Annotated in this window: 51 protein-coding genes (1 of these 51 running past the window's edge); 33 read left to right on the forward strand and 18 right to left on the reverse strand. The window is 60.5% G+C overall.

All coding sequences use genetic code 11. The annotated features are described in order from the left end of the window. The first annotated feature begins 309 nt into the window (after positions 1 to 309). Genes BHC62_RS18215 through BHC62_RS18230 form a run of 4 tightly spaced genes read left to right on the forward strand, consistent with a single transcriptional unit; the run spans position 310 to position 3045 of the window. A complete protein-coding gene (locus BHC62_RS18215) occupies positions 310 to 630 on the forward strand; it encodes a hypothetical protein (protein WP_029300152.1) in 321 nt (106 codons plus the stop codon). Next, positions 630 to 1490 (forward strand): DUF72 domain-containing protein, encoded by an 861-nt coding sequence (locus BHC62_RS18220; protein ID WP_029300151.1) that lies wholly within the window; start codon positions 630 to 632, stop codon positions 1488 to 1490. Before BHC62_RS18215 ends, BHC62_RS18220 begins: the two co-directional genes overlap by 1 nt. 25 nt (positions 1491 to 1515) lie before the next feature. Continuing rightward, on the forward strand, positions 1516 to 2343 hold the full coding sequence (locus BHC62_RS18225) for an oxaloacetate decarboxylase (RefSeq protein WP_070995726.1): 828 nt from the start codon (positions 1516 to 1518) through the stop codon (positions 2341 to 2343). Between the two features lie 3 nt (positions 2344 to 2346). Continuing rightward, positions 2347 to 3045: an extensin family protein gene (locus tag BHC62_RS18230; protein WP_070995727.1), complete on the forward strand. Its 699-nt coding sequence runs from the start codon at positions 2347 to 2349 to the stop codon at positions 3043 to 3045. Positions 3046 to 3048: 3 nt separating this feature from the next. On the opposite strand, the gene BHC62_RS18235 is transcribed toward BHC62_RS18230, so the two are convergent. Next, the gene (locus tag BHC62_RS18235) at positions 3049 to 3669 is read right to left on the reverse strand and encodes an energy transducer TonB (protein WP_070995728.1); all 621 of its coding nucleotides are present in this window, start codon (positions 3667 to 3669) and stop codon (positions 3049 to 3051) included. A 95-nt stretch (positions 3670 to 3764) separates the two neighbouring features. Here BHC62_RS18235 and BHC62_RS18240 point away from each other — a divergent pair, with 95 nt between their 5' ends. After that, a complete protein-coding gene (locus BHC62_RS18240) occupies positions 3765 to 4547 on the forward strand; it encodes a class I SAM-dependent methyltransferase (RefSeq protein WP_029300143.1) in 783 nt (260 codons plus the stop codon). Between the two features lie 95 nt (positions 4548 to 4642). Here the strand turns inward: BHC62_RS18240 and BHC62_RS18245 are convergent, their stop codons facing one another. Next, on the reverse strand, positions 4643 to 5278 hold the full coding sequence (locus BHC62_RS18245) for a TetR/AcrR family transcriptional regulator (protein ID WP_029300141.1): 636 nt from the start codon (positions 5276 to 5278) through the stop codon (positions 4643 to 4645). 92 nt (positions 5279 to 5370) lie between these two features. Here BHC62_RS18245 and BHC62_RS18250 point away from each other — a divergent pair, with 92 nt between their 5' ends. Continuing rightward, positions 5371 to 6474, forward strand: coding sequence for an efflux RND transporter periplasmic adaptor subunit (locus tag BHC62_RS18250; protein WP_029300140.1), 1104 nt, complete (start codon positions 5371 to 5373; stop codon positions 6472 to 6474). Positions 6475 to 6480: 6 nt separating this feature from the next. Further along, positions 6481 to 9546 (forward strand): efflux RND transporter permease subunit, encoded by a 3066-nt coding sequence (locus BHC62_RS18255; RefSeq protein WP_070995729.1) that lies wholly within the window; start codon positions 6481 to 6483, stop codon positions 9544 to 9546. Positions 9547 to 9973: 427 nt separating this feature from the next. On the opposite strand, the gene BHC62_RS18260 is transcribed toward BHC62_RS18255, so the two are convergent. From BHC62_RS18260 to plsB, 3 genes are read right to left on the reverse strand one after another with little or no spacing between them, the layout of a single operon-like run. Then, positions 9974 to 10660 carry a DUF4197 domain-containing protein gene (locus BHC62_RS18260; protein ID WP_029300137.1) on the reverse strand — a complete coding sequence of 229 codons (687 nt, stop codon included), beginning with the start codon at positions 10658 to 10660 and terminating at the stop codon, positions 9974 to 9976. Between the two features lie 25 nt (positions 10661 to 10685). Beyond that, positions 10686 to 11090: a YbaY family lipoprotein gene (locus tag BHC62_RS18265; RefSeq protein WP_029300136.1), complete on the reverse strand. Its 405-nt coding sequence runs from the start codon at positions 11088 to 11090 to the stop codon at positions 10686 to 10688. A 51-nt stretch (positions 11091 to 11141) separates the two neighbouring features. Further along, the gene (gene plsB, locus BHC62_RS18270; protein ID WP_070995730.1) at positions 11142 to 13646 is read right to left on the reverse strand and encodes a glycerol-3-phosphate 1-O-acyltransferase PlsB; all 2505 of its coding nucleotides are present in this window, start codon (positions 13644 to 13646) and stop codon (positions 11142 to 11144) included. A 179-nt stretch (positions 13647 to 13825) separates the two neighbouring features. On the opposite strand from plsB, the gene BHC62_RS18275 reads away from it, so the two are divergent. Continuing rightward, complete coding sequence (locus BHC62_RS18275; protein ID WP_003189131.1) at positions 13826 to 14035, forward strand: cold-shock protein; 210 nt, start codon at positions 13826 to 13828, stop codon at positions 14033 to 14035. A gap of 84 nt (positions 14036 to 14119) precedes the next feature. Here BHC62_RS18275 and BHC62_RS18280 read toward each other — a convergent pair whose 3' ends face one another. The 4 genes from BHC62_RS18280 to BHC62_RS18295 all read right to left on the reverse strand — a co-directional run bounded on the left by BHC62_RS18280 (position 14120) and on the right by BHC62_RS18295 (position 19367). After that, the gene (locus tag BHC62_RS18280) at positions 14120 to 14497 is read right to left on the reverse strand and encodes a hypothetical protein (protein WP_029300131.1); all 378 of its coding nucleotides are present in this window, start codon (positions 14495 to 14497) and stop codon (positions 14120 to 14122) included. A 73-nt stretch (positions 14498 to 14570) separates the two neighbouring features. Further along, positions 14571 to 15380 carry a putative RNA methyltransferase gene (locus BHC62_RS18285; protein ID WP_029300130.1) on the reverse strand — a complete coding sequence of 270 codons (810 nt, stop codon included), beginning with the start codon at positions 15378 to 15380 and terminating at the stop codon, positions 14571 to 14573. Then, a complete protein-coding gene (gene dapE / locus BHC62_RS18290; protein WP_029300128.1) occupies positions 15380 to 16531 on the reverse strand; it encodes a succinyl-diaminopimelate desuccinylase in 1152 nt (383 codons plus the stop codon). Before dapE ends, BHC62_RS18285 begins: the two co-directional genes overlap by 1 nt. 244 nt (positions 16532 to 16775) lie before the next feature. Next, a complete protein-coding gene (locus BHC62_RS18295) occupies positions 16776 to 19367 on the reverse strand; it encodes a glycosyltransferase (RefSeq protein ID WP_070995731.1) in 2592 nt (863 codons plus the stop codon). 217 nt (positions 19368 to 19584) lie between these two features. Between BHC62_RS18295 and tcdA the strand changes: the two genes are divergently transcribed. Further along, positions 19585 to 20394, forward strand: coding sequence for a tRNA cyclic N6-threonylcarbamoyladenosine(37) synthase TcdA (gene tcdA, locus BHC62_RS18300; protein WP_167362627.1), 810 nt, complete (start codon positions 19585 to 19587; stop codon positions 20392 to 20394). Positions 20395 to 20504: 110 nt separating this feature from the next. Here tcdA and BHC62_RS18305 read toward each other — a convergent pair whose 3' ends face one another. From BHC62_RS18305 to BHC62_RS18330, 6 genes are all read right to left on the reverse strand, one after another. Then, on the reverse strand, positions 20505 to 20918 hold the full coding sequence (locus BHC62_RS18305) for a SufE family protein (protein ID WP_070995733.1): 414 nt from the start codon (positions 20916 to 20918) through the stop codon (positions 20505 to 20507). Beyond that, entirely contained in the window at positions 20915 to 22120 is a 1206-nt protein-coding gene (locus tag BHC62_RS18310) for an aminotransferase class V-fold PLP-dependent enzyme (protein WP_070995734.1), read from the reverse strand. The genes BHC62_RS18305 and BHC62_RS18310 overlap by 4 nt, the downstream gene beginning before the upstream one ends. A gap of 70 nt (positions 22121 to 22190) precedes the next feature. Beyond that, positions 22191 to 23225, reverse strand: coding sequence for a 2,3,4,5-tetrahydropyridine-2,6-dicarboxylate N-succinyltransferase (gene dapD / locus BHC62_RS18315; RefSeq protein ID WP_029300118.1), 1035 nt, complete (start codon positions 23223 to 23225; stop codon positions 22191 to 22193). 32 nt (positions 23226 to 23257) lie between these two features. Then, a complete protein-coding gene (locus tag BHC62_RS18320; RefSeq protein ID WP_070995735.1) occupies positions 23258 to 23620 on the reverse strand; it encodes an ArsC family reductase in 363 nt (120 codons plus the stop codon). Between the two features lie 104 nt (positions 23621 to 23724). After that, positions 23725 to 24027 carry an XRE family transcriptional regulator gene (locus BHC62_RS18325; RefSeq protein ID WP_070995736.1) on the reverse strand — a complete coding sequence of 101 codons (303 nt, stop codon included), beginning with the start codon at positions 24025 to 24027 and terminating at the stop codon, positions 23725 to 23727. Between the two features lie 10 nt (positions 24028 to 24037). Next, the gene (locus BHC62_RS18330; RefSeq protein ID WP_070995737.1) at positions 24038 to 24379 is read right to left on the reverse strand and encodes a type II toxin-antitoxin system RelE/ParE family toxin; all 342 of its coding nucleotides are present in this window, start codon (positions 24377 to 24379) and stop codon (positions 24038 to 24040) included. Between the two features lie 192 nt (positions 24380 to 24571). On the opposite strand from BHC62_RS18330, the gene BHC62_RS18335 reads away from it, so the two are divergent. Further along, positions 24572 to 26215, forward strand: a complete 1644-nt coding sequence (locus tag BHC62_RS18335) for a Na+/H+ antiporter (RefSeq protein WP_070995738.1) — start codon at positions 24572 to 24574, stop codon at positions 26213 to 26215. Positions 26216 to 26273: 58 nt separating this feature from the next. Here BHC62_RS18335 and dapC read toward each other — a convergent pair whose 3' ends face one another. The 3 genes from dapC to map form a co-directional block, all read right to left on the reverse strand. Then, positions 26274 to 27473: a succinyldiaminopimelate transaminase gene (dapC, locus tag BHC62_RS18340; protein ID WP_070995739.1), complete on the reverse strand. Its 1200-nt coding sequence runs from the start codon at positions 27471 to 27473 to the stop codon at positions 26274 to 26276. Positions 27474 to 27622: 149 nt separating this feature from the next. After that, positions 27623 to 30325: a [protein-PII] uridylyltransferase gene (locus BHC62_RS18345; protein ID WP_070995740.1), complete on the reverse strand. Its 2703-nt coding sequence runs from the start codon at positions 30323 to 30325 to the stop codon at positions 27623 to 27625. 68 nt (positions 30326 to 30393) lie between these two features. Beyond that, on the reverse strand, positions 30394 to 31176 hold the full coding sequence (map, locus tag BHC62_RS18350; RefSeq protein ID WP_029297294.1) for a type I methionyl aminopeptidase: 783 nt from the start codon (positions 31174 to 31176) through the stop codon (positions 30394 to 30396). A gap of 386 nt (positions 31177 to 31562) precedes the next feature. Here map and rpsB point away from each other — a divergent pair, with 386 nt between their 5' ends. From rpsB to ispD, 23 genes are all read left to right on the forward strand, one after another. After that, positions 31563 to 32303 (forward strand): 30S ribosomal protein S2, encoded by a 741-nt coding sequence (gene rpsB, locus BHC62_RS18355; protein ID WP_029297291.1) that lies wholly within the window; start codon positions 31563 to 31565, stop codon positions 32301 to 32303. A gap of 193 nt (positions 32304 to 32496) precedes the next feature. After that, on the forward strand, positions 32497 to 33360 hold the full coding sequence (tsf, locus tag BHC62_RS18360) for a translation elongation factor Ts (protein WP_029297289.1): 864 nt from the start codon (positions 32497 to 32499) through the stop codon (positions 33358 to 33360). Between the two features lie 211 nt (positions 33361 to 33571). Continuing rightward, positions 33572 to 34315 (forward strand): UMP kinase, encoded by a 744-nt coding sequence (gene pyrH, locus BHC62_RS18365; protein WP_003172271.1) that lies wholly within the window; start codon positions 33572 to 33574, stop codon positions 34313 to 34315. Next, positions 34312 to 34869, forward strand: coding sequence for a ribosome recycling factor (gene frr / locus BHC62_RS18370; protein ID WP_070995741.1), 558 nt, complete (start codon positions 34312 to 34314; stop codon positions 34867 to 34869). The genes pyrH and frr overlap by 4 nt, the downstream gene beginning before the upstream one ends. A 17-nt stretch (positions 34870 to 34886) precedes the next feature. Next, positions 34887 to 35642, forward strand: coding sequence for a polyprenyl diphosphate synthase (uppS, locus tag BHC62_RS18375; RefSeq protein ID WP_029297283.1), 756 nt, complete (start codon positions 34887 to 34889; stop codon positions 35640 to 35642). Beyond that, a complete protein-coding gene (locus tag BHC62_RS18380) occupies positions 35642 to 36448 on the forward strand; it encodes a phosphatidate cytidylyltransferase (protein ID WP_029297280.1) in 807 nt (268 codons plus the stop codon). Before uppS ends, BHC62_RS18380 begins: the two co-directional genes overlap by 1 nt. Then, entirely contained in the window at positions 36445 to 37635 is a 1191-nt protein-coding gene (gene ispC / locus BHC62_RS18385) for a 1-deoxy-D-xylulose-5-phosphate reductoisomerase (protein WP_029297278.1), read from the forward strand. Before BHC62_RS18380 ends, ispC begins: the two co-directional genes overlap by 4 nt. Before the next feature lie 35 nt (positions 37636 to 37670). Further along, positions 37671 to 39023, forward strand: a complete 1353-nt coding sequence (gene rseP / locus BHC62_RS18390) for a sigma E protease regulator RseP (RefSeq protein WP_029297276.1) — start codon at positions 37671 to 37673, stop codon at positions 39021 to 39023. A 74-nt stretch (positions 39024 to 39097) separates the two neighbouring features. Next, positions 39098 to 41485, forward strand: coding sequence for an outer membrane protein assembly factor BamA (gene bamA / locus BHC62_RS18395; RefSeq protein WP_029297274.1), 2388 nt, complete (start codon positions 39098 to 39100; stop codon positions 41483 to 41485). Between the two features lie 45 nt (positions 41486 to 41530). Then, entirely contained in the window at positions 41531 to 42034 is a 504-nt protein-coding gene (locus tag BHC62_RS18400) for an OmpH family outer membrane protein (RefSeq protein WP_003219314.1), read from the forward strand. A 3-nt stretch (positions 42035 to 42037) separates the two neighbouring features. After that, positions 42038 to 43093 (forward strand): UDP-3-O-(3-hydroxymyristoyl)glucosamine N-acyltransferase, encoded by a 1056-nt coding sequence (gene lpxD, locus BHC62_RS18405; RefSeq protein WP_070995742.1) that lies wholly within the window; start codon positions 42038 to 42040, stop codon positions 43091 to 43093. Between the two features lie 110 nt (positions 43094 to 43203). After that, complete coding sequence (gene fabZ, locus BHC62_RS18410; protein ID WP_029297270.1) at positions 43204 to 43644, forward strand: 3-hydroxyacyl-ACP dehydratase FabZ; 441 nt, start codon at positions 43204 to 43206, stop codon at positions 43642 to 43644. Beyond that, on the forward strand, positions 43641 to 44417 hold the full coding sequence (lpxA, locus tag BHC62_RS18415) for an acyl-ACP--UDP-N-acetylglucosamine O-acyltransferase (RefSeq protein ID WP_029297268.1): 777 nt from the start codon (positions 43641 to 43643) through the stop codon (positions 44415 to 44417). Before fabZ ends, lpxA begins: the two co-directional genes overlap by 4 nt. A gap of 2 nt (positions 44418 to 44419) precedes the next feature. Beyond that, on the forward strand, positions 44420 to 45559 hold the full coding sequence (gene lpxB / locus BHC62_RS18420) for a lipid-A-disaccharide synthase (protein ID WP_070995743.1): 1140 nt from the start codon (positions 44420 to 44422) through the stop codon (positions 45557 to 45559). Then, positions 45556 to 46188 (forward strand): ribonuclease HII, encoded by a 633-nt coding sequence (rnhB, locus tag BHC62_RS18425; RefSeq protein ID WP_070995744.1) that lies wholly within the window; start codon positions 45556 to 45558, stop codon positions 46186 to 46188. The genes lpxB and rnhB overlap by 4 nt, the downstream gene beginning before the upstream one ends. Positions 46189 to 46265: 77 nt before the next feature. Beyond that, positions 46266 to 49787 carry a DNA polymerase III subunit alpha gene (dnaE, locus tag BHC62_RS18430; RefSeq protein ID WP_029297262.1) on the forward strand — a complete coding sequence of 1174 codons (3522 nt, stop codon included), beginning with the start codon at positions 46266 to 46268 and terminating at the stop codon, positions 49785 to 49787. A gap of 139 nt (positions 49788 to 49926) precedes the next feature. After that, positions 49927 to 50874, forward strand: a complete 948-nt coding sequence (locus BHC62_RS18435; RefSeq protein ID WP_029297260.1) for an acetyl-CoA carboxylase carboxyltransferase subunit alpha — start codon at positions 49927 to 49929, stop codon at positions 50872 to 50874. Between the two features lie 159 nt (positions 50875 to 51033). After that, positions 51034 to 52353, forward strand: a complete 1320-nt coding sequence (gene tilS / locus BHC62_RS18440; protein ID WP_070995745.1) for a tRNA lysidine(34) synthetase TilS — start codon at positions 51034 to 51036, stop codon at positions 52351 to 52353. 273 nt (positions 52354 to 52626) lie between these two features. After that, positions 52627 to 54258, forward strand: a complete 1632-nt coding sequence (locus BHC62_RS18445; protein ID WP_070995746.1) for a CTP synthase — start codon at positions 52627 to 52629, stop codon at positions 54256 to 54258. Between the two features lie 5 nt (positions 54259 to 54263). Next, entirely contained in the window at positions 54264 to 55109 is an 846-nt protein-coding gene (kdsA, locus tag BHC62_RS18450) for a 3-deoxy-8-phosphooctulonate synthase (protein ID WP_010212442.1), read from the forward strand. A 156-nt stretch (positions 55110 to 55265) separates the two neighbouring features. Next, entirely contained in the window at positions 55266 to 56555 is a 1290-nt protein-coding gene (eno, locus tag BHC62_RS18455; RefSeq protein WP_029297253.1) for a phosphopyruvate hydratase, read from the forward strand. Positions 56556 to 56726: 171 nt separating this feature from the next. After that, positions 56727 to 57005, forward strand: coding sequence for a cell division protein FtsB (gene ftsB / locus BHC62_RS18460; protein ID WP_029297251.1), 279 nt, complete (start codon positions 56727 to 56729; stop codon positions 57003 to 57005). Next, a protein-coding gene (gene ispD, locus BHC62_RS18465; protein ID WP_029297249.1) for a 2-C-methyl-D-erythritol 4-phosphate cytidylyltransferase crosses the window boundary here: on the forward strand, positions 57002 to 57104 show its start. Its footprint extends 605 nt past the window's final position; only the first 103 of its 708 coding nucleotides appear in the window; its start codon is at positions 57002 to 57004; the stop codon falls past the right edge of the window. Before ftsB ends, ispD begins: the two co-directional genes overlap by 4 nt.

Raw genomic sequence — 57104 nt, forward strand, 5'->3', positions numbered from 1 at the left:
CATTGCCCTGAGGTTTTTCGCGAGCAAGCTCGCTCCTACAGTGGGCGGGGTTGGACGCCTGCCGGTATTTTGTAGGAGCGAGCTTGCTCGCGAAGGTCGTTACCGATAACCCGGGGAATCTGACTCCCCGCGTTGCCCTCAGGTTTTTCGCGAACAAGCTCGCTCCTACAGGGGAGTGCATCGCCAATCGTCAGAATTTGCCCCGGGGTTTAAACCTTTACCCGTTTATGTGTTCTAGTTATCACCAGAGCATTTGCGCGCCAAGGAAAGTGCCGCTAAATTGCCATCATTGATCACGGATCTGCATGCATGCGTATAGACGGTTTCTCCTCCCAGTCCTACCCCCTCAAGCGCAAGCCTCGCAAGGCGAACGTGAAGGTAGACGAGTCCGTCGAAGAATCCCCCGATTTTATTGAAGTCCAGCCCGAAACATCCCAGGGTGCAGCGGTTTCGGCCCGCTCCCAAGGTGCCAGTGGCGCGCGGATCGGCGGCGTTCCGGCCCGCCAACAAGACATGATCTTCCCGCGATCCATGAGCAAGAACGTCGCCACGGCCCTGGCCAGCTACCTGACCACTGCCGGCTTTGTCGAATGGGATATGGAAGTGCTGGGTCTCGATATCCACATCTGATGCTGTTGCCTTATTTTCTCGGTTGCCCGTCCTGGAGTGAAAACGCCTGGCGCGAGTACCTGTATCCGCAAGACGCCCGCGCCACGGATTTTCTTGGGCTGTATTGCCAGGTGTTCAACGCCTGCGAGGGCAACACCACGTTCTACGCGCGGCCCTCAGTCGCTACAGTGCAACGTTGGGCCGAGATCATGCCCGCGCACTTTCGCTTTACCGCCAAATTCCCCGGGGATATCAGCCACAGCGCTGACCTGCGCGAACAGTTGCCCGCCGCCGAAAGCTTCCTCGGCTTGATGAGCCCGCTGGGTGAGCGGGTTTCGCCACTGTGGTTGCAACTGCCCGCCAGCTTCACCCCGCAGCGCCTGGGTGAACTGGCAGGCTTTATCGACGGCCTGGAGCGCCCGTTGGCGGTCGAAGTGCGGCACCGTGAGTTCTTCGCCAAGGGCGACGCCGAGCGCAGCCTCAACCGCCTGCTGCGTGACCGTGGTGTCGAGCGCATCTGCCTCGACCCGCGGGCTCTGTTCAGTTGCACGTCAACCTCGGCGGCGGTGCTCCACGCCCAATCGAAAAAGCCCAAGGTCCCACCCCGGCCCGCGGCCTTGACCCAGTTTCCCCAGGTGCGTTTTATCGGCCACCCGGAGCTGGAAGCCAACGATCCGTTCCTGGTGCCGTGGGTGGAAAAAGTCGCTGGCTGGATCGAAGAAGGGCGCACGCCCTACGTGTTCCTGCACACGTCGGACAACCGCCTGGCGGCCCAACTGGCCATGCGCTTTCATCAGCAATTGATGGCGCGTTTGCCGGGGTTGCCGGCGTTGGCGCAGTTGCATCGGGAACCCGCGGTGGAGCAACTGGGGTTACTCTAGGGTTCTTTTGTGCCTGGAGTCAGTCATGGATGCCCAAACCCTTCGCGCCGAATCCTTTAAAGCCCTGCACGAGCGTGATCGTGCATTCGTCATGCCCAATCCGTGGGACGCCGGCTCCGCCAAGATGCTCGCCAGCCTTGGTTTTGAAGCCTTGGCCACCACCAGCGCGGGGTTTGCCTTCAGTCTTGGGCGGCCTGATGCCGAAGGTGCGCTGTCGCTGGAAGATACCCTGGGTAACGCTGGGATGATCGTCCAGGCTACCGCGCTGCCGGTGGCGGCGGACCTGGAAAACGGTTTCAGCGATACGCCTCAAGGTTGTGCCCAGAGCCTATTGCGCGCTGCCGCCACCGGCATCGTCGGCGGTTCTATCGAAGACGCGACCGGGATTGCGGTCGACCCGATCTACCCCTTTGATCTGTCTGTTGAACGCATCGAGGCTGCCGTCGCTGCGGCACGCAGCTTGCCATTCCCCTTCATGCTGACGGCCCGTGCGGAAAACCTCCTACATGGTCGCCTGGATCTGCCCGACACTATTCGCCGTTTGCAGGCCTACGCCGAAGCAGGCGCCGACGTGCTGTATGCGCCGGGCCTGCGCAGTGCTGAGGAAGTACTGGCGGTGGTGCGGGCGGTGGCGCCAAAGCCGGTGAATGTGTTGATGTCAGGTGGCCTCAAGCTCTCGGTGGCGCAACTGAGCGAGATGGGCGTCAGGCGCATTAGCGTCGGCTCGGCCATGGCCCTGGCGGCCTATGGGGCGTTCTTCAGGGCCGCGCGGGAGGTTCAGGAACTGGGAACCTTCACTTTTACCGAGCGCTCGATGCCGTTCAGCCAGGCCAATCAGTTGTTCAAGGGTTGAGTCGTGGCTTTTTTCAAAGTGTTGGGTGTGTTGCTGCTACTCGCCGGAGGCCTACTCGTGGGCATCTGGCGCGGCTGGGTGCCGGTGCCGGCCGAGTGGAACCCCTGGGCGCCGCTGGACGTGCAGGCGGCTCCCAACGTGCTGACGCGGTTCAAGCTCGGGCGTTTGCAGGATGATCCCGCGCTGTGCGACCTGGTGCTGAAAACCTCCGGGCTGCGGGTCAGCCATCAAGCGGACAGCCCGGTGGATGCGGCGTGCCCATTGCGCAACGTCCTGCGGGTACAGGGTGCGGAGGTGGGGTTGAGCAGCAGTTTTCTCGCCAGTTGCCCGTTGGCGGTGGCGTTTGCCCTGTTCGAGCGCCACAGCTTGCAGCCGGCCGCCCAGGCAGTGTTTGGCCAGGCGGTGACGCGGGTCGATCACTTGGGCAGTTTTGCCTGTCGCAATATGTATGGGCGTGAGCAAGGGCAACTCAGCCAGCATGCCTCGGCCAATGCCCTGGACATCGCCGGGTTCCGCCTGGCGGACGGGCGCAGTATCAATGTATTGAAGGATTGGCCAGGGAAGGGGGCCAACGCGCGCTTTCTGCGCCAGGTGCGCGACAGTGCATGCAACGATTTCAACGTGGTCTTGAGCCCGGACTACAACGCCGCCCATCGCAACCATTTCCATCTGGATATGGGCCGTTGGTGGGTGTGCCGCTAAAGGTCAGGCCGCCAGGCGCAGGTTGTTGAGGATCAGTGGGCGCGCCCAGCCGCAATCGAAGTCCAGGGCCTTTTGCTGCTGCACCCGTTCTTCTTCGGGGTAAGGTTCGGCTGCCGGTGGCAGCAGGTCCAGTTCGAATTCGGCGATCGGCAGGAACAACGGCTTGGGTTGCGGCGCCGGGCCTGGCTCGGGCAGTGGCTGGCCGGCGGTCAGGACGATCGGCCGTACCCAGCCACTTTCGAAATTCTGCTGGCGCTGCTGGGCGACGATTTCATCCTCCGGGAACGGCACGGCCGCCGGTGGCAGCAGGTCCAGCTCGAATTCGGCAATCGGCAGGAACAGCGGCTCAGGCGGGGCGATCTCGGTGTCCTGTACATCGCAGTGACGCTGGGTAACGATTTGCGTCAGCAGGTCGCTGCCGGCGCGGGGCTCGACTGAGGCATCCACCGGCACCGGTTCTGCAGCCACCTGCGCACCTGGCTCCTGGCCAAGTTGCTCGGCCAACGCCCGGGCGAAGAAGTCCTGCCACACATGACTGACGCCGGCCAGCGCTTGGGTATTGCGCAGGCCGAAGTGGTTGTGGGTCGGCAGTACACCGGTGAATAGGGAATGAATGTCTGACATTTCTCTCGGTCGACGCTCAGGGTCTGGCAAAATGCCTGATCCTTTTTTATCGGCCGCTTTCTGCCGATCCTTAATATTTTTGAGCGTAGTAAACGATGAGCGAACAACCCGCGGCCAGCCGCATTCGGGTCGAGGCCTTGGCCGACGGTTTCCAGGCCCGCGCCCAGCAATGGGCCGAGCAGCTTGGCCTGCCTTTGCAGTTGGCAGACGCCGATTTTGCCCTGCAAGTGGGTGAGCATGGCCTGCAACTGCAACAGTTGGGGCCTGATGCGCCTGGCCCGGTGCGGGTGGATTTTGTCGAGGGCGGCGCGGCCCATCGCCGGCTCTACGGCGGTGGCAGCGGGCAGATGATTGCCAAGGCGGTTGGCGTGTCCCAAGGTGTGCGGCCCCGGGTGCTGGATGCCACGGCCGGCCTGGGCAAGGACGCGTTCGTATTGGCCAGCCTGGGCTGTGAGATGAGCCTGATCGAGCGGCAACCGTTGATTGGTGCCTTGCTCGAAGATGGCCTGGCGCGCGGTGCTGATGATTTTGAAGTAGCGCCGATTGTCGCGCGAATGACCTTGCTCAAGGGCAACTCCATTGAGGTGATGCGCAATTGGGAAGGTGAGCCGCCGCAGGTCATCTACCTGGACCCGATGTTTCCCCATCGTGAGAAAACCGCCCTGGTGAAGAAAGAAATGCGCTTGTTTCGCCCGCTGGTGGGCGACGATCCGGATGCCCCGGCGTTGCTGGCGGCGGCCTTGGCCCTGGCCAGCCACCGGGTGGTGGTCAAGCGCCCGCGCAAGGCGCCGTGCATTGACGGGCCCAAGCCGAGCCACGCGCTGGACGGCAAATCCAGCCGGTACGATATTTACCCTAAAAAAGCACTCAAGGCCTGAGGGCCTCATCGCCGGCGAGCCGGCTCCTACAATAAACGCAATCACCTTGTAGGAGCCGGCTTGCCGGCGATGGCTTCAGATCGATCAACGACTGTTCAAGGTCGATACGCCCGCATAAACAACCCCACCACTTCCTGCACATGCTCCTCGGCGGCCGCTTCGCTCAAGCGTTCACCGCAGCCATACAGCAAGCAGAAATTCGCCGTGCCCTTGAGCAGGCAAAAAAAGTGCTCGGCGGCGGTAAACGGCTTGTCGATGCTCAATGCACCGCTCTGGTTGATCTTGCCCAGCAAGCGCTCCATCCCCTGCAGCATCCGCATGGGGCCGGCTTCGAAGAAGATCTGTGACAGCTTCGGATCCTGATTGCCCGACGTCATCATCAACCGGTGCAGGTTCACCGACTCCTCGCTGTTGATCAGCAGGTGAAAACCACGGGCGATGTTCAGCAACACCTTCTCCACCGGCACGCCGTCGGGCAATTCGAAATACATCACCGGCAACTGGGCTTCGCACTTGGCTTCGACGGCGGCGGTGAACAGCGTTTCTTTGTCGGTGAAGTGGCTGTAGACCGTCAGTTTCGACACGCCAGCCTCAAGGGCTACTGCATCCATGCTGGTACTTGCGTAACCGTTGCTCAAAAACAGGACTTTTGCCGCGTCGAGGATTGCCTGGCGTTTTGCCATGTCCTTGGGACGCCCGGGGCTATTGGTGTTTACAGGATTGTCGGACATTTTCACTTTAATACTGGACTGGTGAGTTTGGTATTAATAACATACCGGCCAGTATAATTATTCCAAGCACCATTTGCGAAAGGTCCTTCAGCATGCGCAGCATTTTCCTGCCCCTCGCGTTGCCTGTCAGCCTGGCTTTCTTGTTGGCTGGCTGTGGCCATGAAGAAGCGGCCCAAACCACCGTCCGTCCGGCCATGGTGGTGCAGCCACAGCCTTCGGCGCTGGCGATGGACAGCTATCCTGGCGAGGTTCGCGCCCGTTATGAGCCTGACTTGGCCTTTCGCATTGGGGGCAAAGTCAGCCGACGGCTGGTGGAGGAGGGCGAGCGCGTCAAGGCCAACCAGCCGCTGGCAGAGCTCGACCCCCAGGATGTGCGCCTGCAACTGCAGGCCACCCGCGCCCAGGTTACGGCGGCTGAAGCCAATCTGAGCCTGGTGCGGGCCGAGCGGGATCGCTACAAGACCCTGATGGACCGTCAGATGGTCAGCCGCTCCCAGTACGACAATTCCGAAAACCTCTACCGCTCAGGTCTCGCACGCCTGCAACAGATCAAGGCCGAATTCGACGTGGCCAACAACCAGGCCGGCTATGCCGTGCTGCGCGCGCCCCAGGACGGCGTGGTGGCCAAGCGTGCGGTGGAAGTCGGGCAAGTGGTAGCTGCCGGGCAGACCGTGTTCACCTTGGCCACCGATGGCGAGCGTGAAGTGTTGATCAGCTTCCCGGAGCAAAGCTTCGGCCGCTTCAAGGTTGGCCAGCCGGTCTCCGTGGAATTGTGGAGCCAGCCCGACCAGCGTTTTGACGGGCGCATTCGCGAGCTGTCACCGGCGGCGGACCCCAAGTCGCGCACCTTCGCCGCCCGCGTGGCCTTCAACGCCGGCAAGGTGCCAGCCGAGCTGGGGCAGAGTGCACGGGTATTTATTCAGGCTGACGGCGTGGTCCCGCTGTCGGTCCCGCTATCTGCCCTCAGCGCAGAGAACGGCGCGTCCTACGTCTGGTTGGTCAAGCCGGATAACACCCTCAAGCGCACAGCGGTGCGGATTGGTGCCTTTGGCGAAAAAAGCGTCCCGGTGCTCGAAGGCCTGAACCCTTCCGACTGGGTGATTGCCGCCGGTGTCCATGTGCTCCATGAGGGCCAGCAAGTACGCCCGGTGGATCGCTCCAACCGGGTGGTGAATCTGGCGGCCAACAAGGAGTAGTCCCCGATGGGTTTCAATCTTTCCGAATGGGCGTTGCGTAATCGCCAGATCGTGCTGTTCCTGATGTTGTTGCTGGCGGTTGTCGGTACGTTGTCCTACACCAAGCTAGGGCAAAGCGAAGACCCGCCGTTCACCTTCAAAGCCATGGTGATCAAGACCAACTGGCCAGGCGCCACGGCCCAGGAAGTCTCGCGTCAGGTCACCGAGCGTATTGAAAAGAAACTGATGGAGACCGGCGAGTACGAGCGCATTGTCTCGTTCTCCCGCCCCGGCGAATCCCAGGTCACGTTTATCGCGCGGGACTCGATGCACTCGGCGCAGATTCCCGACCTCTGGTACCAGGTACGCAAGAAGATCAGCGATATCCGCCAGACCCTGCCACCGGATATCCAGGGCCCGTTCTTCAACGATGAATTCGGCACCACCTTTGGCAACATCTACGCCCTGACCGGCGAGGGTTTTGACTACGCGGTGCTCAAGGACTACGCCGACCGCATCCAGATCCAGCTGCAACGGGTACCGGATGTGGGCAAGGTCGAGCTGCTGGGATTGCAGGACGAGAAGATCTGGATCGAGTTGTCCAACCTCAAGCTCGCCACCCTCGGCCTGCCCCTGGCGGCAGTGCAGCAGGCGCTGCAGGAGCAGAACGCGGTGTCTACCGCCGGCTTCTTTGAAACCCCGAGCGAGCGCGTGCAACTGCGGGTGTCGGGTAACTTCAAGACGGTTGAAGAAATCCGTAATTTCCCGATCCGCGTGGGTGATCGCACCTTCCGCATTGGCGATGTGGCCGAAATTCACCGTGGCTTCAATGACCCGCCCGCGCCGCGTATGCGTTATATGGGGGACGACGCCATCGGCCTGGCCGTGGCCATGCGCGATGGCGGTGACATCCTGGTGCTGGGCAAGGCTCTGGAAGGTGAGTTCGCACGCCTGCAGAAGAACCTTCCGGCCGGCATGGAACTGCGCAAGGTGTCGGATCAACCAGCGGCAGTGAAGACCAGCGTGGGCGAATTCGTCCAGGTGCTGGCCGAAGCGTTGGCGATTGTGTTGCTGGTGAGCTTCTTCTCCCTTGGCGTGCGCACCGGCATGGTGGTGGCACTGGCGATTCCGCTGGTGTTGGCGATGACCTTTGCCTGCATGTATTACCTGGGGATCGGCCTGCACAAGATTTCTTTGGGCGCCTTGGTCCTGGCCCTGGGCTTGTTGGTGGACGACGCGATCATTGCCGTGGAAATGATGGCGATCAAAATGGAGCAGGGCTACGACCGCCTCAAAGCCGCCAGTTTCGCCTGGACCAGTACGGCGTTTCCGATGCTGACCGGTACGTTGATCACTGCGGCCGGCTTCCTGCCGATAGCCACCGCGCAATCGAGCACCGGCGAGTACACCCGGTCGATCTTCCAGGTAGTGACCATTGCGCTGCTGGCCTCGTGGGTGGCTGCCGTGGTGTTTGTGCCCTATCTGGGGGAGAAACTCCTGCCGGATCTGGCGAAGATTCATGCCGCCAAGCACGGCACCGATGGCCCGGATCCCTACGGCACGCCGTTCTATCAGCGTGTACGACGCTGGGTGGAATGGTGCGTGCGCCGCCGCAAAACCGTGATCGTGCTGACGGTGCTCCTGTTTATCGGCTCGGTGGCACTGTTCCGCTTTGTCCCACAACAGTTCTTCCCGGCGTCCGGGCGCCTGGAGCTGATGGTCGACCTGAAACTGGCGGAAGGTGCTTCCCTGAGCAACACCGCCGATCAGGTCAAGCGCCTCGAAGCTTTGCTCAAGGAACACGCAGGGATCGACAATTACGTGGCCTATGTCGGCACCGGGTCACCGCGCTTCTACCTGCCGTTGGACCAGCAACTGCCGGCGGCCAGCTTTGCCCAGTTCGTGGTGTTGGCCAAGACCATCGAGGAGCGCGAAAGCCTGCGCACCTGGTTGATCGAGACCCTCAACGAGCAATTCCCCGACCTGCGCTCGCGGGTCACGCGCCTGGAGAACGGCCCACCGGTTGGTTATCCGGTGCAGTTTCGTGTGACCGGCGAGCACATCGAAGAAGTGCGGGCCCTGGCGCGCAAGGTCGCGGCCAAGGTGCGCGAGAATACCCACGTGGTCAACGTGCACCTGGATTGGGAAGAGCCGAGCAAGATCGTCTACCTCAATGTCGACCAGGATCGCGCCCGCGCTTTGGGTGTGAGCACCGCCAACCTGTCGAAATTCCTCCAGAGTTCCCTGACCGGTTCCAGCGTCAGCCAATACCGGGAGGACAACGAGTTGATCGAGATCCTCCTGCGCGGCACCGTGCACGAGCGCACCGAGCTGTCGCTGTTGCCGAGCCTGGCAGTACCGACCGACAACGGTACCAGCGTGGCGCTGTCGCAGATTGCCACCCTGGAATATGGCTTCGAGGAGGGCATTATCTGGCACCGCAATCGCCTGCCGACGGTGACGGTGCGCGCGGATATCTACGGCAAGGAGCAACCCGCGACCCTGGTCCAGCAGATCCTGCCGACCCTGGCCGAGGTGCGCTCCGAACTGCCGGACGGTTATCTGTTGGACGTAGGCGGCACCGTCGAGGATTCCGCCCGAGGGCAGAATTCGGTGAAGGCCGGTGTGCCGCTGTTCATTGTGGTCGTGCTGACCTTGCTGATGCTGCAACTGCGCAGCTTTTCGCGCACGGCCATGGTGTTCCTGACTGCGCCGCTGGGGCTGATCGGCGTGACGCTGTTCCTGCTGGTATTCCGCCAGCCGTTCGGTTTTGTGGCCATGCTGGGGACTATCGCGCTGTCCGGTATGATCATGCGCAACTCGGTGATCCTGGTGGATCAGATCGAGCAGGACATCAAGGCCGGCCTGGATCCGTGGCAGGCAATTATCGAGGCCACCGTGCGGCGTTTCCGGCCGATTGTGTTGACGGCGCTGGCGGCGGTGCTGGCGATGATCCCGCTGTCGCGCAGCGTGTTCTTCGGGCCGATGGCGGTGGCGATCATGGGTGGGCTGATTGTGGCGACGGCGTTGACCCTGCTGTTTTTGCCGGCACTGTATGCGGCATGGTTCCGGGTCAAGCCGAAATCGGCGTAAGGCTAGGTCAATCGGCTACAAGGTGCGGGAACTGTTTCTGGCGCACCTGCCACTCAGGGCAAACCTGGGATGCAGGTGCCTTCTCCGTGCAGCGATTGTTTGCCTGGAGAAGGCTTCATTGAGCCATGAGGACCGATCTATGATTTTAGGACTCCCGATACTTTTTAACCCTTTTTCGATGCTTGGACTCAAGTCGATGGTCTGTGGTGGGGACGGCCAACCCGCGTCGAAACCGCCATGCCATGCCAAACCCGACCCATGCCACGCCAAGCCTTGCGGTAACACCATGAAGTTCGAAGGGAAAATAACCTACGGTAACTGAAGGGAAGGGGCCTGAGTTTCAGGCCTGTCCAGAGGCGGCCCAGTAACAAAAACGCCCCGATTATTCGGGGCGTTTTTTGTTGTACAGCGGGGTGAACGAGGTGCCCTAGAGGGCGCCGAAGACTTTCTTCGCCAGGCTGGTCGCGGCGGCTGCCGGGTTCTGGCGAATGCTTTCTTCCTGCTGGGCAATCATCTTGAACAAACCGTCCAGCGCTTGTTCCGTCACATAGTTTTCGACGCTGTCGGCCTTGCCACCCAACAAGCCCATCGGGGCCTTCTTGGCGAGCGCGTTGTACTGCTGGGCGACACCGACCTTGTCTGTGGATTGCTTGACGATCGGCAGGAACTTGGCGCGGATCTGCTCGCGGCTGCTTTTGTCCAGATACTGGGTTGCCGAATCCTGGCCGCCGCTGAGGATGCCCTTGGCATCGGTCACGCTCATGTTTTTCACGGCATTCACCAGAATCGGCTGGGCCTGGGTCACGGCGGATTCGGCGGCTTTGTTCATGCTGTCTTCAAGTTGGGTGATTTGATCGCCCATGCCGAGCATTTTCAGGGCGCCGGCGGCTTTTTCCAGCTTGCCTGGCAAGCCGATCTTGACCTCGGGGTTGTTGCTGAAACCACCGGGAGTCCCCAGTTGTTTGACGGCAATCTGCGCGCCTTGGGTCAGTGCGTCCTTGAGGCCACCCGTGGCGTCGCCCTGGGACAGGTCACCAAGGGACAGGGCCATGGCGTTGGCACCGAGCAGCAGGCCGGCGCACAGGGCGCTGAGGCGAAGAGAGTTACGGAGCATGGGCGCTTCCTTTTAATCGACTGGATCAGTGGGCAACGGCGTCAACGCGCAGGCGAAGCGGCTGGGGATCCTGGCCGTTCAACTGCACCGAATGGCGCTCGGTGGTGATAAACATTAGCTTGCCATCCAGCTCGATGCGAGCGCTGACCGAATAGCTGTGGCCAGGCTTGACCTGTGCCGGGTCGTAGCTCAGGTGGAAGGGCAGCGGTACCTGCTTGCCGTTGACCGGGCCTTTTTGCTCGGCCAGGGTGACGGCGGGCGCATCGGCCAGGGACACGTCCTGCAGGCTGACGCTCAAGGTAGCGGTAGGCGGCAGGGCGATGCGTTGCAGGTAGAACACTTCGCCATCAAGGCTGGCCTTAGGGGCAGGATTCATCGAGTGGCAGGCTCCCAGCAGGGCGGTCAGGCCCAGGAGAATAATCTTTTTCATGGTACAGCTCCTTGTCAACGGCGCCAGAAACACCCTGGCGCCTTGGTAAATCTAGCGGGTTTCGTCCGGCTCGGTGTCTGGGGCTGGCGCTTCGTCGTTGCGGTGCAACGCCACCTGGCGGATCGACAGGCGAATCTCCGCGGGCAATACCCGTTTGGCTGCGCCTTCGGCCAACTCGCCGAGCAGGTCGTGGTAACTCAACTTGCCGGCTTCATCGCGGCGCAGCACATCTTGCTCGAGCAACGTCTGAATAAAATGTCGGAAAAGGCTCTTGTCGAAGAACTCTGGGGCATTCAGGCCATGCAGGATCGACAGGCGCTGGGCCATGACCGTGCACAAGTCTTCCAGTTCTTCGGCGCTGATACTGTTCTGGCCGCTGTTGAGCAGCAGGGAAATGGCCATATAGAAGCGTTGCAGGGTCTGGGCAATGCTCTTGGACAACAGGGTCAGCAGCACAAAGTTGCGCGAGCTGGGCGCCGGGCGCAGGTAGATGTTGTTTTCAAAGCGCAGCAGGCCTTGTTCCACCAGGGCTTCGAGCCACTGGTCGACCACCGCGTCCAGCTCGTCCAGGGACCAGCGGATAAACAACTCCGATTGCAGGTACGGGTAGAGCGCGCGGGTGTAGCGCAGGATCTGTTCGCGGCTCATGCGCGAGCTGCTCTGGAAGAAACTGGCGAGCAGCGCCGGCAGGGCGAAGATATGCAGCACGTTGTTGCGGTAATAGGTCATCAGGACGGCGTTTTGCTCGTCCAGATACAGGATCTTGCCCAGGGCGTCGCTCTGTTCCGACAGCAGGTTCATATCCTTGACGTGCTTGATCAGCGCCTGGCCGTCGCCCTCGGGCAGCGTGGTATGGGGCGAGTAGGGCACCCGGCGCAGCAGCGCCAGGTACAGGTCCAGCACCCGTGCCATGGCCTGGTCGTCCAGGGCCAGGCGGCTGGTTGAAAGCAGCGCCAGCGCCACCAGGTTCACCGGGTTGATCGCGGCGGCCTCGTTGAGGTGCTGGGCCACACGCTCGCCGAGGCGGTTGGTGGTTTCATTGAGCCAGGCCGGTTTGTAGTTCGGCCCCAGGTCCTGGGCGCGCCAGTCCGGTTGCTCCTGGTCGAGGAACTCAGCCAGCTTGATCGGCTCGCCGAAGTTGACCGCCACCTGGCCAAAACGCTGTTTCAAGGCGCCAATGACCTTGAAGATATCGAAGATCGACTCTTTCTTTTTCGTCGCGCCGCGCAGCTCGCCCAGGTAGGTGCGGCCTTCCAGCACCCGTTCGTAGCCGATATACACCGGCACAAACACGATGGGCATGCGCGAAGAGCGCAGGAAACTGCGCAGGGTGATCGCCAGCATCCCGGTCTTGGGTTGCAGCATGCGCCCGGTGCGCGAGCGGCCGCCCTCGACGAAGTACTCCACCGGGAAACCCTTGGTGAACAGGGTGTGCAGGTACTCGTTGAACACCGAGGTGTACAGCGGGTTGCCCTTGAACGTGCGGCGCATGAAAAACGCCCCGCCACGGCGTAGCAGGCTGCCGATCACCGGCATATTGAGGTTGATCCCGGCGGCGATGTGCGGCGGGGTCAGGCCATTCTTGAAGAGCAGGTACGACAGCAGCAGGTAGTCGATATGGCTGCGGTGGCAGGGCACGTAGATCACTTCGTAGCCCTGGGCGACCTTTTGCACACCTTCGATATTGTTGACCTTGATCCCGTCGTAGATCTTGTTCCAGAACCAGCTCAGCACCACTTCCAGGAAGCGGATGGCGGTGTAGGTGTAGTCCGAGGCGATCTCATTGCCATAGCGCAGGGCCTGGGCCTTGGCTTTTTCGGCGGTGATGTTCTCGCGCTCGGCTTCGTCGAGGATCGCCTGGCGTACCAGCGGCATGTTCACCAGGCCCTTGACCAGGTTGCGCCGGTGGGACAGGTCGGGGCCGATCACCGCCGTCTTCAGGTTGCGAAAGTGTACCCGCAGGATCCTTTGGGCCATGCGCACCGTACGTTCGTGACCTTTATTGTGCTCGATCAATTCACGCAGGTTGATTGGCGCAGAGAATTGCACACGGGTCTTGCGCCCCAGGATCAGGATGCTCAGCAGCCGGCGCAGGCGCCCGGTGACGGCCCAGCTGTCGGCGAACAGCAGTTTCCAGGGGCTCGACTCGCTGGCCGGTGACTGGCCCCAGAACACGCTGACGGGGATGATCTGGGCGTTTTCTTCGGCATGCTCGGTCAGGGTATTGACCAGGCGCGTCAAGGTCGGCGGCGCGCCGCGCTTGTCCTGGCGGCCGAGCCAGTCCGGGTCGGGCGTGAGGTAGAAAAACGCCGCCGGCTCCATCAACGGGCCGACCGACACCGGCAGCACCGGGCGCGGCAAGCCAGCCTTGGTGCACTCGGCATCCACCACGGCCAGTTCGGTCAGGGAGGGCGATTGCAGGACGTAGAACACCGGCCGGCTGCGGTCCAGGTTAAGGGTGAGGGACGACTGGTTGATCGTCTCCGAGCGAACCCAGAGGTACAACAGTCGGCGCAAGGTGCCAAATACCAGACGGCGGAACGGGGAGCGGGTCATAGGTGTGCTGCTTTGAGTGGAAAAAACCGAGCAGGCGCTCGGGCGGGTAGTGTGCCGTATTCGCCGAAAATCGGCAAAAAAGCGGCGAAGTAAAGTTGAGTTGATCGTTTTTGAGCCTGTCTTATACTCGGCAGTTCAATGCGACTGACTCAACAATAAAAACCAGTGGGAGCAAATAGATGACAACGCGCGAAACCGGCAATGTGAAGTGGTTCAACGACGCCAAGGGCTATGGCTTTATCCAGCGGGAAGACGGCAAGGATGTGTTTGTGCACTACCGCGCCATCCGCGGTGAAGGCCACCGCTCCCTGGCCGAGGGCCAGCAGGTGGAATACGCCGTGGTGACCGGCGAGAAGGGCTTGCAGGCGGAGGATGTGGTGGGCCTGTAACGCGGGTTGTTGCATGGGGGAGCTGGCTTGTGTGGGAGCTGGCCAGCTCCCACACAAGTCAGCTCCCACACTGACCGGGCTGGATCAGGCGGTTTTCCAGGTGATCTGTTCTTCACCGTCCGTGCTGATCCGAATCCAGGTGTCGGCGCTTTCTTCACCTTCCTCTTCAACCCACGTCCCCGGCGCGCAGCGCACTTCAACGTTCAGCGCGGCAAAGGCGGCGCGGGCGCAGGCGATGTCGTCTTCCCACGGGGTCTGGTCGCTTTCCAGGTACAGGCTGTTCCATTTGCCCACGGCCTTGGGCAGCCAGGTCACGGGTACGTTGCCGGCCTTGCACTTGTAGGTCTGGCCCTTTTGTACCCAGTCGGTACATGGCCCCAGGGCGGCGCCGAGCCAGGCAGCGATAGCCTTGTGGTCGACGTCGGCGTCCTTGAGGTAAATCTCGATATCGGGTTGGCGCATGGATGTTCCTCGTTGCGGGATTCGAAAATCCATTCGCGGATTCAGGGTGGGCGCAAATGCCCGGAAAAGTCGGTTATTGAAGCACGAAATAGTCGTAGCGCATCGACACGGTGACCAGCAGCGGTTCGGCCTGTTCGATCACCTGGGCGCGCCGCTCGGCACTGGCGCGCCAGCCGTGGGGTGTCATCGCCAGCAGGTTGGCGCGGTCCTTGGGCTCGGCCAGGCTGAGCTGGAACTCCAGGACTTCGCTGTGTTGCAGGCTCATGCCGTCCGGTACCAGGGCCAAGTGCTTGTCGTCGGTGTACTCACGCACTTCGTCGTACAAACGCTCGCGCAGCTCCATCAGGTGGCCGCGGGTCGGGCCGACCTTCATCAGGCCGCCGCCAGGGCTGAGCAGGCGCTTGGCTTCCTGCCAGTCCAGCGGGCTGAACACGCTGGCGAGGAACTGGCAACTGCCGTCGGCCAACGGTACGCGAGCCATGCTGGCGATCAGCCAAGTCAGCGTCGGGTTACGCTTGCACGCACGCTTGACCGCTTCCTTGGAGATATCCAGGGCATAGCCATCGGCGCGCAGCAGGGCATCGGCGATTTGTGCGGTGTAATAACCTTCGCCGCAGCCGATATCCAGCCAGCGCTGGGGTTTGCGTTCCGCTGCCAGTGCCGCCAGGCGCCTGGCCACCGGCGCGTAGTGCCCGGCATTGAGGAAGTCGCGGCGCGCCTCCACCATCGCCAGGTTATCGCCCGGGTCGCGGCTGTTCTTGTGCTGCACCGGCAACAGGTTCAGATAACCCTGGCGGGCCCGGTCGAAACGGTGTCCGGCGGGGCACACCACGCCATTGTCCACCTCATTGAGTGGCGCACTGCAAATGGGGCAGGCGAGCATCAGGCGAGCAACTTGATCAGGGTCTGGTAGTAGATTTCGGTCAGCACATCGAGGTCGCTGGCCAGGATGCGTTCGTTGACCTGATGGATCGTCGCATTGACCGGGCCCAGTTCCACCACTTGGGTACCGAGGGTCGCGATAAAGCGCCCGTCGGACGTGCCACCGCTGGTGGACGCCTTGGTCTCGCGCCCGGTGATGGCCTTGATGCTGGCAGACACCGCATCGAGCAGTGCGCCGGGTTCGGTGAGGAACGGCAGGCCCGACAGCGCCCATTCCACATGCCAGTCCAGGCCATGTTTGTCGAGAATCGCCGCGACCCGCTGCTGCAGGCCTTCGACGGTGGACTCGGTGGAGAACCGGAAGTTGAACACCGCCGTCAGGTCGCCGGGGATCACGTTGGTGGCGCCGGTGCCGGAGTTGAGGTTGGAGATCTGGAAGCTGGTCGGCGGGAAGAAGGTGTTGCCGTCATCCCAATGCTCGGCGGCCAGTTCCGCCAGCGCCGGGGCGGCCAGGTGGATCGGGTTCTTAGCCAGGTGCGGGTAGGCCACGTGGCCTTGCACACCGCGCACGGTCAAGGTCGCGCCGAGGGAGCCACGACGGCCATTCTTGACCACGTCGCCCACCAGGGTGGTGCTCGACGGCTCGCCAACGATGCACCAGTCCAGGCGCTCCTTGCGCGCCGCCAGGCGCTCGATCACCGCTTTGGTGCCGTGGTGTGCCGGGCCTTCTTCGTCGCTGGTGATCAGGAAGGCTACCGAACCTTTGTGGTCCGGGTAGTCCTTCACAAAGCGTTCGGACGCTACCAGCATGGCGGCCAGGCTGCCTTTCATGTCGGCTGCGCCACGCCCGCACAACATGCCGTGTTCGTCGATCAGCGCGTCGAACGGATCATTCTGCCAGGCCTGCACCGGGCCGGTCGGGACCACGTCGGTGTGGCCGGCGAAGCACAGTACCGGACCTTCATGCTTGCCGTGGGTGGCCCAGAAGTTATCCACATCTTCGATACGCATCGGCTCAAGCGCAAAGCCGGCGTCGCCCAGGCGTTGCATCATCAGCTTCTGGCAGTCAGCGTCGACAGGCGTTACCGACGGGCGACGGATCAGGTCGATAGCGAGTTGGAGGGTCGGCGAAAGGTCGGCGTGGGCCGTCATGGGGAAGCTCCGAAAGCGTGTTATGGGCGCAGGACGAATGTGCAACAGCAGCGCGATTCCAATGTGGGAGCGGGCTTGCCCGCGATTGCGGCGGATCAGTCAGTGCATCGGTTACTGACAGACCGCTATCGCGGGCAAGCCCGCTCCCCCATAAAGCATGGCCTGGGCCATGCTCTGCAAAAGGGCCGTTATCTTATAGCAAAACGGCGACCAGAGGCCGCCGTTTAGTGGATTGCGCAAGTTTTTACGCCGCTGGGGCGGGCTCCACCACCGCTGCCGGTTTAGGCAGTGACGAGAGGAACGCCATGATCAACGCCGCCACATACGGCAACGATTGCACCAGCAACATCACCACCCAGAAGCGCATGTCATTGCTCGGCAGGCCTTGCACCAGGTAAATCCCCAGCGCTGCGCCCCACAGCAGCAACATGATGAACATCTCCTCCCGAGCCTCGGAAATCGCTACCCAGAAGCCGTGGTTATCCGCGTTTTTCGGTGTACGAAAGAACGGAATACTGGTGGTGAAGAAACCATACAGCACCGCCTTGGCGATGGTATGGGACAACGCCAACCCGGCCAGGGCCGCGCAGAACGCATCCTTGAGGTTCACACCCACGGCGCGACGGTAGAGGAAGATGATCTTGCCGACCTTGAACACGAATAGCGCCAACGGCGGGATTGCGAAGATCAGCAGGGGCGGATCGACCCGGGTCGGCACAATGATCATCGCCGCCGACCACAACAAGGCACCGACGGTGAAGAAGATATTCATGCCGTCCGCCACCCACGGCAGCCAGCCCGCGAGGAAGTGGTAGCGCTGGCCACGGGTCAGTTCCGTGTCCTTGCCACGCAACAGGCTGGCGGTGTGGCGCTTGATGATCTGGATCGCGCCGTAGGCCCAGCGGAAGCGCTGCTTCTTGAAGTCGATAAAGGTATCGGGCATCAAGCCCTTGCCGTAGCTGGTGTGGTAGTAGGCAGCCGACAGACCTTTCTCGAACACCCGTAGGCCCAGTTCCGCATCTTCACAGATACACCAGTCGGCCCAGCCCAGCTCTTCGAGCACCGAGCGGCGGGTCATGGTCATGGTGCCGTGCTGGATGATGGCGTCGCGGTCGTTGCGCGTGACCATGCCGATATGGAAGAAGCCTTTGTATTCGGCGTAGCAGAGCTTCTTGAAGGTGCTTTCGTTCTGGTCGCGGTAATCCTGGGGCGATTGCACCACGGCGATTTTCGGGTCGGCGAAGTGCGGCACCATGTGTTTGAGCCAGTTGGGCGACACGCAGTAGTCCGAGTCGATCACCGCGATCACTTCGGCGTCCTTGGCGGTGTGCGGGATCAAGTAGTTCAGCGCGCCGCCCTTGAAACCGGCCAGGGGCGCGACGTGGAAGAACTTGAAGCGCGGGCCCAGCGTCTCACAGTAGTCGCGCACCGGTTCCCACACGGCCGGGTCCTTGGTGTTGTTGTCGATGATCAGGACTTCGTAGTCCGGGTAGTCGAGGGCGGCCAGGGCGTCGAGGGTCTGTTTGACCATTTCCGGTGGCTCGTTGTAGCACGGCACATGGATCGACACTTTCGGGCGGTAGTCCGAATCACCTTCCACCGGTAGGAATTCGCGGCGGCGCTTGTGGGTCCAGACCGCTTCCGCCAGCTCATGGGCCTCGGTTAGCAGCACAATAAACACCCCAAGCGCGCCGAGGGCCAGCAAGACGCCCACCGTCAGGCTGAACCACGTGCTGTATTGCTGGCTGTAGTCGTAGCCGATCCATACCAGCACCGAGCCACACAGGAACGCAATAAAGGTCAGGAAGGTACGGCCACGCTGGCGCAGGGCCGAGCCGTCGATCATCAGCAGGGTCAGCGACAGCAGCGCCAGCACCACCGAGCCGATGGCCAGCACCCGCCATTGCGGAATCGCTACCACCGGGCCTTCAAAATTGAATTTCTGCTGGCGCGCGGCGTTGAACACACCCCAATAGGCGCCCACCGAGCCTTCGTCACTAGCCTTCCAAGGTTGGTCGAAGGCTTCGATCACGAAGTAGTTGTAGCCCTGGCGGTTCAGTTTGTTGACCAGGGTACGCAGGTAAATGGCCTGGTCGGCAGGCGACGCGTCCGCGCCACCGCGCATGCGGCCATTGCTCGGCCAGCCGACTTCCGACAGCAACAGCGGCTTTTTCGGGAAGGTCTTCTTCAGATCCTTGGCGCGGTCAAGGACGAATTGCCCGGCCTGGGCCATGGGAATATGTTCCCAATACGGCAGGACGTGCGCGGCGATCAGGTCGACATGCTTGCCCAGTTGCGGGTTGTGCTCCCAGATATGCCACTGCTCTGAGGTGGTCACTGGCACTTTGACAGCGGCGCGCACCCGGTCCAGCAGCACAATCAGCTCGTCGGCGGTGATTTCCTTGCGGAAGATCGCCTCGTTGCCGACCACCACACGTACCACGCTGCGCGAGGTGTTGGCGATCTCGATGGCACGCTGGATCTCACGCTCGTTGCGCTCCAGGTCCGGGCTGATCCAGATCCCCAGGGTCACGCGCAGGCCGAATTCTTCCGCCAGCTTGGGGATGTCCCCCAGGGTGCCGTCGACCGAATAGGTACGGATGTTGTCCGTCAGCTTGCTCATGATCGCAAGGTCCTGACGCATCTGTTCGTCGGTCGGGTACTGGTCTTTCTGCGGGTACTGGCCTTGCTGGAACGGCGAGTACGAAAACCCGGAGATCTGCTGTGGCCAGTTGGGAGTAGTGACCGGGCGGTTGATCAGCGCCCAGAAACCGGTGAACAGCGCGGCAATCGCCAGCACTACCACCAGGTTGAGTCCAAATTTACGCGATGACATAGCTATTTCGGGTTCCAAAGGGTGCGGAACGAAAAGAGGTGTTGGCCTGCGCCGAACGGCGCGCATCCTACACTGGCCCTTCCATGAGCGTACAGCAAGCTGGGAAAAACCGGAGTTTAGTCAGCGAAACCTCTGCGGAGTTCTTTACTTGTAGCTGGAAGCTTCGAACTTGTCGCCGCGTAGTCCATAATGCGCGCCGGTTTTTGGGGTAATGGTCATGAGCACAGAAGATCCACGGTTTGCCGGCGTCGCCCGTTTGTATGGCATTGAAGGCCTGGAGCGTTTGAAAGCGGCCCATGTGGCCATCGTCGGCGTGGGCGGTGTCGGCTCGTGGGCGGCGGAAGCCATGGCCCGCTGCGGGGTGGGCGAGATTTCGCTGTTTGACCTGGACGACGTGTGCGTCAGCAACAGCAACCGTCAGTTGCACGCCCTGGACAGCACGGTAGGCAAGCCCAAGGTCGAAGTGATGGCCGAACGCCTGCGTGCGATCAACCCCGATTGCACCGTGCATGCGGTGGCGGACTTCGTGACCCGCGACACCATGGCCGAGTACATCACGCCTGACATTGACTGCGTGATTGACTGCATCGATGCGGTCAACGCCAAGGCGGCGCTGATCGCCTGGTGCAAGCGGCGCAAGATCCAGATCATCACCACCGGCGGCGCCGGCGGGCAGATTGACCCGACGCTGATCCAGGTGTGCGACCTGAACCGCACCTTCAACGACCCACTGGCCTCGAAAGTGCGTTCCACCTTGCGTCGTGACTACGGTTTTTCACGCACCGTGACCCGGCACTACAGCGTGCCTTGCGTGTTCTCCACCGAACAGCTGCGTTATCCCAAGCCCGATGGCAGCATCTGCTTGCAGAAGAGTTTTGTGGGGGATGGCGTGAAGCTGGACTGCGCGGGTGGGTTTGGCGCGGTGATGATGGTGACGGCGACCTTTGGCATGGTGGCGGCGACCAAGGCCGTGGACAAGATCGTGGCCGGAGTGCGCAGGCCGTCCGAGCGGGTCAAACCCACCTGAATAACACTGCTGGGCATAAACAAAATGTGGGGCTTGCCCGCGATGGCGGTGTGCCAGGCAAGACATCTGGCACTGATCCACTGCTATCGCGGGCAAGCCCGCTCCTACAGTTAGTTTTGCGTATGGCTCAAGTCGCGCATGCGCTGCAGGACTGCGTTCAGGCCATTGCTGCGCGACGGCGACAGCTGGCGGGAGAGGCCCAGTTGGTTGAACCAGTCAGGCAGGTCGACCGCCTGTAACGCGTGCGCCGATAGGCCATTGACCCGCGCCAGCAACAACGCCACCAACCCGCGAATCAAGCGCGCGTCGCTGCTGGCGGCAAACTGCCAGTGGCCCTCGTGCAAGCGCCCCACCAGCCACACCAGGCTTTCACAGCCCTGTACCAGGTTGGCGTCGATCTTGTCCTCAGGCACCAATGCCGGCAGCCGCTCGCCCCATTGCATCAGCAGGCGGGCGCGTTGCTCCCAGCTGCCGACAGCCTGAAAGGCCTGCAGCGCGGCCATCGCATCCGCTGGCAGGCTCATCGCAGCATGTCCAGCGCCTGGTCCAGCGCTTCAAAAAAGCGCTCCAGGTCATCGGAGTCGTTGTACAGCGCCAACGAAACCCGGATTGCGCCGGATAAATGCAGGCTCTTGAGCAGGGGCATTGCACAGTGATGGCCGGCGCGTACCGCGATGCCTTGCTCGGTCAGCAGGTGGGCGAGGTCGGCGCTGTGTATACCGTCTACCACGAAGCTGGCCAGGGCCACGTGTGGCGAGCCCAGCAGGCGCACGCCATTGCGTGCCCGCAAGCCGCGCAATAGATAGTCATGCAGCGCCGCTTCATGGGCGAGCACCGCCGCTTGATCCAGGGAATTGAGGTAGTCCAGGGTCGCCCCCAGGCCAATCACGCTGGCAATCGGCGGGGTGCCCGCTTCGAAACCCAGGGGCGCGGGGCGAAAGCTGGCGCTGTGGTAGTCCGCCTGTTGCACCATCTCGCCGCCAAACTGCCAGTGGCGCAGCAGAGGCAGGCCTTCGGTGCGGCCGTAAAGCACGCCGACGCCGTCCGGGCCGTAGAGCTTGTGGCTGGAAAACACGTAGAAGTCGCAGCCCAGGGCCTGCACGTCATGGCGCCCGTGGACGATGCCCTGTGCGCCATCCACCACGGTCAAGGCGTCGTGGGCCTTGGCCAGTGCCAGCAACTGCGCCAACGGCTGCCAGGCGCCCAGCACGTTGGATAACTGGCTCACCGCCAGCAGGCGGGTGCGTGGCCCGATCATCGTGGCGGCGGCGTGCAGGTCGATCAAGCCGGCGTCGTCGAGGGGCAACACCACAAGCGTGAGCTCGCGGCGTTTGGCCAACTGCTGCCAGGGCAATAGGTTGGCGTGATGTTCCAGGGCGCTGATGACAATCTCATCGCCCGGGTTGAAAAGGTGCTCAAGGCCATAGGCCAGGAGGTTCAGCGCTGAAGTGGCGCCGTGGGTGAAGATGATTTGCCCGCTGTCACCGACGTTGAGCCATTGCGCCACTTTGCTGCGACTGTCCTCGAACGCCTGGGTCGCATGGGCGCCCGGCAAATGCTGGGCACGGTGCACATTGGCTGCGCCATTGGCGTAGTAATGGCTGAGGGCGTCCAACAGGGCTTGAGGTTTTTGCGTGGTAGCGGCGTTGTCCAGATAGGTCTGGTCTTGCCGTTGCAAGGTAGCGATGGCCGGGAAATCGGCGCGCCAGGGCGAAGGCACAAGCATGGGGTTCAAGACTCATATGAACCGGCCGCGCTGAATAACGCGGCCGGTTCCGGTGGCATCGAGTCGCTGCTTAGTTGTGAGCGTGCAGCGCTGCGTTCAGTTCGATCGCCGACTTGTGGGTTTTGCACTCCACGGCACCGGTTTCGGAGTTACGGCGGAACAGCAGGTCCGGCTGGCCAGCCAGTTCACGGGCCTTGACCACCTTGACCAGTTGGTTCTGCTCATCGAGCAGTGCCACTTTGGTGCCAGCGGTCACGTACAGGCCCGATTCCACGGTGTTGCGATCACCCAACGGGATACCGATACCGGCGTTGGCGCCGATCAGGCAGCCTTCGCCCACCTTGATCACGATGTTGCCGCCGCCCGACAGGGTACCCATGGTGGAGCAACCGCCGCCCAGGTCCGAACCCTTGCCGACGAAGACACCCGCCGATACACGGCCTTCGATCATGCCAGGGCCTTCGGTGCCTGCGTTGAAGTTGATGAAGCCTTCATGCATCACCGTGGTGCCTTCGCCCACATAGGCGCCCAGGCGCAGACGCGCAGCATCGGCGATACGCACGCCGGCCGGCACCACGTAGTCGGTCATTTTCGGGAACTTGTCCACCGAGAACACTTCCAGCAGCTCGCCACGCAAGCGTGCTTCCAACTGGCGCTCGGCCAACTCGCCGATGTCGATCGCACCCTGGCTGGTCCAGGCCACGTTCGGCAGTTGCGGGAATACACCGGCCAGGCTCAGGCCATGGGGCTTGACCAGGCGGTGGGACAGCAGATGCAGCTTGAGGTAGGCCTCTGGGGTGGAGGTCAATGCCGCGTCCTCGGCCAGCAGCGTGGCGACCAACGGCTTGTGGCTTTCGGCCAGGCGGGTCAGCAGGGCGGCTTGGGTGGCATCTACATTTTTCAGTGCATCAACCAGCTGCGAGGCTTGGGCAATGGTGAAAGTGATTGCCTGGTTGCCTTCGGTGTAGCCGAGGATAGGCGCGATGGCGGCAACGATCTCGGCCGAAGGGTTGAGCAATGGCTGCGCGTAAAACACTTCCAGCCAAGCACCTTGGCGGTTCTGGGTGCCGACGCCGAAGCCCAGGCTGAACAGGGAATTGGACATGCTGTTACCTCTACAAAAATGAAGTGGCTGGCCTACTTGAGGGCCGCCGAATAACTATCTGGCTTGAAGCCAATCAGGGTTCTGTCACCGAGATCGAGCACCGGGCGCTTGATCATCGAGGGTTGTGCGAGCATCAGTTCAATCGCTTTCGCCTGGTCGAGATCGGCTTTCTGTTCGTCTTCGAGTTTGCGAAAGGTCGTGCCTGCACGGTTCAAAACCACTTGCCAACCGTGCTCGTTGCACCATTGGGTCAAGTGTTCGCGGTCGATACCGGCCGTCTTGTAGTCATGAAACGTATAGCTGATGGCATTTTCATCGAGCCAGGTACGCGCCTTTTTCATGGTGTCGCAGGCTTTGATGCCGAAAATCTGTAACTGCTTGTTTTTATTGGGCATATTTCATTCCTAAAAATCTCCCCAATAGGGTCGCAAAAATTCAGCCAAGGATTATGCCACGTAGAGCCCCTGCGCGCAGGCTACCCGACCCAAAGGTGGGCAAGTCATGCGTGGGCTGCTTGGTCCTCTGGAACCAGGCGGATTTCCACACGTTGGCCAAGGGCCCTGGCAGCGCTGGCTAAAGTCGCGAGGGTCATGCCTGAGTCATTTTGATCAAGTGCGCGGTCCACGGCGGTTCTGCTGGTGTGCATCCGCTCTGCCAGCGCTTTTTTACTGACTCGCTGGTGCTTCATCGCCTGCGCAATCTGCCACGCGATGACACGTTTGAGGGCGGCTGCGCAGACTTCTTCGCCGAGCCCTTGCTCGGCGAGGAAATCATCGAAGTCAGAACCGATATGTTTGTTCATGTGTTGTACCTCATAACCTTGCCCTGCGCTGCTTGGCGGTTGCCATGTCGTGCACCGGTGTCTTTTGGCTTTTCTTGATAAAACCGTGGAGTAGCACCATGTTGCTGCCGACCACCGTGAAGATAATGCGGGCGATGGTGTCCTCCAGATCAACCCTGACTTCCCACAGCCCGGAGTCGAGCTTTCGCACTACGGGCATGCCGATTGGCCACCCCAGTTGCACGGTTTTTATTTCAATCCCAATGAGTCGCCTGTGTTCACGGGGCAGATCGGTCAGCCATTCACGTACCGGCTCGTTGCCTGCGTCAGTGCGAAAAAAGCTCACATGTAAAGTGAGTGAGTTTTTACTCATCTGTTGGAGTGTACCTAAAATGGTGCTCTTTTCAATGTGTCGCTCTACAGTCCGCCATCCATTGGTCCTAGTCATGGCTGCGACTTATGTGCAACGGTCAGCCAGCAGCATAGGCAGCTAATATGGCACTTCAAAGGCGCGTTGCTGCCTCAAGTGTTTCATTGCAAGTCGATTGTCCAGGAACCCCGCTTTATGCAAACCGCCTACACCGTTCTTATCCTGCTGATGCTGGTCAGCGTTTCGCGTCTGGTCGGGCGTGTCATCCCCTTGCCGTTGCCGTTGGTGCAGATTGCCGCCGGTGCCCTGCTGGCGTGGCCGACCCTGGGGTTGCATGTAGCGCTGGACCCGGAGCTGTTTCTATTTCTGTTCCTGCCGCCGCTGCTGTTCTCCGATGGCTGGCGCATGCCCAAGCGTGAGTTGTGGCGCTTGCGTGGTCCCATCCTGACATTGGCGGTAGGGCTGGTGCTGTTTACCGTGGTGGGCGCCGGTTACTTTATCCATTGGCTGCTGCCAAGCATTCCCTTGCCTGTGGCGTTCGCCCTGGCGGCTGTGTTGTCGCCGACGGATGCGGTGGCGGTGTCGGCGATTTCCCAGAACCGCTTGCCCACACCCTTGATGCATATGCTCCAGGGCGAGGCCTTGATGAACGATGCGTCGGGCCTGGTGACGTTCAAGTTTGCCCTCGCGGCGGCGTTGACCGGGGTGTTTTCCCTGGCCGATGCCAGCCTGACGTTTGTGCTGGTGGCGCTCGGTGGCCTGGCCATCGGCGTGGCGTTGAGCTGGCTGGTGGGTCGCCTGCGGGCCTGGATGATTGCCCGGGGTTGGGATGACCCGGCCACCCATGTGGTGTTTATGTTGCTGCTGCCGTTTGCCGCTTATGTGCTGGCCGAACGCCTGGGCGCGTCGGGGATTCTCTCGGCGGTGGCGGCGGGCATGATGCAAAGCTGGCTGGACCTGCTGCCACGCCAGACCAGTACGCGGTTGCTCAATCGCAGTGTCTGGTCGCTGCTGGAGTTTGCCTTCAACGGGCTGATCTTCCTGCTGCTGGGCCTGCAATTGCCCGATATCATCAAGGCGGTGACCAGTCACGAAGCTACGCTGTGGCCGACCTTGTTCTATCGCGTCCTGGACGTGATCGCGATCTTCCTGGTGTTGCTGGTGCTGCGGTTTATCTGGGTACAGAGTATCTGGCGCCTGTCCGGCCTGTTGCGGCGCCTGCGTGGTAAAAGCGAGCTGACCCTGGTGCCAACCGCGCGGTCTTGCTGGCTTTTGACCGTCGGTGGGGTGCGGGGGGCGGTGACGCTGGCCGGTGTGATGTCAGTGCCGTTGCTGTTTGCACCAGGCCAGGCGTTTCCTGAGCGCGACTTGCTGATCTTTATCGCCGCCGGGGTGATCCTGCTGTCGTTGGTGGCCGCCTGCATTGCCTTGCCGCTGTTGCTACGGGGGATTGAGAAAAGCCCGGATGACAAGCGTCGCGGTGAGGTGCGCGATGCCTGGAAGAAAACCGCCGAGGCGGCGATTCATGCCCTGGAGACAGAGGAGGCCGCCGACGTGGCGCCTCTGGACGCGGCGCAGGCCGCATTGGCGACGGAGCTCAAGGCGCGGATCATGTCGGAGTACCGTCACCAACTGGAGGTGTTCAATGACTCGGCCGAAGCCCAGGCGCTGGCGCTGCAGATGGATCAACTGGAGCGTAAGTTGCGGCTCAAGGCCCTGCGCGCGCAGCGCTTGGAGTTGTACAGCCTGAGCCGCCACCACCAGATTGGTGATGATGTGCTGCGCGAAGTGCTGGCGGACCTGGATATGAGTGAGGCTAACCTGGGGACCCAGAAATAGCCGCGTGGGTTAATTCACCCCTACGCAGGCCGCTCCCAGGCGGGAGCGGCCCCGGTCATCAACGACGGCGCTGGATGAAGTTGCGCATCCGTTCAGCGGCTTCGACGCATTCGGACAACGGTGCCACCAGTGCCAGGCGCACCCGCCCGGCACCTGGATTGAAACCGTCCACTTCCCGCGACAGGTACGAGCCTGGCACCACGGTCACGTGTTCTTCCACGAACAAGTCGCGGCAGAACGCGGCGTCGTCGCCCTCGACGTTCGGCCACAGGTAAAAACCACCGTCAGGGTTCTGTACGTCCAATACCGGCTTGAGAATCGCCAGGACCGCGGCGAATTTTTCCCGGTACAGATCACGGTTGGCCAATACATGAGCCTCATCCTGCCAGGCGGCAACGCTCGCCAGCTGGGTTTGCACCGGCATGGCACAGCCGTGGTAGGTGCGGTACAGCAGGAAGGCCTTGAGGATCTCGGCATCGCCGGCCACAAAACCGGAACGCAGGCCCGGCAGGTTGGAACGCTTGGACAGGCTATGGAACACCACGCAGCGCTTGAAATCCTCGCGACCCAATTCGACACAGGCGCTGAGCAGGCCAGGCGGCGGGGTTTGTTCGTCGAAGTACAGCTCGCTGTAGCACTCGTCGGCGGCGATCACGAAGTCGTACTGGTCGGCCAGGGCGATCAGTTTTTTCAGGGTGGCGACGGGGATCAGTGCGCCGGTCGGGTTGCCGGGGGAGCACAGGAACAGGATCTGGCAGCGTTGCCAGATATCTGCCGAGACGGCGTCGAAATCCGGATTGAAGCCGTTCTCATCCAGGCACGGCAGGTAATGCGGCTTGGCTCCGGCGAGGAACGCTGCGCCTTCATAGATCTGGTAGAACGGGTTCGGGCTGACCACCAGGGCATCGTCGCCACGGTTGACCACGGTCTGGGTGAACGCGAAGAGCGCTTCGCGGGTGCCATTGACCGGCAGGATATTGCGCGCCGGGTCCAGCCAGCCCTTGGGCACGTTGAAGCGTCGTTCGCACCAGGCGCCAATGGCCTCGCGCAGGGCCGGGATGCCCAGGGTGGTGGGGTACACCGCCATTTGGTCGAGGTTATTGGTCAGGGCCTGGGCGACGAAATCCGGGGACTTGTGCTTGGGCTCGCCGATGGACAGGGCGATCGGGCGCTTGTCCGGGTTTGGCGTGACACTGCCCAGCAGGGCGCGCAATTTCTCGAACGGGTAGGGTTGCAGCTGGTTCAGGGCGTTGTTCATTGGGGGCCTCTATCGTTGAACACGGCCCCTGTAGGCGCTGGCTTGCCTGCGATGTAGGCGCCGCGGTGTATCTGTTACACCGCGGCGATGCCATCGCAGGCAAGCCAGCTCCTACAAGGGCGCGCGGCCACAGGGAAATAAAATTCAGCTCAAATGGTCAGTCGGAACCCTTCTGCCCCGGGCTCCTGGTTCACGCTCAATTGCGCGACGATAGCGTCCTGCAAGCGGCGGCACAGTTCCGGGTCGGACAGGGGGTGATTGTCGGCGTCGGTAATAAAAAACACGTCTTCGACCCGCTCGCCCAGGGTGGCAATCTTGGCGTTTTGCAATGACAGGTCGAACTCCAGGAAGATCCCGCCGATCCGTGCCAGCAGGCCTGGCCGATCCGGTGCGCTGAGTTCCAGCACCGTTACCGGGCGCTGGGCGTCATTGTGGATGGTCACTTGGGGCGCAAAGGCAAAATGCTTGAGCTGGCGCGGCACCCGGCGCTGGATGATGGTCGGGTAGTCGTCAGGGTTGCGCAGGGCTTCGGTCAGGCCTTCGCGGATTTTTTTCACGCGCTCGGGGTTGTCGCCGATGGACTCGCCTTCGGTGTCGAGAACGATATAGGTGTCGAGGGTGAACTGGCTGCTGGAGGTAATGACCCGCGCGTCATGGATGTTCAGGTTGAGCTGGTCCATCGCGGCCACGGTCACGGCGAAGAAGTCGTGCTGGTCCGGGGCGTAGATAAAGATCTGCGTGCCGCCTTCGAATTCGCGCTGGGTCGTTTCCTTGATCAGCACCAGCGGGCCACCGTCAGCCGGCTGCTGGAGGATCGCGTCGGTGTGCCAGGCCACGTCGCCTGCGGTGTGGCGCAGGAAATAGTCATCACCCAATTGCGACCAGAGTTGCTCCACATCGTCCGGGTCGTTGCCGCCGCGCACCAGGATATCCAGGGCCGCGCTCTGGGTGCGGCGGATCTGCTCTTCGCGGTCCACCGGGTTTTCCAGGCCGCGGCGCAACGCGCGCTTGGTCTCGGTATAGAGCTGGCGCAACAGGCTGGCGCGCCACGAGTTCCAAAGGGTCGGGTTGGTGGCGTTGATGTCGGAGACGGTCAGCACATACAGGTAGTCGAGACGGGTTTCGTCGCCGACGGCCTGCGCGAAATCATGGATTACCTGTGGGTCGGACAAATCCTTGCGCTGGGCGGTAGTGGACATGACCAGGTGGTTCTGTACTAGCCAGACAATCAGGCGGCTGTCCCACTGCGGCAGCTGGTGGCGCTGGCAGAAGGCTTGCGCATCCACCGCGCCGATTTCCGAATGGTCGCCGTGTCGGCCCTTGCCGATATCGTGGTACAGGCCGGCCAGGTAGATCAGTTCAGGCTTGGGCAGCTTGGCCATCAGCTTACTGGCCAGCGGGAATTTCTCTGACACCTGGGTGTACTGCAGCTTACGCAGGTGCTTGATCAGGTTCAGGGTGTGGGCGTCGACCGTATAAATGTGGAACAGGTCGTGTTGCATCTGCCCGACGATAAAGCCGAACTCCGGCAGATAGCGCCCGAGGATGCCGTAGCGGTTCATGCGCCGCAGGTTGCGGTGGATGCCGATCTTGCACTTGAACAGTTCGATAAACAGGCTGGTATTGCGGATGTCGTTGCGAAATTCGTCGTCGATCAGGTGGCGGTTTTCCCGCAGCAAGCGGATGGTATCGGCGCGCACGCCCTTGATTTCCGGTTGCTGGGCCATCAGCACGAAGATTTCCAGCATGGCAAAGGGGGTGCGCTTGAACACGTTGTCGTGGCGCGCCTCGATATAGCCGTCGTGCAGTTGGAAGCGCGCATTGATCGGTTGCGGTGGCGCTTCGTCTTCGGGGGCCAGGATCACTTCTTCAAAATGCTGGATGATCAGGTCGCTGAGCTGGGCGATGCTCATGACCACCCGGTAGTACTGCTGCATGAAGCTTTCGATGCTGGTCTTCGCGTCTTCGCCTTCAAAGCCCAGCAGGGCGGCGATGGAGCGCTGGTGGTCAAACAGCAGGCGGTCTTCGGAGCGTCCGGCGAGCATGTGCAGGGCGTAGCGCACCTTCCACAAAAACTCCTGGGACGAGGCCAGCAGGGCGTTTTCGCTCTCTACCAAAAAGCCTTCGCCGGCCAGGGCCCGCAGGTTCAGGGTGCCGTACTGGCGCCGGGCCACCCACAAGATGGTCTGGATGTCCCGCAGCCCGCCAGGCGAGCCCTTGACGTTGGGTTCCAGGTTGTATTCGGTGTCGTTGTATTTGTGGTGCCGGGCTTTCTGCTCGGCGCGCTTGGCGAGGAAGAACTCCTTGCTCGGCCACATGCGCGCGGTGCTGGTGACTTCCAGCATGCGCTGGCGCAGGCGTTCGGGGCCGCAGATGGTGCGGCTTTCCATCAGGTTGGTGACCACGGTGAGGTCGGCACGGGCTTCTTCGGCGCATTCATCTACCGAACGCACGCTCTGACCGACTTCCAGGCCGATGTCCCACAGCAGCGTCAGAAAGCGCTCGATGGAATCACGAAAGATCTCGTGGTCGGCGCTGTCCAGCAGGATCAGCAGGTCGATATCGGAGTAGGGGTGCAGTTCGCCCCGGCCATAGCCGCCGACGGCCACCAGGGCGATATCGGCGTCTTCGCTCCAGTCGAACTGCTCCCAGGCCTTTTGCAGGATGTTATCGACGAACCAGGCGCGATCCTCGATCAGTCGGCGGATCTCCCGGCCGCTGCGAAAACGCCCGTCGAGCACCTCGCGGGCCTGGCGGATGGCCTTCTTGAAGGCGGCAATCGGGCTTGCCTTCAGCGCCAGTTCCGCCTGGAACTGGCCACGGTCGAAGAGTTCGGGATCCACCTGGGGCATCGATCGGCTTTCCTTTCTATCTATGTGTAGGTCGCAACGTTGCTAATCCGGAAAGCCCGCTGCAAACATCAGGCCGAAACGCGGGGGATCGTGTCGTCGGCGCGCAGGGTGAAGATCTCATAGCCAGTGTCGGTGACCAGCAGGGTGTGTTCCCACTGTGCCGAGAGCTTGCGGTCCTTGGTGATGGCGGTCCAGCCGTCGCCCAGCACCTTGGTGTCGGCCTTGCCCTGGTTGATCATCGGCTCGATGGTGAAGGTCATGCCTGCCTTGAGCTCCATACCGGTGCCGGCACGGCCGTAGTGCAGGATCTGTGGCTCTTCGTGGAACACTTTGCCGATGCCGTGGCCGCAGAATTCGCGGACCACCGAGAACCCGTTCTTTTCAGCGTGCTTCTGGATCACTTCGCCGATGTCGCCCAGGCGGCAGCCCGGCTTGACCAGTTCAATGGCCTTGTACATGCATTCCTGGGTGACCTGGGACAGGCGCTCGGCCCAGACCGGGACGTTGCCGACGTGGAACATACGGCTGGTGTCGCCGTGGTAGCCGTCCTTGATCACGGTGACGTCGATGTTCAGGGTGTCACCGTCTTTGAGCGGCTTGTCGCCCGGGATGCCGTGGCAGACCACGTGGTTGATCGAGGTGCAGATCGACTTGGGGAAGCCTTTGTAGTTCAGCGGCGCGGGAATGGCTTTCTGCACGTCGACAATATAGTCATGGCAGATGCGGTCCAGGGCTTCAGTGGTGACGCCGGGCTTGACGTGTTCGGCAATCATTTCCAGCACGTCTGCAGCCAGTTTGCCGGCAACGCGCATGCCTGCGATATCTTCGGCGGTTTTCAGGGTAACGGTCATACAGGCTCTCTCTAGCGCGACGCGCTGAAATCAATACGGTTTACGGGCGTGCGACAAAAAGGTGCAGCGTTCGCACAAGCCCAAAAAACGCGATTCTAACAGACGCAAGGTATAAACCATGAGTGTCTGGCTATCGCTTCTCTCTATAAGGTGCGGGTATTTTCACCCGATTCAATGGCTTGGGTGGCAGTGACGGCAAGCAAATGCGATTGCGGGTTTCGTTTTTGTCGTTGCTGTGGTATAAAATGCGCCGCTTTCCGGGGATACCCCGCAAAGCTTAAATCCACACACGTGTCGACACGATGACCTGGGTGCCGGAGGCCTTGAAGCCGCTGGTTGGTCATTGGGATACGTGGAGGCCAAACCCGACTTATTAAGGAACTATCATGTCCCAAGTCAACATGCGCGATATGCTGAAGGCCGGTGTGCACTTCGGTCACCAGACCCGTTACTGGAACCCGAAAATGGGTAAATACATTTTCGGCGCGCGTAACAAGATCCACATTATCAACCTTGAAAAAACCCTGCCAATGTTCAACGAAGCTCTGACTTTCGTAGAGCGCCTGGCCCAGGGCAAAAACAAGATTCTGTTCGTCGGCACCAAGCGTTCCGCTGGCAAGATCGTTGCTGAAGAAGCAGCACGTTGCGGTTCGCCGTACGTCGATCACCGCTGGTTGGGCGGCATGCTGACCAACTTCAAAACCATCCGTGCTTCCATCAAGCGTCTGCGTGACCTTGAAGTGCAAGCCGAAGACGGTACTTTCGCCAAGCTGACCAAGAAAGAAGCGCTGATGCGCTCCCGTGACCTGGAAAAGCTCGATCGTTCCCTGGGTGGTATCAAGGACATGGGCGGTCTGCCTGACGCACTGTTCGTTATCGACGTTGATCACGAGCGCATCGCGATCACCGAAGCCAACAAGCTGGGCATCCCGGTTATCGGCGTAGTCGATACCAACAGCAGCCCGGAAGGCGTTGACTACATCATCCCAGGCAACGATGACGCAATCCGCGCTATCCAGCTGTACATGGGTTCGATGGCTGACGCTGTAATCCGTGGCCGCAACAATGTTGGCGGCGGCACCGTAGAGTTCGCTGCTGAAGAAGCACCGGTCGCTGCAGCTGAGTAATTGACGCCCTGGCGTTGACTCAGTAAGCAAAAAGGGGGCTTGGCCCCCTTTTTGCCACCTCGAAAACCATTTGTGAGCGGCACAGCTACAGCATCTGTAACGTGCAGCGGTTAACAAGGGTGGTTCGGGAAGAATTGAACGCCCGTACAAGTCGGGTGGAATGGTTGAAAACCTATCCAAGAGGAATTTGAAAATGGCAGCAATTACTGCAGCGTTGGTTAAAGAACTGCGTGAGCGTACTGGCGAAGGCATGATGGATTGCAAGAAAGCCCTGGAAAAGGCTGACGGCGACATCGAAAAAGCCATTGATGACATGCGTGCTTCGGGCGCGATCAAGGCTGCCAAGAAAGCAGGCAACGTAGCTGCTGAAGGCGCTATCGCTTTGAAAGAAGACGGCAAGTCCGCCGTTCTGCTGGAAGTGAACTCGCAGACCGACTTCCTGGCTCTGCAGGACGACTTCAAGGCATTTGTTGCTGCTAGCGTTGAAAAAGCGTTCGCCGACAAACTGACTGACGTCGCTCCGCTGATCGCCGCTCAAGAAGCCGATCGCCTGGTACTGGTCGGCAAGGTTGGCGAAAACGTCAACATCCGTCGCCTGGTACGTGTTGAAGGTGATGTTGTTGGTGGTTACCTGCACGGTAACAAGATCGGTGTTGCAGTTGTCCTCAAGGGCGGCAACGTTGAGCTGGCCAAAGACATCGCTATGCACGTAGCGGCCAGCAACCCTGAGTTCCTGCTGCCTTCGGAAGTTTCTGCCGAAGCGATCGAGCGTGAAAAAGCTGTGTTCCTGCAGCTGAACGAAGAAAAAATCAAAGGCAAGCCAGAAAACATTGTTGAGAACATGGTCAAAGGCCGTATCAGCAAGTTCCTGGCCGAAGCAAGCCTGGTTGAGCAGGCGTTCGTCAAGAACCCTGAAATCAAGGTTGGCGAACTGGCCAAGAAAGCCGGTGCTGAAATCGTTTCCTTCACCTACTTCAAAGTAGGCGACGGTATCGAGAAGCCGGTCGACAACTTCGCTGAAGAAGTTGCTGCCCAGCTGGCTGCCGCCAAGCAATAAGACAGTTTTCAACTGTCGCCCAAGAGAGGCTGCCCGCTCACGCGCGCAGCCTCTTTTCAAATGGGATGCTCAATTTTATTTGGCTTCCCTTTGGAACTGGCTTACAAAGCCGTGTTCCGATGGCGCTGTGACAGCGTCCAGCTAGAGTGAACGCAAGCCGTAAACGGCTCGCCAAGAATTTTTTAAAAATACGCCGCAGGAGAGATTCGCAATGGCTCAGCAGGGCAGTGGTTATCAGGCTCGCTATAAACGCATTCTACTCAAGCTTAGCGGCGAGGCCCTGATGGGCTCGGAAGAGTTCGGGATCGATCCCAAAGTGCTTGACCGCATGGCATTGGAAGTCGGCCAACTGGTCGGCATCGGTGTCCAGGTCGGCCTGGTGATTGGTGGTGGCAACCTGTTCCGTGGTGCAGCGCTCAGTGCGGCTGGCATGGATCGGGTCACTGGCGACCACATGGGCATGCTGGCCACTGTGATGAACGCCCTGGCCATGCGTGATGCCCTGGAGCGTGCCAATATCTCGGCCATTGTGATGTCGGCCATCTCGATGGTTGGCGTGACCGATCATTACGACCGTCGCAAAGCCATGCGTCACCTGAACGCCAAAGAGGTGGTGATCTTTGCCGCCGGTACCGGCAACCCGTTCTTCACCACCGACTCGGCGGCCTGCCTGCGCGCCATCGAAATCGATGCTGACGTGGTGCTCAAGGCCACCAAGGTTGACGGTGTCTACACTGCCGACCCATTCAAAGACCCGCATGCCGAGAAGTTCGATCATCTGACTTATGATGAAGTACTGGATCGCAAGCTGGGTGTTATGGATCTGACGGCAATCTGCCTGTGCCGCGACCACAAGATGCCGCTGCGCGTATTTAACATGAACAAGCCCGGCGCCCTGCTGAATATCGTACACGGCGGCGCAGAAGGGACTCTGATCGAGGAAGGCCAACAATGATCAACGAAATCAAGAAAGACGCCCAGGCGCGTATGCACAAATCCCTGGAATCTCTGAGCCATGCATTCGGCCAGATTCGCACCGGCAAGGCCCACCCAAGCATCCTGGGCAGCGTGATGGTGCCTTACTACGGTTCCGACACTCCGCTGAGTGGCGTGGCCAACGTAACCGTGAAAGACTCGCGCACCCTGCAGGTCGTGGCTTTCGAGCGCAATATGCTCGCTGCCGTCGACAAGGCCATCCAGAGCGCCGGCCTGAACCTCAACCCGACCAACCTGGGCGAGCTGCTGCTGATCTCCATGCCTGCGCTGACCGAAGAAACCCGTAAGGGCTTCACCAAGCAGGCGCGTAGCGCAGCGGAAGATGCCCGTGTTGCCGTGCGTAACATTCGCCGTGACGCCTTGGGTGATCTGAAGAAGCTGGTCAAGGACAAGGAAATCAGCGAAGACGAAGAGCGTCGTGCAATCGCTGATATCGATAAGCTGACCAAGGAATCCGAGGCTCTGATCACCAAGGCCACGGAAGAGAAAGAAAAGGACCTGATGGCCGTATAAGGGGTCAGGACGCTTTCATGGAAAAGACCAAGCAGACTGTGCCCTCCGTGGTGCCGCGCCATGTCGCGATCATCATGGATGGGAATAATCGCTGGGCGAAAAAACGCTTTATGCCGGGTGTCGCCGGGCATAAAGCGGGTGTCGATGCGGTACGGGCCGTGATCGAGGTGTGTGCCGAGGCCAAGGTCGAGGTATTGACCTTGTTTGCCTTCTCCAGTGAAAACTGGCAACGGCCGGCCGACGAAGTCAGCGCCTTGATGGACCTGTTCTTCAAGGCCTTGCGTCGCGAGGCCAAGCGTCTCAACGACAACAACATCAGCCTGCGTATCATCGGCGACCGCTCGCGGTTCCACCCGGAGCTGCAGGCGGCCATGCGTGAAGCCGAGGCGATCACCGCCGGTAGCAATCGCTTTGTCCTGCAAATCGCTGCCAATTACGGCGGGCAATGGGACATCGCCCAGGCCGCACAGCGTCTGGCGCGTGAAGTGCAGGCCGGCCATCTGCGACCGGAAGACATCACGCCTGAGTTGTTGCAAACCTGCCTGGTGACGGGTGACCTGCCGTTACCGGATCTATGCATCCGTACCGGGGGTGAACACCGCATCAGCAATTTCCTGTTGTGGCAGTTGGCCTATACCGAGCTGTACTTCTCCGACCTGTTCTGGCCGGACTTCAAACACGATGCCATGCGTAATGCACTGGCCGATTTCGCTTCCCGTCAGCGTCGCTTCGGTAAAACGAGCGAGCAGATCGAAGCTGGAGCCCGGGTTTAATGCTTAAACAACGAATCATCACGGCACTGATCCTGCTGCCGATCGCCCTGTGCGGGTTTTTCCTGCTTGAAGGCGCAGGCTTTGCGCTGTTCATTGGCCTGGTCGTGACCCTGGGCGCCTGGGAATGGGCGCGCCTGGCAGGGTTTGCCGAGCAGTTGCCGCGGGTGGTGTATGCCGCCGTGGTCGCGTTGCTGCTGTTCCTGATGTACATCCTGCCGGATGTCGCACCCTGGGTGCTCGGGGCGGCGGTACTGTGGTGGGCGTTGGCAACATTCCTTGTATTGACCTACCCGCGCACCAGTGGCAAGTGGTCCAGTGTCGCCTGCAAGCTGGTGATCGGCCTGCTGATCCTGCTGCCGGCCTGGCAGGGCCTGGTCTATATCAAGCATATGGCCTTGGGCAACTGGTTGATCATGGCGGTGATGGTGCTGGTCTGGGGTGCGGATATCGGTGCGTATTTCTCCGGCCGTGCCTTTGGCAAGCGCAAGCTGGCCCCGGCGGTCAGTCCCGGCAAGAGCTGGGAAGGGGTGTACGGCGGGCTGGCGTTGACGTTGTTGATTACCTTGGTGGTCGGCATTGTGCGCGAGTGGGAAACCAAGCAAATTCTCGTGGCCCTGATCGGCGCGGCAGTGGTGGTACTGATCTCGGTGGTCGGCGACCTGACCGAAAGCATGTTCAAGCGCCAGGCTGGCATCAAGGACAGCAGTAATCTGCTGCCGGGCCATGGCGGCGTGCTGGACCGCATTGACAGCCTGACGGCGGCGATCCCGGTATTTGCCGTGCTGTTGTGGATGGCTGCTTCGTGAGCCGCCTACAGCAGGTGACAGTGCTGGGCGCAACCGGCTCGGTGGGCTTAAGCACCCTGGACGTGATTGCCCGTCACCCCGAGCGCTACCAGGTATTCGCCCTGACCGGCTTCAGCCGCTTGAGCGAGCTGCTGGCGCTGTGCGTGCGGTACGTGCCGCAGTTCGCAGTGGTACCGGATGCCGTTGCTGCCCGTGGCTTGCAGGACGACCTGCGGGCTGCCGGCCTGGGCACCCAGGTGTTGGTCGGCGAGGAGGGCTTGTGCCAGGTGTCCGCTGCGCCTGAAGTGGATACCGTGGTTGCCGCCATTGTCGGTGCCGCGGGCCTGCGGCCAACCCTGGCGGCGGTCGATGCTGGCAAGAAGATCCTGTTGGCCAATAAAGAGGCGCTGGTGATGTCCGGCGCGCTGTTTATGCAGGCGGTGCGCAAAAGTGGCGCCGTACTGTTGCCGCTGGACAGCGAGCACAATGCGATTTTCCAGTGTATGCCGGGCGACTTTGCCCGCGGCCTGAGCCAGGTGGGTGTAAGGCGCATCCTGCTGACCGCGTCCGGTGGTCCGTTCCGCCAGACACCGTTGGCCGAGCTGGAACACGTTTCTCCCGATCAGGCCTGTGCCCATCCCAACTGGTCGATGGGGCGCAAGATCTCGGTGGATTCGGCGAGCATGATGAATAAGGGCCTTGAGCTGATCGAAGCCTGCTGGCTGTTTGATGCCCGGGCCGAGCAGGTCGAGGTGGTGATTCATCCGCAAAGCGTGATTCACTCCCTGGTCGACTATGTGGATGGTTCGGTGCTGGCCCAGTTGGGCAACCCGGACATGCGCACGCCGATTGCCAATGCCCTGGCATGGCCCGAACGCATCGACTCGGGTGTGGCACCCCTGGATCTGTTTGCCATTGCACGCCTGGATTTCGAAGCGCCGGATGATCAGCGTTTCCCTTGCCTGCGCCTGGCGCGTGAAGCGGCAGAGGCGGGCAACAGCGCTCCGGCGATGTTGAATGCGGCCAATGAGGTCGCGGTTGCCGCGTTTCTTGATCGGCGCATCCGCTTCCCACAGATCGCGAGTATCATCGAGGAAATTTTAAGTCTCGAGCCGGTGGTTGCCGTGAATGATTTGGGCGCCGTGTTCGAGGCCGATGCCAAGGCCCGGGTCTTGGCCGAGCAATGGTTGAAACGCCACGCAGGTTAGTCGGCAGGCGCGGGATTGGAATGCGGAGAAATTAGATGAGTGCGCTCTACATGATTGTCGGCACCCTGGTTGCTCTGGGTGTGCTGGTCACTTTTCACGAGTTTGGTCATTTTTGGGTGGCGCGGCGTTGTGGCGTCAAAGTCCTGCGTTTTTCCGTGGGTTTCGGCATGCCGCTGCTGCGCTGGCATGACCGGCGTGGCACCGAATTCGTGATTGCCGCAATTCCCCTGGGCGGCTACGTCAAGATGCTCGACGAGCGCGAAGGCGAAGTACCGGCCGATCAGTTGGATCAATCTTTCAATCGCAAGACCGTTCGTCAGCGTATCGCTATCGTGGCTGCCGGCCCGATCGCCAACTTCCTGCTGGCCATGGTGTTCTTCTGGGTCCTGGCAATGCTGGGCAGCCAGCAGGTACGCCCGGTCATCGGTGCGGTGGAGGCGGGCAGTATTGCCGCCAAGGCCGGCTTGAGCGCCGGCCAGGAAATCGTCGCCATTGATGGTGAGCCGACCACGGGTTGGGGCGCGGTCAATCTGCAATTGGTCCGGCGCCTGGGCGAAAGTGGCACGGTGCAGTTGGTGGTGCGCGAACAGGACTCGACAGCCGAGACGCCGCGCGAGCTGGTGTTGGACAAGTGGCTCAAGGGCGCCGACGAGCCTGATCCGATCAAGTCCCTGGGCATTCGTCCGTGGCGCCCGGCACTGCCGCCGGTATTGGCAGAACTCGATCCCAAGGGCCCGGCCCAGGCTGCCGGCCTGAAGACCGGTGACCGCTTGCTGGCCCTTGATGGCCAGGCACTGGGTGACTGGCAGCAAGTGGTCGATCTGGTTCGTGTACGTCCTGATACGAAAATTGTGCTGAAAGTCGAGCGCGACGGTGCTCAAATCGACGTCCCTGTCACCCTCGCGGTGCGCGGGGAGGCCAAAGCAGCTGGCGGGTATCTGGGGGCCGGGGTCAAAGGTGTCGAATGGCCGCCATCGATGGTGAGGGAGGTCAGTTTCGGGCCATTGGCGGCAATTGGCGAGGGTGCGCGACGCACTTGGACCATGAGCGTACTGACCCTCGATTCGCTGAAGAAAATGTTGTTCGGCGAGCTCTCGGTAAAAAACTTGAGTGGACCGATAACCATTGCTAAAGTGGCGGGCGCTTCTGCCCAGTCGGGTGTTGCTGATTTCCTGAATTTCCTGGCTTATCTGAGTATTAGCCTTGGGGTTCTGAATTTGTTGCCCATTCCAGTATTGGATGGGGGGCATCTGTTGTTTTATCTCGTCGAGTGGGTGCGTGGTCGCCCCTTGTCGGATCGGGTGCAGGGTTGGGGGATACAGATCGGTATCAGTTTGGTGGTCGGGGTGATGTTGTTAGCTCTGGTCAACGATCTGGGACGTCTGTAACGCTTCGCTGAATTGCGAATCTGCCGCATTTTGCGGCAGTTTGTTTATTGCCAGTTGGAATAAGAAAGGACTTCATGAAACGTCTGCTGCTAACTGCGGTTCTCACCGTATTGATGATCGCCGAAGTTCACGCCGAGTCCTTCACCATCTCCGATATTCGCGTCAACGGCCTCCAGCGGGTTTCCGCGGGTAGCGTGTTTGGCGCCTTGCCGTTGAACGTTGGGGAACAGGCTGACGACCGTCGCCTGGTGGAATCCACTCGTGCGCTGTTCAAAACCGGCTTCTTTCAAGATATCCAACTGGGTCGTGAAGGCAACGTCCTGGTCATCACTGTCGTCGAGCGACCTTCTGTCGCCAGTATCGAGATCGAAGGCAACAAGGCGATCTCTACTGAAGACTTGATGAAAGGTCTCAAGCAATCCGGCCTGGCCGAAGGCGAGATCTTCCAGCGAGCCACCCTCGAAGGCGTGCGTAACGAACTGCAGCGTCAGTACGTGGCCCAGGGCCGCTACTCCGCCTCCGTGGAAACCGAAGTGGTGCCGCAGCCGCGCAACCGTGTCGGCCTGAAGGTCAACATCAACGAAGGCACCGTGGCGGCGATCCAGCACATCAACGTGGTGGGCAACACCAAGTTCGCTGACGAAGACCTGATCGACCTGTTCGAACTCAAGACCACCAACTGGCTGTCGTTCTTCAAGAATGACGACAAGTACGCCCGTGAAAAGCTTTCCGGCGACCTGGAGCGTCTGCGCTCCTACTACCTGGACCGCGGCTATATCAACATGGATATCGCTTCGACCCAGGTGTCCATCACCCCGGACAAGAAACACGTGTACATCACGGTCAACGTCAACGAAGGCGAGAAGTATCGCGTTCGTGATGTGAAGCTCAGCGGCGACCTGAAAGTGCCTGAAGACCAGGTCAAGTCCCTGCTGCTGGTCCAGAAGGACCAGGTGTTCTCGCGCAAGCTGATGACCACCACTTCCGAATTGATCACCCGTCGCCTGGGTAACGAAGGCTATACCTTCGCCAACGTCAACGGCGTGCCGACCCCACATGATGATGACCACACCGTGGACATCACCTTTGTCGTCGATCCAGGCAAGCGTGCCTACGTCAACCGCATCAACTTCCGTGGCAACACCAAGTCCGAGGACGAAGTGCTGCGTCGCGAAATGCGCCAGATGGAAGGTGGCTGGGCTTCGACCTACCTGATCGACCAGTCCAAGACCCGTCTTGAGCGCCTGGGCTTCTTCAAGGAAGTGAACGTCGAGACCCCGGCCGTACCGGGTGTGGATGACCAGGTCGACGTGAACTACGCCGTCGAAGAGCAGGCATCCGGCTCGATCACCGCCAGTGTCGGCTTTGCACAGAGCGCTGGCCTGATCCTCGGTGGCTCGATCACCCAGAACAACTTCCTGGGTACCGGTAACAAGGTTTCCATTGGCCTGACTCGCAGTGAATACCAGAGCCGCTACAACTTCGGTTATGTGGACCCCTACTGGACTGCTGATGGTGTGAGCCTGGGCTACAACGCCTTCTACCGCACCACCGACTACAAAGACCTCGACGTCGACGTTGCAAGCTATGCGATCGACAGCCTGGGTGCCGGTGTCAACGTGGGCTACCCGATCAGTGAGACCTCGCGTCTGACCTTCGGCCTGACCGCGCAGCAGGATGAGATCAAGACCGGTGTCTACACCGTGGACGAGATCTTCGACTTCACCCGCCGCGAAGGTGACAAGTTCCTCAACTTCAAGGCCTCGGCCGGTTGGTCCGAGTCCACCCTGAACAAAGGCGTGCTGGCCACCCGTGGTCACTCCCAGAGCTTGACCCTGGAAGCCACCACCCCAGGTAGCGACCTGTCGTTCTTCAAACTCGACTACCGTGGTCAGTTGTTCACGCCGTTGAGCGATAACTACACCATGCGCCTGCACACGGAATTGGGCTATGGTGATGGCTACGGCTCGACCGATGGCCTGCCGTTCTACGAGAACTACTACGCCGGTGGCTTCAACTCCGTACGTGGCTTTAAGGACAGCACCCTGGGTCCTCGTGGTACGCCGAGCCGTGGTGTTGCCGAAACCGGTAACGTCGGCACTGTGCGTGACTCGGACAATGACCCGCTGCCGTTCGGTGGTAACGTGTTGATTCAAGGTGGTGCGGAAATTCTCTTCCCGCTGCCGTTCGTCAAGGACCAGCGCTCCCTGCGGACCTCGGTCTTCTGGGATGTGGGTAACGTATTCGACTCCAAGTGCGAGCAGATCCGTAACCCGAGTGGCTTGAAGTCCAACACCCAGTGCAACGACGTCAGCCTGAGCAATCTGGCCAGCTCCGTGGGTGTAGGTGTGACCTGGATTACTGCCCTGGGTCCATTGAGCTTCGCCTTGGCGATGCCAATCAAGAAACCGGATAACGCTGAAACCCAGATTTTCCAATTTTCCCTCGGCCAGACGTTCTAAGCGTCCGACCCAAGATAACGACAACGGATTCTGTAGGAGTGCATCGTGCGTAAGTTGACTCAATTGGTTCTTCTGGCAACCGTGCTGGTCGCAACCCCGGCGTTTGCCGAAATGAAAATCGCCGTCCTGAACTATCAGATGGCCCTGCTGGAATCCGATGCGGCCAAGAAGTACGCCGTGGATGCCGAGAAAAAATTCGGTCCGCAACTGACCAAACTCAAGACCCTGGAAAGCAGTGCCAAGGGCATCCAGGATCGCCTGGTCGCCGGCGGTGACAAAATGCAGCAAGGCGAGCGCGAGCGTCTGGAGCTTGAGTTCAAGCAAAAGGCCCGTGACTATCAGTTCCAGTCCAAGGAACTGAACGAGGCCAAGGCTGTTGCTGACCGTGAAATGCTCAAGCAACTGAAGCCAAAACTCGACAGCGCTGTGGAAGAAGTCATCAAGAAAGGTGCCTTTGACCTGGTCTTCGAGCGTGGCGCCGTGATCGACGTCAAGCCTCAATACGACATCACCCGCCAGGTGATCGAGCGCATGAACCAGCTGAAGTAAGCCATGACCGCGACTATCAAACTCGGCGAGTTGGCCGAGTTCCTGGGGGCCACCTTGCGTGGCTCCAAGGAGAAGGAAATCACTGGGCTAGCCACCTTGCAGGAGGCTGGCCCAGCTCAGTTGAGCTTCCTTGCAAATCCCCAATACCGTAAATACCTGGGCGACAGCCAGGCTGCAGCAGTATTGCTGAAGGCCGCTGACGCCGAGACGTTTGCCGGGGATGCGCTGGTGGTGCCCGACCCTTACGCTGCTTACGCGCGGGTTTCCCACCTGTTCGACCCCAAGCCCAAGGCCGCTCCAGGCATTCATCCGTCTGCGGTGATTGCCGACGACGCACAGGTTGATCCTGCGGCGAGCATTGGTGCATTCGCGGTGATCGAGAGCGGTGCGCGCATTGGTGCAGGCGTGACGGTTGGTGCCCATTGCTTTATCGGTGCCCGCAGCGAAATCGCCGCAGGTGGCTGGCTCGCACCACGCGTGACCCTGTACCACGATGTGCGTATCGGGCAGCGGGTGGTGATTCAGTCGGGTGCCGTGATCGGTGGCGAGGGCTTCGGCTTCGCCAACGAGAAAGGCATCTGGCAGAAGATTGCCCAGGTCGGCGGTGTGCTGATCGGTGATGATGTGGAGATTGGCGTCAACACTGCCGTTGATCGCGGGGCCCTGGCCGATACCGTGATTGGCAATGGTGTGAAGCTCGACAACCAGATCCAGATCGCCCACAACGTGCAGATTGGCGATCACACGGCCATGGCGGCGTGCGTCGGCATCTCCGGCAGCACCAAGATCGGCAAGCATTGCATGCTCGCCGGCGGTGTCGGTTTGGTGGGCCATATTGAAGTCTGCGACAACGTATTCATTACCGGCATGACCATGGTGACCCATTCGATTACCGAGCCTGGGGCCTATTCTTCCGGTACGGCGATGCAACCCGCGGCTGAGTGGCGCAAGAGCGCGGCCCGTTTAAGGCAGCTCGACGACATGGCGCGGCGCCTGAAACATCTGGAAAAGCGTGTTGGGGACGTGACCCCTGGCAGTAATGTTTCATCAGATGGCTGATACCATTTCCATATCAAGTGTGCACAGCAGCTAGACTGCCTTCTTGATTTGCTAGAGGGGCGTGCCTTAGTCCGCGCGCCCCCAATCTTTATTACAGGCTTCCCCCCGAAATGATGGACATCAACGAGATTCGCGAATACCTGCCTCACCGTTACCCGTTCCTGCTGGTGGACCGTGTAGTGGAGCTGAATGTTGAGGAAAAGCGCATTCGTGCCTACAAGAATGTCAGCATCAATGAACCATTTTTCAATGGTCACTTCCCCGCGCATCCAATCATGCCGGGCGTATTGATCATCGAGGCGATGGCGCAGGCCGCTGGCATCCTGGGTTTTAAAATGCTCGACCTGAAGCCTGCTGATGGCACGCTTTACTATTTCGTGGGCTCCGACAAGCTGCGTTTCCGCAATCCGGTCACCCCAGGCGACCAGTTGATCCTGGAAGCCAAGTTCGTGAGCTGCAAGCGCCAGATCTGGAAATTCGAATGCCAGGCCTCCGTTGACGGCAAGCCTGTGTGCTCCGCCGAAATCATCTGTGCGGAACGCAAACTATGAGTTTGATTGACCCTCGCGCAATCATCGATCCGACGGCCGTGCTGGCCGCCGACGTTGAGGTCGGCCCTTGGTCGATCATCGGCGCAGGTGTGGAAATCGGCGAGGGGACAGTCATCGGGCCACACGTGATCCTCAAGGGTCCGACCCGCATTGGCAAACACAACCGCATCTACCAGTTTTCCTCGGTAGGCGAAGACACGCCGGACATGAAGTACAAGGGTGAAGAAACCCGCCTGGTAATCGGTGATCACAACATCATTCGTGAAGGCGTGACCATTCATCGTGGCACTGTGCAGGACCGGGCAGAAACCACCCTGGGCGATCACAACCTGGTGATGGCCTACGCGCACATCGGCCACGACAGCGTGATTGGCAACCACTGCATCCTGGTCAATAACACCGCGCTGGCCGGCCATGTACATGTTGACGACTGGGCGATCCTGTCCGGTTTCACCCTGGTGCATCAGTACTGCCATATCGGCGCTCACAGCTTTTCCGGCATGGGTACTGCTATTGGCAAGGATGTCCCGGCGTTCGTCACGGTATTTGGCAACCCAGCCGAAGCCCGCAGCATGAACTTCGAAGGCATGCGCCGACGTGGTTTCAGCGAAGAAGCGATCCACGCCCTGCGTCGCGCCTACAAGGTGGTCTATCGCCAGGGGCTGACGGTTGACCAGGCCCTGGGCGAGTTGGCCGAGCCGGCGGCGCTGTTTCCCGAAGTTGCCATATTCCGTGATTCGATCCAGGCATCGACTCGCGGCATCACCCGCTGATCATGGCCACGCTGCGTATTGCATTGGTGGCCGGAGAAGCTTCCGGCGATATCTTGGGCGCGGGCCTGATGCGCGCTATAAAGGCGCAGCATCCTGCGGTGGAATTCATCGGGGTCGGTGGCCCATTGATGCAGGCTGAAGGTCTGACTTCCTACTTTCCCATGGAGCGGTTGTCGGTCATGGGGCTGGTGGAAGTATTGGGGCGCCTGCGCGAGCTACTGGCTCGGCGCAAACTGCTGATCCAGACCCTGATTGCAGAAAAACCGGACGTCTTTATCGGTATCGACGCCCCGGACTTCACCCTCAATATCGAACTCAAACTGCGTCAGGCCGGAATCAAGACCGTCCATTACGTCAGCCCCTCCGTGTGGGCATGGCGGCAGAAGCGTGTCTTGAAAATCCGCGAAGGCTGCGACCTGATGCTGACCCTGTTGCCTTTCGAGGCGCGATTCTACGAAGAGCAGGGCGTGCCGGTAAGGTTTGTCGGCCATACCCTGGCCGATACCATCCCGCTGCAGGCTGACCGTGCCGCCGCCCGCGCCGAATTGGGGCTGCCCGACGGGCCGTTGGTGGCGTTGATGCCTGGCAGTCGTGGCGGTGAAGTCGGTCGCCTGGGCGCATTGTTTTTCGATGCAGCCGAGCGCTTGCTGGCCTTGAAACCGGGTGTGCGGTTTGTGCTGCCGTGCGCCAGCCCGCAGCGGCGCGCACAGATCGAAGCCTTGCTGGTGGGGCGCGACCTGCCGTTGACGCTGCTCGACGGCGGTTCGCACCTGGCCCTGGCTGCGTGTGATGCGGTGTTGATCGCTTCCGGTACGGCCACGCTGGAAGCGTTGCTCTACAAGCGCCCAATGGTCGTTGCCTATCGATTGGCACCGCTGACCTACTGGATTCTCAAGCGCATGGTCAAAAGTCCCTACATCTCCTTGCCCAACTTGCTTGCCCAGCGTTTGTTGGTACCGGAGTTGCTGCAGGACGCTGCGACGCCCGAAGCATTGGCCCAGACCATTGCGCCGTTGATCGACGGCGGCGAAGAGCAGACCCGTGGGTTTGACGAAATTCACCGTACCTTGCGCCGTGATGCGTCGAACCAGGCAGCAGATGCTGTATTGACGTTGATCGGCCGCCAGCAGGAAACCCTATGAAGACGCAAATGGGCCTGGATTTCAGCCTGGTCGCTCAAACACACGAATTGGTCGCCGGTGTCGATGAAGTAGGGCGCGGCCCGCTGTGTGGCGCGGTGGTGACTGCGGCGGTGATTCTTGACCCGAGTCGCCCGATTCTCGGCCTCAACGATTCGAAGAAGCTCACCGAAGCCCGTCGTGAAAAGCTTTTTGACGAAATTTGCGAAAAGGCCCTTAGTTGGCATATCGCCAGGGCTGAGGTCGAGGAAATCGACGCGCTGAATATTCTCCATGCCACGATGCTGGCCATGCAACGCGCCGTCGAGGGCCTGCACATCACCCCGAAGCTGGCGATGATCGACGGTAATCGCTGCCCGAAGTTGGCGATGCCCGCCGAAGCAGTGGTCAAGGGGGATAGCAAGGTTCCGGCGATTGCCGCCGCATCGATCCTGGCCAAGGTCAGTCGCGACCGTGAAATGGCGGCGTTCGAGTTGATCTATCCGGGCTATGGCATCGGTGGCCACAAAGGCTACCCGACGCCCGTTCATCTGGAAGCCCTGGCGCGATTGGGCCCGACACCGATCCACCGCCGCTCGTTCGCCCCGGTCCGCCAGGCTTACGAGGTGCGCGAAAGCCTGGTCGAGATTTAGGCGCAGGCTGATGTTTTACTCAAGGCCCGGTACAATCCGGGCCTTGTTGTTTTCACACGTATCTAGACAGGATCACTATGCCGGCTTCATTCGTTCACCTGCGCCTGCACACTGAATACTCCCTGGTCGACGGCCTGGTACGGATCAAACCGCTGGTCAAAACCCTGGTGGGCATGAACATGCCTGCCGTTGCGGTCACTGACCAGAACAACATGTGTTCCCTGGTCAAGTTCTACAAGAATGCCATGGGCGCCGGGATCAAGCCGATCTGCGGCGCCGACTTGTGGCTGTCCAACAAAGACCCTGACAACGCCCTGAGCCGTATCAGCCTGTTGGCGATGAATGGCGTGGGCTATCGCAACCTGACTGAACTGATTTCCCGTGGTTTCATCGACGGCCAGCGCAATGGCTCGATCATCATCGAGCGCGAATGGGTCGCCGAGGCCAGCGAAGGCCTGATCATGCTATCGGCGGCTAAAGAGGGCGAGATCGGGATCGCGCTGCTCGGCGGTAATCCGCACGAGGCACAAGTGCTGGCGAGCGAGTGGATGCAGGTCTTCCCAGGTCGCTTCTATCTGGAAGTGCAGCGCACCAACCGCCCCAACGACGAAGAGCACTTGCATGCCGCCGTGGCCCTGGCCGAAAAGCTGGGTGCACCGCTGGTGGCTACCAACGATGTGCGCTTTATCAAGAAGGAAGACTTCGAGGCCCACGAAACCCGCGTGTGCATCGGTGAAGGGCGGGCGCTGGACGATCCGCGTCGCTCGAAAAACTACAGCGAAGAGCAATACCTCAAGAGTGCCGAGGAAATGGCCGAGCTGTTCAGTGACCTGCCCGAGGCGCTGGAAAACTCCGTCGAAATTGCCAAGCGCTGCAACATTGAAGTGAAGCTGGGCAAGCACTTCCTGCCCAACTTCCCGATTCCCGATGGCATGACCATCGATGAGTATTTCCGCAAGGTGTCCTTTGATGGCCTGGAAGAGCGTCTATCCGTTCTGCTGCCCAAAGACACGACTGAGGATTACGAAGCCAAGCGCCAGGTGTATGTCGACCGGCTGAATTTCGAGCTGGATATCATCATCCAGATGGGGTTCCCCGGTTACTTCCTGATCGTAATGGACTTTATCCAGTGGGCCAAAAGCAACGGCGTGCCGGTGGGGCCTGGCCGGGGGTCGGGTGCCGGGTCGCTGGTGGCCTATGTGCAGAAGATCACCGACCTCGATCCGCTGGAATATGACCTGCTGTTCGAACGGTTCCTGAACCCGGAACGGGTATCGATGCCCGACTTCGACGTCGACTTCTGCATGGATGGTCGCGACCGGGTTATTGAATATGTGGCCGAAAAATACGGTCGCAACGCGGTAAGCCAGATCATTACCTTCGGTTCCATGGCTGCCAAGGCGGTAATCCGCGACGTGGCACGGGTGCAGGGCAAGTCCTACGGCCTGGCGGATCGACTGTCGAAGATGATTCCTTTCGAAGTCGGCATGACCCTGGAAAAGGCCTACGAACAGGAAGAAATCCTGCGTGACTTCATCAAGGTCGATGAAGAAGCTGCCGAAATCTGGGACATGGCCCGCAAGCTTGAAGGCGTGGTGCGTAACGTCGGCAAGCACGCCGGTGGTGTGGTAATCGCGCCGACCAAACTCACAGACTTTTCGCCGATCTATTGCGACGAAGAGGGCGGTGGCCTGGTAACCCAGTTCGACAAGGATGACGTCGAGGCGGCCGGCCTGGTGAAGTTCGACTTCCTCGGCCTGCGGACCCTGACGATCATCGATTGGGCGCTCAAGACCATCAACCGCGAGCGAGCCAAGGTCGATGAGGCGCCGCTGGATATCGCCTTTATCCCGCTGGACGACAAGCCGACCTACGCCCTGCTGCAAAAGGCCGAGACCACCGCGGTGTTCCAGCTTGAGTCCCGCGGCATGAAGGAGCTGATCAAAAAGCTCAAGCCCGACTGCCTGGAAGACTTGATCGCACTGGTGGCCCTGTTCCGTCCGGGCCCGCTGCAATCGGGCATGGTTGACGACTTTATCAACCGTAAGCACGGGCGCGCCGAACTGGCCTACCCGCACTCCGATTACCAGTACGAGGGCCTCAAGCCAGTACTGGCACCGACCTACGGCATCATCCTGTATCAGGAACAGGTGATGCAGATCGCCCAGGTCATGGCCGGCTACACCCTCGGCGGTGCAGACATGCTGCGTCGCGCCATGGGTAAGAAAAAGCCCGAGGAAATGGCCAAGCAGCGCGGCGGTTTCATTGAAGGTTGCGCCACCAACAATATCGACGCTGACCTTGCCGGTAACATCTTCGACCTGGTGGAAAAATTCGCCGGTTATGGCTTCAACAAATCCCACTCCGCTGCCTACGGCCTGGTGTCATACCAGACTGCCTGGCTGAAAGCCCACTACCCGGCGCCGTTCATGGCTGCGGTGCTTTCGGCGGATATGCACAACACCGACAAGGTCGTGACCTTGATCGAAGAAGTGCGGACCATGAAGCTGCGTCTCGACGCGCCGGACGTGAACGCCTCGGAGTTCAAGTTCACCGTGAACGACGAAGGCCGCATTATCTACGGCCTGGGCGCGATCAAAGGCGTGGGCGAGGGCCCGGTCGAGGCGATTACCGAGGCGCGCCAGGACGGTCCTTTCAAGGATCTGTTCGACTTCTGCGCTCGGGTCGACCTCAAGCGCATCAACAAACGTACCCTCGATGGCCTGATCCGCAGCGGTGCACTTGACCGCCTCGGGCCGTATTTCCATGACGAGCCGAAGGCCTACCAGGCCAATATCGACCGTAATCGCGCGGTACTGCTGACCGCCATGGAAGAAGCGATCAAGGCTGCCGAACAAACTGCCCGGACCCACGACAGTGGGCATGCCGACCTGTTTGGCGGGCTGTTCGTCGAAGAAGACGCCGATGTGTATGCCAACCACCGCAAGGCCAAGGAGCTGACCCTCAAGGAGCGGCTCAAGGGTGAAAAAGACACACTGGGCCTGTACCTCACCGGTCACCCGATTGATGAATATGAAGGCGAGATCCGCCGATTTGCCCGCCAGCGCATCATCGACCTGAAGCCGGCGCGCGATACCCAGACTGTCGCCGGGATGATCATTGCCTTGCGAGTGATGAAGAACAAAAAGGGCGACAAGATGGGTTTCATCACCCTCGACGATCGCTCCGGGCGTATCGAAGCGTCGCTGTTTGCCGACGCCTTCCACTCCGCGCAGTCGCTGCTGCAGACCGACGCGATGGTGGTGGTGGAAGGGGAGGTCAGCAACGATGACTTCTCCGGCGGCCTGCGCCTGCGGATCAAGCGGGTGATGAGCATGGAAGATGCCCGTACCAACCTGGCCGAAAGCCTGCGCCTGAAGGTCAAAACCGAGGCGCTCAAGGGCGATCAGCTACGCTGGCTGGGGGATCTGCTCAAACGTCACCGTGGCGCGTGCCCGGTGACCATGGAGTACACCGGCAACGACGCCAAGGCGATGTTGCAGTTCGGCGAGACGTGGCGAATTGACCCGGCTGATGGCTTGATTCAAGCATTGCGTGACCAGTTCGGGCGTGACAACGTCTTCCTCCAATACCGTTGACGGTCAGGGCTGCCCTTGTACCCCTGACCTCGACTCAACATTTAATCTCGACCTTGACGCGCCTCTCCCTTAAGGTAGGGCGCGAATAGACAACCGGCTGGCCAGGCACTCCCTGGCCGTCGACCCAAGACGGACGCTTATGAACCCGAATTTTCTTGATTTCGAACAGCCGATCGCTGACCTGCAAGCCAAGATCGAAGAGCTGCGCCTGGTCGGCAATGACAATTCGCTGAATATCGGCGATGAAATCTCCCGCCTGCAAGACAAGAGCAAGACGCTCACCGAAGACATCTTCGGCAAGCTGACCAGCTGGCAGATCGCGCGCCTGGCCCGCCACCCACGCCGTCCGTATACCCTGGACTACATCGATCACATCTTCACCGAGTTTGACGAGTTGCACGGCGACCGTCACTTCTCCGATGACGCGGCGATTGTCGGCGGTATTGCCCGCCTCGACGACCAGCCCGTGATGGTGATCGGTCACCAGAAAGGCCGCGAAGTGCGCGAGAAAGTGCGTCGCAACTTCGGCATGCCGCGTCCAGAAGGCTACCGCAAGGCTTGCCGCCTGATGGAGATGGCTGAACGCTTCAAGATGCCGATCCTGACCTTTATCGACACCCCGGGTGCCTACCCAGGTATCGACGCTGAAGAGCGCAACCAGAGCGAAGCGATTGCCTGGAACCTGCGGGTGATGGCACGCCTGAAAACCCCGATCATCGCGACCGTGATTGGTGAAGGCGGTTCCGGCGGTGCGTTGGCCATTGGCGTCTGCGACCAATTGAACATGCTGCAGTATTCCACCTACGCGGTGATCTCGCCGGAAGGTTGCGCCTCGATCCTGTGGAAAACCGCAGAAAAGGCTCCGGATGCTGCCGAAGCCATGGGTATCACCGCTGATCGCCTCAAAGGCCTGGGCATTGTCGACAAAGTAATCGCCGAGCCCCTGGGCGGCGCCCATCGCGACCCGGCTGCTGCGTCGGCCACCATCCGCGCTGAGCTCTGTGCGCAGCTGGACATGCTCAAGAAGTTCGACAACGAGGCACTGCTGGCCCGTCGTTACGAGCGCCTGATGAGCTACGGTCTCTAAGCCACTGCGTTACCCATGTGGGAGCGGGCTTGCTCGCGATAGCAATGTGTCAGTGCCAGATTGGTTGACTGGTACACCGCTATCGCGGGCAAGCCCGCTCCCACATTTGCTTTGTATATGCTTGGTTAACGTATTCCAGTTTTGTGGCGGTAACGTGCGATGAAACCAACTCTAACCGCCAAACTTCTGCAGACCCTCGCCCCGTGGCGCAACGCCTCGGCCTGGCATATCGCTTTCTCCGGCGGGCTCGACTCGACGGTCCTGCTGCACCTTCTCGCCGATCTGGCAAAAAACCAGTCCCTGCCGCCCCTGCAGGCGATCCACGTTCACCATGGCCTCCAGGCTGCGGCTGACGCGTGGCCAGCGCATTGTCAGGCGGTCTGTGATGCCGCAGGTGTGTCGCTGCGGATCATGCCTGTGCAAGTGCAGGCAGGTGCAAGCCTCGAGCGTGCGGCCCGTGATGCGCGCTACCAGGCGTTTGCCGAAGCGATCGCTCCAGGGGAATTGCTACTCACAGGCCAGCACCGTGACGATCAGGCCGAAACCCTGTTGTTCCGCCTGCTGCGGGGCGCCGGGGTGCGGGGCCTCACTGGCATGCCAGTACAGCGTCCCTTGGGCGAAGGCTGGCTGGCGCGGCCGCTGCTGGACGTGTCGCGGGCCGAGCTGGAAACCTACGCTCGCGAACAGCAACTGAGCTGGATCGAAGACCCGTCCAACGGTGACTCACGTTTCTCCCGCAATTATCTGCGTCATCAAGTGTTCCCGCAGCTCACTGCGCGCTGGCCCCAAGCGGTAAATACCCTGGCGCGGACCGCAGGGCATCTGGCGCAGGCCCAAGGGTTGCTCGATGAGCTGGCGCAATTGGATGTGCAGGCCGCCCAGTTGCCATCGGCATTTCCCTGGCTGGCGCTGCCCTCGTTGGCGCTTGCGCCGTTACGTGATCTTTCCGACGCCCGGCAGCGCAATGCCCTGCGTTACTGGCTGGCGCCCCTGACGCCCTTGCCCGACAGCGAGCACTGGGTCGGCTGGAATACCCTGCGTGATGCCAAGGCTGACGCACAGCCGGTTTGGCGTTTGGCCGACGGCCAATTGCACCGTTGCAACGATCGCATCTGGTGGGTGCCTGCCGCTTGGTCGGAATTTTCCGACACTGCGCTAAGCTGGCCACACCCGCAAAACCCACTACAGTTACCTGGCAACGGCCAGCTGTATTTCAGCGCAAATGCCCCTGAAGGCCCTTTGAGCATCGGCTACCGCCAGGGCGGTGAAGTCATGGAAGTGCCAGGTCGTGGCCGGCGTGACCTCAAGCGTTTGCTCAACGAAAGTGCGGTGCCGGGTTTTATCCGTGGCAGATTGCCGCTGCTGTACCAGGGCTCCCGGCTACTGGCCGTGGCCAACCTGGCGAGGGCCTCGACAGGGCAGGGGGATGACTGGCAATTACATTGGGCGCCACCAACCTGCGATCAAGGTTTGAGCTGATAGCGCCTTTCCGGTAGACTACGCTCCCTTCTTGATACAACTTCTGTGGATTCTCCTGAAACACAGTCGTTGCCGATTACCAAGCAGTCTTTGCTGGGCGATTCCAAAAAATGTGTAGCGATCAACGTACCGGTGTTCCATTGCTGGTCTGTCACAACGCGGCGGTTTTTTTGAAAGGTGCACTGTGATTAATGCAGGTGATCGGGGGCTTCGGCCTTCCTTCGCTTTCCCCGGCGGCTCCGACCGCTTTAACGCAGACTTCTAGGGTTTTTCATGACGCGCTACATATTCGTCACGGGCGGTGTTGTTTCTTCATTGGGGAAAGGCATTGCCTCCGCTTCGTTGGCGGCCATCCTGGAGGCGCGGGGACTTAAGGTCACCATGCTCAAGCTGGACCCGTACATCAACGTCGACCCGGGCACCATGAGCCCGTTCCAGCACGGTGAAGTGTTCGTCACCCATGACGGCGCCGAGACCGACCTGGACCTGGGCCACTACGAGCGGTTCATCCGCACGACCATGACCCAGAACAACAACTTCACCACTGGCCGTGTCTACGAGCACGTGCTGCGCAAAGAGCGCCGTGGTGACTACCTGGGTGCAACCATCCAGGTGATCCCGCACATCACCGACGAAATCAAGCGCCGCATCATCAAGGGTGCAGGCGATGCCGACGTGGCGATGGTCGAGATCGGTGGCACCGTGGGTGACATCGAATCCCAGCCGTTCCTCGAAGCCATCCGCCAATTGCGTTTCGAAGTCGGCGCCAAGCGCGCGATGCTGATGCACCTGACGCTGGTGCCATACATCGCCACTGCCGGCGAAACCAAAACCAAGCCAACCCAGCATTCGGTCAAGGAACTGCGTTCCATCGGCCTGCAGCCGGACGTGCTGGTGTGCCGCTCCGATCACCCGATCGACATTTCCTCGCGTCGCAAGATCGCCCAGTTCACCAACGTTGAAGAGCGTGCGGTGATTGCCCTGGAAGACGCCGACACCATCTACAAGATCCCGGGCATCCTGCATTCCCAAGGCCTGGATGATTTTGTGGTCGAGCGTTTCGGCCTGCAATGCGGCGGCGCGGACTTGTCCGAGTGGGAAGCGGTGGTTGACGCCAAGCTCAACCCTGAGCACGAAGTGACCATCGCCATGGTCGGCAAGTACATGGAACTGCTGGACGCGTACAAGTCGCTGATCGAGGCGATGAGCCACGCGGGCATCAGCAACCGGACCAAGGTCAACCTGCGCTACATCGATTCCGAAGATATCGAGAACCAGGGCACCGCCCTGCTCGAAGGTGTTGACGCGATCCTCGTACCAGGCGGTTTCGGCCTGCGTGGCGTGGAAGGCAAGATCACTGCGGTGCAGTACGCTCGCGAGAACAAGGTGCCGTACCTGGGTATCTGCCTGGGCATGCAAGTGGCCGTCATCGAGTTCGCCCGTAACGTGCTGGGCTGGAAAGATGCCAACTCCACCGAGTTCGATCACACCAGCGGCCACCCGGTCGTGGGCCTGATCACCGAGTGGGAAGATGCCACCGGCGCTGTCGAAACCCGCACCGAAACCTCCGACCTGGGCGGCACCATGCGTCTGGGCGCACAGGATTGCCTGCTGGAGTCCGGTTCGCTGGTGCACGACTGCTATGGCAAGGACGTGATTGTCGAGCGTCACCGTCATCGTTATGAGGTGAACAACAACCTGCTGCCGCAGATCAAGGAAGCCGGCCTGAAAATCTCCGGTCGCTCCGGTGACGGCAAGCTGGTTGAAGTGGTCGAAGCCCCGGATCATCCATGGTTCGTCGCTTGCCAGTTCCACCCTGAGTTCACGTCGACCCCGCGCGACGGTCACCCGTTGTTCAGCGGTTTCGTCAAGGCTGCACTGACGCAACATCAGAAGAAGGCGTAAACCTGATGGCCCAGAAGATCATTCGCGTAGGCGACATCGAGATTGCCAACGACAAGCCCATGGTGCTGTTTGGCGGCATGAACGTGCTGGAAAGCCGCGATATGGCGATGCAGGTCTGTGAAGAGTACGTAAAGGTTACCGAGAAACTGGGTATCCCTTATGTATTCAAGGCCAGCTTCGACAAGGCCAACCGTTCGTCCGTGACCTCCTATCGCGGCCCGGGCCTTGAAGAAGGCATGCGGATCTTCCAGGACATCAAGCAAGCCTTCGGCGTGCCGATCATCACCGACGTCCACGAGCCTGAGCAGGCGGCCGTGGTCGCCGAGGTGTGCGACATCATCCAGTTGCCGGCCTTCCTGTCGCGCCAGACCGACCTGGTGGTCGCGATGGCCAAGACCGGCGCTGTGATCAATATCAAGAAAGCCCAGTTCCTCGCGCCCCAGGAAATGAAACACATCCTGAACAAGTGCGTGGAAGCGGGTAACGACCAGTTGATCCTCTGCGAGCGTGGTTCGAGCTTCGGCTACAACAACCTCGTGGTGGACATGCTCGGTTTCGGCATCATGAAACAGTTCGAATACCCGGTATTCTTCGACGTGACCCACGCGCTGCAAATGCCCGGTGGTCGCGCAGATTCTGCCGGTGGGCGACGTGCCCAGGTGCTGGACCTGGCCAAGGCCGGTATCAGCCAGTCCCTGGCTGGCCTGTTCCTGGAAGCCCACCCGGACCCGGACAACGCCAAGTGCGACGGTCCTTGTGCCCTGCGCCTGGACAAGTTGGAGCCATTCCTGGCCCAGCTCAAGCAATTGGACGAACTGGTCAAGAGTTTTCCGACAGTAGAGACCGCGTAACCCGCGTTTCTCCGGTAAACTTTCCGCGCTTTATGCTCAGGTTCCAGGGCCTGGGCCTTGTCGCCTGCAAGCCTGCCCCGTTGTTCCACCCTTGCGGTCGGTCAAAAGATTTCCTTCAGCTGCGTCGTTTTCGTCAACTTTGGAGTGTTTACAACAATGGCAAAAATCGTCGACATCAAAGGTCGTGAAGTTCTCGACTCCCGTGGCAACCCCACCGTCGAAGCCGACGTGCTTCTCGATAACGGTATCATCGGCAGCGCCTGCGCGCCGTCCGGTGCTTCCACCGGTTCGCGCGAAGCGCTGGAACTGCGTGATGGCGACAAGAGCCGTTACCTGGGCAAGGGTGTCCTCAAGGCGGTAGCCAACATCAACGGTCCGATCCGCGACCTGTTGCTGGGCAAGGACCCGCTGGACCAGAAAGCCCTGGACCACGCGATGATCAAGCTCGACGGCACTGAAAACAAAGGCAGCCTCGGCGCCAATGCGATCCTCGCCGTATCCCTGGCGGCTGCCAAGGCCGCTGCACAGGATCAAGACCTGCCGCTGTACGCGCACATTGCCAACCTGAACGGCACTCCGGGCGTGTACTCCATGCCGGTGCCGATGATGAACATCATCAACGGTGGCGAACACGCGGACAACAACGTCGATATCCAGGAATTCATGGTGCAGCCAGTCGGCGCCAAGACCTTCTCCGAAGGCCTGCGCATGGGCACCGAGATCTTCCATCACCTCAAAGCTGTGCTGAAGGCCCGTGGCCTGAGCACTGCTGTGGGCGACGAAGGTGGTTTCGCACCGAACCTGGCGTCCAACGAAGATGCACTGAAAGTGATCTCCGAAGCGGTGGCCAACGCTGGCTACAAGCTGGGCACCGACGTGACCCTGGCCCTGGACTGCGCGGCCAGCGAGTTTTATGAAGATGGCAAGTACAACCTGTCTGGCGAAGGCCAGGTGTTCAACTCCGAAGGTTTCGCTGAATACCTGAAGGGCCTGACCCAACGCTACCCGATCATTTCGATCGAAGACGGCTTGGACGAGTCCGACTGGGACGGTTGGAAAATCCTCACCGACAAGATCGGCGAGAAGATCCAGCTGGTTGGCGACGACCTGTTCGTGACCAACACCAAGATCCTGAAAGAAGGCATCGACAAGAAGATCGCCAACTCGATCCTGATCAAGTTCAACCAGATCGGCACCCTGACCGAAACCCTGGAAGCTATCCAGATGGCCAAGGCCGCGGGCTACACCGCCGTGATCTCGCACCGCTCCGGCGAAACCGAAGACTCGACCATTGCCGACCTGGCCGTGGGTACCTCGGCGGGCCAGATCAAAACCGGTTCCCTGTGCCGTTCCGACCGCGTTTCCAAGTACAACCAACTGCTGCGTATCGAAGAGCAATTGGGCGGTAAAGCCAAATACAACGGTCGCGGTGAGTTTCGCGGCTGAGTAGTTGATGGTAAAAAGACAACGGATTGTGTCGGAAAACTCGCTGAAGAGTGAATTTGCGCACTAATCTGATGCCTATCAAGCACGAGCCTGGTTCTTCCAGGCTTCGTGCTATCAGTTGCTTCAAAAGTTTTGCATGGCTGTCTTTTTTCACTGGATACCCGATATTCGATGCGCAGTCCCAATTGGTTGTTCCTCGTCTTGCTCTTGCTGCTGGCTGGCCTGCAGTACCGCCTTTGGGTGGGCAATGGCAGCCTGGCGCAGGTAACCGACCTGACCCAGCAAATTGCCGCGCAGCACGCCGAGAACGAGGTGTTGCTGGAGCGCAACCGTGTACTCGATGCCGAAGTGCTTGAGTTGAAAAAAGGCATGGAGACCGTCGAAGAGCGGGCTCGTCATGAATTGGGCATGGTCAAGGAGGGCGAAACCCTCTACCAGTTGGCCCAATGAGTTCCTGTTTGCCGGCCTTCTGGGCCGTGATTCCTGCCGCGGGCGTCGGTGCCCGTATGGCCGCAGACCGTCCCAAGCAGTATCTGCAGTTGGGCGGGC

Source organism: Pseudomonas sp. 06C 126, from assembly GCF_001855215.1.
Taxonomy (GTDB): Bacteria; Pseudomonadota; Gammaproteobacteria; order Pseudomonadales; family Pseudomonadaceae; genus Aquipseudomonas; species Aquipseudomonas proteolytica.

Excerpts from the sequence above, each read along its gene's own strand:
- dapE (WP_029300128.1), bottom strand. The coding sequence starts at position 16,531 with ATGACGGCCCACGCCGACCTTTCGCCGACCCTCCAACTCGCTATCGAC.
- BHC62_RS18325 (WP_070995736.1), bottom strand. The coding sequence starts at position 24,027 with ATGAACAAACATATCGGTTCTGACTTCGATGATTTCCTCGCCGAGCAA.
- kdsA (WP_010212442.1), top strand. The coding sequence starts at position 54,264 with ATGGCCCAGAAGATCATTCGCGTAGGCGACATCGAGATTGCCAACGAC.
- dapD (WP_029300118.1), bottom strand. The coding sequence starts at position 23,225 with ATGTCCAATTCCCTGTTCAGCCTGGGCTTCGGCGTCGGCACCCAGAAC.
- rpsB (WP_029297291.1), top strand. The coding sequence starts at position 31,563 with ATGTCCCAAGTCAACATGCGCGATATGCTGAAGGCCGGTGTGCACTTC.
- dapC (WP_070995739.1), bottom strand. The coding sequence starts at position 27,473 with ATGAACAACGCCCTGAACCAGCTGCAACCCTACCCGTTCGAGAAATTG.
- plsB (WP_070995730.1), bottom strand. The coding sequence starts at position 13,646 with ATGACCCGCTCCCCGTTCCGCCGTCTGGTATTTGGCACCTTGCGCCGA.
- BHC62_RS18240 (WP_029300143.1), top strand. The coding sequence starts at position 3,765 with ATGAGCGAACAACCCGCGGCCAGCCGCATTCGGGTCGAGGCCTTGGCC.
- BHC62_RS18435 (WP_029297260.1), top strand. The coding sequence starts at position 49,927 with ATGAACCCGAATTTTCTTGATTTCGAACAGCCGATCGCTGACCTGCAA.
- uppS (WP_029297283.1), top strand. The coding sequence starts at position 34,887 with ATGGAAAAGACCAAGCAGACTGTGCCCTCCGTGGTGCCGCGCCATGTC.
- map (WP_029297294.1), bottom strand. The coding sequence starts at position 31,176 with ATGACCGTTACCCTGAAAACCGCCGAAGATATCGCAGGCATGCGCGTT.
- BHC62_RS18345 (WP_070995740.1), bottom strand. The coding sequence starts at position 30,325 with ATGCCCCAGGTGGATCCCGAACTCTTCGACCGTGGCCAGTTCCAGGCG.
- rseP (WP_029297276.1), top strand. The coding sequence starts at position 37,671 with ATGAGTGCGCTCTACATGATTGTCGGCACCCTGGTTGCTCTGGGTGTG.
- BHC62_RS18280 (WP_029300131.1), bottom strand. The coding sequence starts at position 14,497 with ATGCGCCAACCCGATATCGAGATTTACCTCAAGGACGCCGACGTCGAC.
- tilS (WP_070995745.1), top strand. The coding sequence starts at position 51,034 with ATGAAACCAACTCTAACCGCCAAACTTCTGCAGACCCTCGCCCCGTGG.
- bamA (WP_029297274.1), top strand. The coding sequence starts at position 39,098 with ATGAAACGTCTGCTGCTAACTGCGGTTCTCACCGTATTGATGATCGCC.
- BHC62_RS18445 (WP_070995746.1), top strand. The coding sequence starts at position 52,627 with ATGACGCGCTACATATTCGTCACGGGCGGTGTTGTTTCTTCATTGGGG.
- ftsB (WP_029297251.1), top strand. The coding sequence starts at position 56,727 with ATGCGCAGTCCCAATTGGTTGTTCCTCGTCTTGCTCTTGCTGCTGGCT.
- BHC62_RS18285 (WP_029300130.1), bottom strand. The coding sequence starts at position 15,380 with ATGCTCGCCTGCCCCATTTGCAGTGCGCCACTCAATGAGGTGGACAAT.
- BHC62_RS18220 (WP_029300151.1), top strand. The coding sequence starts at position 630 with ATGCTGTTGCCTTATTTTCTCGGTTGCCCGTCCTGGAGTGAAAACGCC.
- BHC62_RS18235 (WP_070995728.1), bottom strand. The coding sequence starts at position 3,669 with ATGTCAGACATTCATTCCCTATTCACCGGTGTACTGCCGACCCACAAC.
- lpxA (WP_029297268.1), top strand. The coding sequence starts at position 43,641 with ATGAGTTTGATTGACCCTCGCGCAATCATCGATCCGACGGCCGTGCTG.
- BHC62_RS18255 (WP_070995729.1), top strand. The coding sequence starts at position 6,481 with ATGGGTTTCAATCTTTCCGAATGGGCGTTGCGTAATCGCCAGATCGTG.
- BHC62_RS18295 (WP_070995731.1), bottom strand. The coding sequence starts at position 19,367 with ATGTCATCGCGTAAATTTGGACTCAACCTGGTGGTAGTGCTGGCGATT.
- BHC62_RS18260 (WP_029300137.1), bottom strand. The coding sequence starts at position 10,660 with ATGCTCCGTAACTCTCTTCGCCTCAGCGCCCTGTGCGCCGGCCTGCTG.
- BHC62_RS18215 (WP_029300152.1), top strand. The coding sequence starts at position 310 with ATGCGTATAGACGGTTTCTCCTCCCAGTCCTACCCCCTCAAGCGCAAG.
- tsf (WP_029297289.1), top strand. The coding sequence starts at position 32,497 with ATGGCAGCAATTACTGCAGCGTTGGTTAAAGAACTGCGTGAGCGTACT.
- BHC62_RS18245 (WP_029300141.1), bottom strand. The coding sequence starts at position 5,278 with ATGTCCGACAATCCTGTAAACACCAATAGCCCCGGGCGTCCCAAGGAC.
- dnaE (WP_029297262.1), top strand. The coding sequence starts at position 46,266 with ATGCCGGCTTCATTCGTTCACCTGCGCCTGCACACTGAATACTCCCTG.
- frr (WP_070995741.1), top strand. The coding sequence starts at position 34,312 with ATGATCAACGAAATCAAGAAAGACGCCCAGGCGCGTATGCACAAATCC.
- lpxB (WP_070995743.1), top strand. The coding sequence starts at position 44,420 with ATGGCCACGCTGCGTATTGCATTGGTGGCCGGAGAAGCTTCCGGCGAT.
- BHC62_RS18380 (WP_029297280.1), top strand. The coding sequence starts at position 35,642 with ATGCTTAAACAACGAATCATCACGGCACTGATCCTGCTGCCGATCGCC.
- tcdA (WP_167362627.1), top strand. The coding sequence starts at position 19,585 with ATGAGCACAGAAGATCCACGGTTTGCCGGCGTCGCCCGTTTGTATGGC.
- BHC62_RS18250 (WP_029300140.1), top strand. The coding sequence starts at position 5,371 with ATGCGCAGCATTTTCCTGCCCCTCGCGTTGCCTGTCAGCCTGGCTTTC.
- lpxD (WP_070995742.1), top strand. The coding sequence starts at position 42,038 with ATGACCGCGACTATCAAACTCGGCGAGTTGGCCGAGTTCCTGGGGGCC.
- BHC62_RS18305 (WP_070995733.1), bottom strand. The coding sequence starts at position 20,918 with ATGAGCCTGCCAGCGGATGCGATGGCCGCGCTGCAGGCCTTTCAGGCT.
- pyrH (WP_003172271.1), top strand. The coding sequence starts at position 33,572 with ATGGCTCAGCAGGGCAGTGGTTATCAGGCTCGCTATAAACGCATTCTA.
- BHC62_RS18310 (WP_070995734.1), bottom strand. The coding sequence starts at position 22,120 with ATGCTTGTGCCTTCGCCCTGGCGCGCCGATTTCCCGGCCATCGCTACC.
- BHC62_RS18320 (WP_070995735.1), bottom strand. The coding sequence starts at position 23,620 with ATGCCCAATAAAAACAAGCAGTTACAGATTTTCGGCATCAAAGCCTGC.
- BHC62_RS18335 (WP_070995738.1), top strand. The coding sequence starts at position 24,572 with ATGCAAACCGCCTACACCGTTCTTATCCTGCTGATGCTGGTCAGCGTT.
- eno (WP_029297253.1), top strand. The coding sequence starts at position 55,266 with ATGGCAAAAATCGTCGACATCAAAGGTCGTGAAGTTCTCGACTCCCGT.
- BHC62_RS18265 (WP_029300136.1), bottom strand. The coding sequence starts at position 11,090 with ATGAAAAAGATTATTCTCCTGGGCCTGACCGCCCTGCTGGGAGCCTGC.
- BHC62_RS18275 (WP_003189131.1), top strand. The coding sequence starts at position 13,826 with ATGACAACGCGCGAAACCGGCAATGTGAAGTGGTTCAACGACGCCAAG.
- BHC62_RS18330 (WP_070995737.1), bottom strand. The coding sequence starts at position 24,379 with ATGAGTAAAAACTCACTCACTTTACATGTGAGCTTTTTTCGCACTGAC.
- BHC62_RS18225 (WP_070995726.1), top strand. The coding sequence starts at position 1,516 with ATGGATGCCCAAACCCTTCGCGCCGAATCCTTTAAAGCCCTGCACGAG.
- fabZ (WP_029297270.1), top strand. The coding sequence starts at position 43,204 with ATGATGGACATCAACGAGATTCGCGAATACCTGCCTCACCGTTACCCG.
- rnhB (WP_070995744.1), top strand. The coding sequence starts at position 45,556 with ATGAAGACGCAAATGGGCCTGGATTTCAGCCTGGTCGCTCAAACACAC.